Below are 57671 nucleotides of genomic sequence, written 5' to 3' on the forward strand. Positions count from 1 at the left end.
CCGCGACTGTAGGCAAGGGCACGATCGATCCGAACATCGTCGACCATTACGTGATTTTCGGTGCGCTGGTCGGCGCGATCGGCTGGAACATCATCACCTGGCACTACGGCATTCCATCGAGCTCGTCGCATGCATTGATCGGCGGCCTCGTGGGCGCGGCGCTCGCCAAGTCGGGGTGGGGCTCGCTCAATTTCGACGGCCTGATGAAGACGGTGGCCTTCATCTTCATTTCGCCGCTGCTTGGCTTCGTGCTCGGCTCGTTCTTCATGCTGGCGGTGTCGTGGATTTACTTCCGCACGCCGCCGAGCAAGGTCGACCGGCGTTTCCGGCGTCTGCAACTGGTGTCCGCAGGTTTGTATAGCCTCGGCCACGGCGGTAATGACGCGCAGAAAACCATCGGCATCATCTGGATGCTGCTGATCGCGACGGGCTATGCGTCGTCAATGGCGGACGCGCCGCCGCTGTGGGTGATCGGCGGCTGTTATCTCTCCATGGGCGTCGGCACACTGTTCGGCGGCTGGCGGATCGTCCGCACGATGGGCCAGAAGATCACCAAGCTCAAGCCGGTCGGCGGTTTTTGCGCGGAGTCGGGCGGGGCGATCACGCTGTTTACCGCCTCGTGGCTCGGCATTCCCGTGTCCACCACGCATACGATTACCGGCGCGATCGTCGGTGTCGGCGCAACGCAAAAGCTCAGCGCGGTGCGGTGGGGCGTGGCCGGCAACATCGTCTGGGCGTGGATTTTGACGATTCCGGCCTCCGCGGCGCTCGCCGCAGCTGCCTGGTGGCTCGGCCACCGTTTCCTGTAAAGGCGCAACGCGGGCGGCGACGCCGCCTGCCGCGCGTTCACGTTGTCAGGGTTCGAAAAGAAGCGTGCCGCCTAGATGAGCGGCGCGCTGCCTCCATCCATCGGGACGATTGCGCCCGTCACATAGCTTGCACGGCGGCTCGCCAGAAAGAGCGCGACGTCGGCGATTTCCTCCGGTTTGGCAAAGCGTCCGAGCGGCACTTTGGCCTGGCCGCGCGCGAGCGCTTCCGCGTTGCCGATGCCTTGCTGCGTGGCTTCCAGTTTGACCGCTTCCTCGACACGTTCGGTCAGCGTCGCTCCCGGATTGATCGCGTTGATGCGGATGCCGTAGCGCGCGTAATAGTGGGCGAGGCCGACGGTGGCAAGCATCAGCGCGGCATTTGCGGCTCCGCCGGCAATATGGATATCGCTCGCGACCTTGCCGCCCATGCCGATGATATTGACGATCGTGCCGGGCTCGCCGCCCGTGCCGCCTTTTACCCGTTCGGCCATGCGGCGCAGCACTTCCTGCTGGGGATAGATGTAGGGGAAGTATTTCGCTTCCATGGTGGCGCGGAACGCGTCGGCATCGAGCGTCTCCGGGTCGTAGCGGCGTGCGGCGCCGGCACTGTTGATCAGCACGTCGATCGGGCCGACGGCGGTGCTCACTTCCTCGACGATATCGGCGGCGCTGTGCGGTTCGTGCAGATCGGCGCGAGTCCGGTGTACGTGCAGGCCTTCCTGTTTCAACTGTTCGTAAGCGCGCGCGAGGTTGGCGGGGTCGCGCGATACGATCGCGACTTTCGCGCCCTCGATCGCAAACGCGCGGGCGCAGGCGAGGCCGATTCCCTTGCTGCCGCCTGTAATCAACACCACCTTGTCTTTGAGTCCGAGATCCATCGTCATCACCCGCTGTCGAAAGAATACCGACGACGATAGCAGATTGGCGGGATGGTTGTGATGCGCAGGTCGGTGGCGCTGCGTGTGATTGCCAGTCGCTGGGCGGCGGCTGTTTAACGCGTGCGTCAATGGCCGCGCTATACGACGAGGTGTGGGCGCCAAGGCGGCTGCGATATCCGAATTCGTTCGCATGCCGAGCGCGAAGCTCGCTCACGACACGCCCCGTGCCGTGGCGTCAGAAGTTGCCGTTGGCGAAGCGGGCGATCGGGTCGTCGTTGGTTTGCGTCGGAGCGGGCATGCCGCGCGAGGCCGTCGAAGCCCGCATGATCTGCACGCTGCCGTTCTCATCGGCTTGCTGCGCCTGCCGGGCCTGCCGCGCGGCGACGGAAGCGGGCGGCGGCGGCTCGAACGCGTCGGCGGCGGCGTCGATAGGATCGGGCGCGCGGGCGGTTGCCGTTTGCGGAGCCGTCCGCGAAGCGGTCAGCTGTTGTTGGGCCGGTGCGGCGCCGCTGACGTTATATCCATTGGCTTGTTGAGCGGCCGGAATCGGCGTCGGGGACACGGCGCCCGCCGCGCGAGCCTGCATCTGAGCCGCGCTCATGCCGGGCGGTGGCGGCTCGAACGGGTCGGCTTGTGCCGCCCCAGTGACCGGTTGAGCCTCCGCGCTCAACGGCGCACGAGGTGCCGCCGTAACGCGGACGATCTGCTGCGACTGCGACTGCGACTGCGACTGCGACTGCGACTGCGACTGCGACTGCGACTGCGACTGGGGTTGCAGTGCGCCCGCGGCATAGACCGGCGGCTGCGCCGCTGCCTTCGCCGGCGCCGGTGCAACGGTCGCGGTCGCGCCCGCGCCCGCATAGGCCGGCGCTGACTGCGCCACCGGCGCGACGCGCTCAGACTGTGGCGCGGCAGCTTGATAGCTCGGCGTATCGAACGGTGCGGGTGTCGCAGCTGGCGAGGCCACGCGGCGAATGCCGTCGAAGCGCTTGGCCCAGTAAGGATTGGTCAAATAGTCGAGCCGCACCGTACCACCGGTCGAGGGCGCGTTGACGAAGCGCAGCTTGCCGACATAAATGCCAACGTGCGAATGCGCGCGTCCTGTCGTGTTGAAGAAAATCAGATCGCCGGGCGCGATCTCGTCCGGTTCTATCGATTCGCCGCGCCCGCTCATATCCGCCGTCGTGCGCGGCAGATTCACGGAAGCCGCGCGCGAGACCACATAGCGAACCAAACCGCTGCAATCGAAGCCGCTATCCGGCGTATTGCCGCCCCAGCGGTACGGAATGCCGACGAGGCTCATCGCCTGAATCGAGATTTCCTCACGGCCGATGCTGTGATCGACGAAGTTCGGAAAGCCGGGCGGCGGAGCATGATATGCGCCGTTCGCCACCACGACCTGGCTGCCTGACCCACGCGACGACGTTTTCTGCGGCGCGCCGGCACAGGCGGCGAGCAGCAGAACGGTCAGCAGCGATAGGGCGAGTCGGCGCATGAAGACGAGGAGAGCGGTAAACGCTCGTTTAATGGCGGACGATGTCGGGATGGTAGCCCTTGGAACCTCGCTGCGGCAAGAATTCTTCATAAATTACATGAAGTTCGTGCGCTAAGTGTTGCCCGTCAGGAACGCATGGCAAAGAAAAAAGCCGCTTCCGGAGTGTTCCGGAAGCGGCTTCGGTTTGAAGCTAACTAATTGAAACTTAGAGAATTTCCGACGCGTAGTCGGCAAGGCGCGAACGCTCGCCGCGCGCCAGCGTCACATGCCCGCTGTGCGCCCAGCCCTTGAAACGATCGACCACGTACGTGAGCCCCGAACTGCCTTCCGTGAGGTAAGGCGTATCGATCTGCGCGATGTTGCCAAGACAGATGATCTTCGTGCCCGGACCCGCGCGCGTGACCAGCGTTTTCATCTGTTTCGGCGTCAGGTTTTGCGCCTCGTCGATGATCAGATACTTGTCCACGAACGTGCGGCCACGCATGAAGTTCATGCTCTTGACCTTCAGGCGCGAGCGGATCAGTTCCTGAGTCGCGGCGCGGCCCCATTCGCCGGCGGCGTCGTCGGTTTTCTGCAGGACTTCGAGGTTGTCGTCGAATGCACCCATCCACGGCTGCATTTTTTCCTCTTCCGTACCCGGCAGGAAGCCAATGTCTTCGCCGACCGGCACCGTTGCGCGCGTCACGATGATCTCGTTGTAGCGCTTGTCGTCCAGCACTTGCGCGAGACCGGCGGCGAGCGCGACCAGCGTCTTGCCGGTACCGGCCTGACCCAGCAGCGTGACAAAGTCGATTTCCGGATTCATCAGCAGGTTCAGCGCGAAGTTCTGCTCGCGATTGCGCGCCGTGATGCCCCACACGTTGTTCTTGTGGTGGCCGTAGTCGCGCAAGGTTTGCAGCAGCGCCGTCTTGCCGTTCAGCTCGCGCACCAGAGCATGAAACGCCGGTTCGCCGTTTTGCGGCTCCAGATAGACGAACTCGTTGACCAGCATCGAGGCGCACAGGGGACCGGTCACGCGGTAGTACGTGGTGCCGGTCTTGGTGTCCTGCCAGCTTTCCATGCCCTTCGCGTGCTTGGTCCAGAAATCCTGCGGCAGCGCGCGGATGCCGGAATACAGCAGATCGCTGTCTTCGAGCACCTGGTCATTGAAGTAGTCTTCGGCGGGCAGGCCGAGCGCATGCGCCTTGATACGCATGTTGATGTCTTTCGACACCAGCACGACCTGGCGATCCATCCGGTCGCGCTGCAACGCGCGCACCACGCCGAGAATCTGGTTATCGGCCTTGCCTTCCGGCAGACCTTCCACCGGTTCGATGGCGGCGAGCTTGGTCTGGAAGTACAGACGCCCGGACGCCTCGCGGCTGCCCAGACGCGCCAGCGAGATGCCGTCGGACATGTTGCCGGCGTTCGCCACCAGTGCGTCGAGGGTGCGGCTCACCTGGCGGGCGTTGCGCGCGACTTCCGACATGCCCTTCTTGTGGTTGTCGAGTTCTTCCAACGTCATCATAGGCAGATAGACGTCGTGTTCCTCGAAACGGAACAGGCAGCTCGGATCGTGCATCAGCACATTCGTGTCGAGCACGAAGAGCTTCTGGACTTCGACCGGCTCGGCGGCCGCGCCGCGTTTGCGGCCGGTGCCGCGTGTGCTCGGCGCAGCGGCTGCGGGTGTGCTCGCCTCAGCCTGCTTCGCGCTCGGCGCGCGTGCGACGACCGGCTGCGCGGGCGCAGCCGGCTCGGCTTGCGGACGGGCAGCGGGAACCGGTTGCAACAGGGCGGCCGTTTGCTTCGATTTGCGGCCGCGAGTGGGCGCGGCCTGTTCCGCGGAGGCGGACGCAGCCGGGGCCGCCGACGATGTCGGAACAGGCCGCAAAGTGGTCGCGGCGTTGGCGGCGTGCGCCATTGGCGTGGCGACGTTCGCGCGGCCGTAGTCGGCCGACTCTGCGGATTCCCCAACGGCCGTCTGTTTCTTCGCGGCGGAGCGCGCCGGGCTGGCGGCTTTGGCCTTGTATTCGTCAGGCGGCAGGAGATTGCCGAGCTTGCTGGGGGGGGTAGGCAAAGGCATGGTTTCCCTCGAATTATTCGGGTCACATATCGTGCGCCGCCTGTCGCATTCTGCCGGTGCCAGTGGATGCGCACGCAGTTTGCGCCCGGAGGCGCGCATTCGGTCTAGAGATGCCGGTTCGCCTGGTCTTCGATCGGCTCCTTAACGGAAGCGCGTGGCCGAGTGAACGACGGCTCTCGCGCAATTAAAAAAGCCGCCGCCCCGGCGTACGGGGCAAGCGGCTCGCCTACAGTGCTCGCGTTGCACCTCGCGACTCCGACGGGACCCGGAAAAAACGGGAAACAGCCGTCAAGTCTGGCGCAGCGGCGAAAAAGTTGGGGTGTACAGGCACTCATTGCAACCCAATATAACGCGCCTCAAAGCGCTTGTACAGCCTCCAGAATATCGTCGACATGCCCGGGCACTTTCACGCCGCGCCACTCCTGGCGCAGCACGCCTTCAGCGTCGATGAGGAACGTGGAGCGTTCGATTCCCCGTACTTCTTTGCCATACATTTTCTTCATTTTGATGACATTGAAGATTGCGCACAGCGTTTCCTCGGGATCCGAGATCAACGGGAAGGGCAGTTCCAGCTTTGCCTTGAAGTTGTCATGCGAACGCAGGCTGTCGCGCGACACGCCGAGGATTTCCGCGCCGGCCTTCTTGAACTTCGGATAGAGATCGCGGAACTGCAGACCTTCGGTCGTGCAACCCGGCGTGTTGTCCTTCGGGTAAAAATACAGCACCACCTTCTTGCCCCGCAGCTTGGACAGCGTGATCTCGCCACCGGTAGCGGGGGCGGTGAAGTCGGGGATGGGTTGGTCGACTGCGATGGGCACGTGCTTCTCCGGTTGTTATGGCCGGCGCCGGATGATTGCGGCGGCGGCCTGGCATCGAGACTTTTGGGGGAGGGGCGGCCGGCGCGCGGCATGTTCTCGCGCGGCGGTCGGGTCGTCAGGGCCGGCTGCCGGTTGACCAGTCAGGGCTGGACAATCAGTTCGCCGGAGCGCCCTGGAATTTCGCCCCACGTAACAGGGTACGATGGCAGCGTGCTGCGGTCTAGCGTGGCGTAATAATCGCCCATCGTCGCGAAGGTGTGGCCCTGCGCGCGCCAGCCTTCCAGAAGCTGTTCGAAAATCGGCGCGAGCTTCTGTCCTTCGAGTTCGGCGTGCAGCGTGTATACCTGATCGTGCGGATTGTTTTCCGTGTGCTTCAACATCCATGCGGCGACGTTGTGCGGCTCGACACCGTCCACGCCGAGCACTTCGTCGAGCGTGGGCAGCGTGGTCGGCATTTGCACGTGCGCGAGCGTGCGGCCGTCGACCACCGGCAGATACGGCGAGTGGCCGCGTCCGTCGGACGCGTAGTGCATGCCCCATGCGTCGATCTGCTCGAACGCGTGGCCGTTCATCTGCCAGCCCGCCGCGCCGTGCGTGACCGGCGGCGCGCCGAACACCTCGACGAAACGGTCGTGGCTTTGCTGCATCTGCGCCATGGTCCATGCGCGGTCTTTCGAGCGCACATTGTCCTGCCAGTAGACGTGATCCCACGTATGAATGCCGCATTCGAAGCCGGCTTCGTGAATCGCGCGCATTTCCGCCGAGGCCTTGGCGCCGATGTCCGGACCGGGCAGCAGCACGCCGTACATCAACTGCTTGATGCCGTAGTGTTCGACCACCGAGGTGCGCGACACTTTCTGCAGAAAGCCCGGCCGCAACACGCGGCGCATCGCCCAACCGGTGTGGTCGGGCCCGAGGCTGAAGAGGAAGGTGGCGCGCGCCTTGAAGCGGTCGAAGATACGTGCGAGATTCGGCACGCCTTCGCGGGTGCCGCGCAGCGTGTCGACGTCGATCTTCAGGACGATACGAGCCAAGGATCAGCCCTTATTGCTGTTCGACGAGCGCGCGCGCTTCGCCGACGTGGCCGCGATACGCTTCGAAAATCTTGCGCAGCGCTTCGTCGAAGGTCGACTTCGGCGCCCAGCCGAGTTCCTGCATGGTGTTGTCGATCTTCGGCACGCGGTTCTGCACGTCCTGGTAGCCGGCACCGTAGTAAGCGCCCGACGACGTTTCGACCAGCTGCACCTGCTTGGCCGTTTCCGCGTATTCCGGGAATTCGGCGGCGAGCGTCAGCATCTTGTGCGCGAGTTCACGCACCGAGAAATTGTTGGTCGGGTTGCCGATGTTGTAGATCTTGCCCGTCGCCACGCCGTCCTTGTTCTCGATGATCTTCATCAGCGCGCCGATGCCGTCATCGATATCCGTGAACGCACGCTTTTGCGCGCCGCCATCGACGAGACTGATGTTCTCGCCGCGCACGATATGGCCGAGGAACTGCGTGACCACGCGCGAGCTGCCTTCCTTCGGCGTGTAGATCGAATCGAGGCCCGGGCCGATCCAGTTGAACGGACGGAACAGCGTGAAGTTCAGGCCTTCCATGCCGTAACCCCAGATCACGCGGTCCATCAACTGCTTGGAACACGCGTAGATCCAGCGCGGCTTGTTGATCGGGCCGTACGACAGTTGCGATTCTTCCGGATCGAACTGCTCGTCCGTGCACATGCCGTAGACCTCGGAGGTCGACGGAAACACGAGGTGCTTGCCGTACTTGACCGCCGAACGCACGATCGGCAGGTTCGCTTCGAAGTCGAGTTCGAACACGCGCAGCGGCTGCTTGACGTACGTGGCGGGCGTGGCGATCGCGACCAGCGGGAGGATCACATCGCACTTCTTGACGTGATATTCGACCCACTCCTTGTTGATCGTGATGTCGCCTTCGAAGAAGTGCATCCGTTCATGATTGACCAGGTCGCCCAGACGCTCGGTCTGCATGTCCATGCCGAAGACTTCCCAATCGGTCGTTTCGAGAATGCGTTTGGACAGGTGATGGCCGATGAAGCCATTCACACCCAGAATCAGGACTTTTTTCATGAGTAACGGGGAGTTTGGATGAGCTGGGCAAATTCGGCCGGAGTGACGACAGTCTCGCTGCCGTCGTGCTGGCGCCGCAATTCGTGGATGGCGATCGCGCGGCCGTCGCCGCATATCGCGAAAATGCCATTATCGCTTACGTGCAGGCCCGGCGGCAAATCCGAGCGAAGCGCGCCGGGCGCGGCGAGGCGCGCGCGCGTCACGACGAAACGCTGCTCGCCGACGTCCGTGAAGGCGCCGGGATAGGGTGGCGCGACCGCGCGAATCAGGTTGTAGACCTGCTGCGCCGATTGCGTCCAGTCGATGCGGCCGTCTTCCGGCTTGCGCCCGCCATAGTAGCTGCCGTGCGCGAGATCGTTCGGCAGATGCGGCGCTTCACCCGCCAGCAGGGACGGCAGCACGCGCCACAGCGTTTGCTCGGCGGCCACCGTGACCTTGTCGAACACCTGGCTCGCGGTGTCGTCGGGCAGGATCGGCACCGGCGTTTGGGCGATGATCGCGCCCGCGTCCGGTTTGGCGGCCATTTCGTGCAGCGTCGCGCCGGTTTCGGTTTCGCCGTGAATCACCGCCCAGTTGGTCGGCACGCGGCCGCGGTACTTGGGCAGCAGCGAGCCGTGCATGTTGTAAGCGCCCCGTGCGGCGAGCGCCAACACGTCGACCGGCAACATGTGGCGGTAGTAGAACGAGAAGATGAAGTCCGGGCGCGCGGCGCTCACCGCGGCGCGCAGCTCGGGACTCTTCGGATCGTGCGGCGTGATCACCGGAATGCCGTGCTCGGCCGCGACCGAGGCGACGCTGCCGAACCAGATGTTTTCGGTCGGGCTGTCTTCGTGCGTGACGACGAGCGCCACCTCCACGCCGCGCGCGAGCAGCACCTGCAGGCAGCGCACACCGACGTTGTGATACGCGAATACGACGGCGCGTGGCTTCATGGATTGGGGCCCTGATCGACGAGCGGCGCGGCCTGCACGGCCTGCACGACCGCCTGGCGCGGCGCTTCGGCCACGGTCGTGCCGTCGCGCTGTTCGAGAATGGTCTGCACGAGATAGCGTGGGCGTGCGCGCACCTGCTGGTAGATCCGGCCGATATATTCGCCGAGCAGGCCGAGCGCGAAGATGATCACGCCGAGCAGGAAGAAGATCACGGCGAACAGCGTGAACACACCTTGCACTTCCGCACCGATGATGAAGCGGCGAATCAGCAGCAGCACGAACAGCGCCGCGGACCCGAGCGACAGGATCACGCCGATGAACGACAGCCATTGCAGCGGCACGACCGAGAAGCCGGTCACGAGGTCGAAGTTCAGGCGGATCAGCGAGTACAGCGAGTACTTCGATTCGCCGGCGAAACGCTCTTCGTGCGCGACCTCGATTTCGACCGGATTCTGCGCGAAGGTGTACGCAAGCGCCGGAATGAAGGTGTTGATTTCGCCGCAGCGATTGATCGTGTCGATGATGTGCCGGCTGTACGCGCGCAGCATGCAGCCCTGGTCGGTCATCTTGATGCGGGTGATGCGCTCGCGCAGCCGGTTCATCGCGCGCGAAGCCTTGCGGCGCCACAGGCTGTCCTGGCGTTGCAGGCGAATCGTGCCGACGTAGTCGTAGCCTTCGCGCATCTTGTTGACCAGCTTGGCGATCTCTTCCGGCGGATTCTGCAGGTCGGCGTCGAGCGTGATGACGATCTCGCCGCGCGATTGCTCGAAGCCCGCCAGAATCGCCATGTGCTGACCGTAGTTGCCGTTCAGCAGGATCACGCGGGTCGTGTCGGGACGCGCGCGAAACTGCTCGGCAAGCAGGGCGGCGGATTTGTCGCGGCTGCCGTCGTTGATGAAGATCACTTCATAACCGGTGCCGAGCGCGTCGAGCGCAGGATAGAGGCGCGCGAACAGCGCAGCCAGGCCGGCTTCCTCGTTGTACACCGGGATGATGATCGACACTTCCGGTGCGACGGCGCGATGTTCCGAATAAATCATTTCCGCTTATTTTCCGTATTGTTCGCAAATTTCATTGACCGCGCGGCACACGCGCTCCACGTCGCCTTCGTTCATCAGCGTGAACAGCGGCAGTGTGACGTTGGTCGCGCCGAAGCGCTCCGCATGCGGGAACATGCCTTCCTTGAAGCCATGCGCGCGGTACAGCGAGAACAGGTGGATGGCCGGGTAGTGCACTCCCGAACCGATGCCACGCTCTTTCAGTTGCCCCATGAAACCGGCACGGTCGATCGAGAGCTTCTCGAGCGGCAGCGTGACCTGGAACATGTGCCAGTTGCTGTTTTCAAAGTCAGCAAACGGCAGGCCGAGCCCGAGTTTCTTCGCCGCGCCACCCTCCAGACCCGCGAAATACGCGCGCACGAGCTTCTTGCGCTGCGCAAGGAAACGCTCCAGATGCGGCAACTGGCCGAGGCCGACGCGCGCGGCGACGTCCGTCAGGTTGTACTTGCCGCCCAGCACGTCGCAGTCCATGCCGTCGAAGCCGGTGCGCGTGATGCCTTGCAAGCGGTATTTCTGCGCAAGGATGGCTTCTTCCTCGTTGTTCAGCACGAGCGCGCCGCCTTCGATCGAGGTCAGGTTCTTGTTCGCATGGAAGCTGAACGAGACCATGTCGCCCAGCTTGCCGATGCGCTCACCGTTCCAGGTCGAGCCGAACGCCTGCGCGGCGTCTTCGATCACACGCAGCTTGTGGGCGCGAGCGATCGCGTAGAGACGGTCCATGTCGACCGGCAGGCCCGACAGATACACCGGAATCAGCGCCTTGGTGCGCGGCGTGATGGCTTTTTCGAGCAGATCGAGGTCGATGTTGCGGGTGACCGGGTCGATGTCGGCGAACACCGGCGTCGCGCCGACTTCATAGATCACGTTGCTGGTGGAGACCCACGAGGCCGGCGTCGTGATGACCTCGTCGCCTTCGCCCACGCCGGCGATGCGCAGGCCGATTTCCAGCGTCGCCGTGCCGGAATTGAACGTGCGCACCGGCCGGCCGCCGCAGAATTCGGAGAGCGCCGCTTCGAATTTCTGGTTTTGCGGGCCGGTGGTGATCCAGCCGGAGCGCAGCACCTCGGCGACGCCCTGAATCGTTTCCTCATCGATCTCGGGTTTGACAAAGGGCAGAAACGGGAGTGTTGACTGGCTCATGAATGCTTCGCTCGATTGAAAGGGGGCGCAACCCCGAAGGGCGCGAACTAAACCACATAGTGTGCGCAACCGGGGCCGCGGCTAAAAAGGGCGCAACCGCGCAGCATACCAGGATCAACCTTACATATTGCTTGGCCGGCCGGAACGACCGCTTACGGTATCTTTGCCGCCTTCATGCGCATAGGCGGCCCGGCAATAAACAGCAATAGATTGTGACCGGCACGCCGCGGCGGGCCGGGATGACTAGCTGCGAGCCAACACCAGCACGCCGATCAGGATGATGCCGATGCCAATCAGCTTCTGTACCGACAGCACTTCGCCGAACAGATACCACGCCGCGAACGCATTGACGACGTAGCCGAGCGAGAGCATCGGATAGGCGATCGATACGTCCACCCGCGACAGCCCGACGATCCACACGGCCACGCTGATCACATAACAGGCCAGCCCGCCGATGATCGGCGGCTGGGTTGCGATGCGAAAGGCAATGGGCAGGATGTTCGCACGGGTGAATTCGAAGTGTCCAACGGCATTCGTACCGGCTTTGAGCAGCAACTGCGCACCAGCGTTCAACGTGACGCCGGCAAGAATGCAAAAGAGGGAAATCGGGTTCATCGAACGGGCAGATCCTGATATGGGGTCATTGTTGTGCTTTTTCCACTGGCACGGATGCGGGTGCGTCAGCTGCCGGCGCGTCGGGCGCGAGCGGCTTTTCCACCACCACGCGGCGCGAGTCGCGGGCGATCACCCGCATCGGCAGGCCTTCCTTGAGAAGCCGGTCGTAGGTCGGCGGCGGAATCAGCGCGAGCGCGTAGCGGTCGGCCTTCCAGCGTTCGACCCAGGCGTCGACCGACGGAATCCATTTCTGCGGTTCGACGGACACGCCGAACGCCAGTTCGTCCGCATGCTCGACCATGATCATCGTGTGGTCGACGTAGAACGGCAGCGTGTGGTCGAGTACGCCCACCGAGTAGAACGGCGTGTCGGCCGGCAGCTTCGCGATCTCCGCCTTGATGGCCGGCGCGAGCGGCGCGCCGGAGCTCAGGCGGCCGAACACGTCGTGACCCGTGCCGGCAATGGTGCCGAGCAGCAGCCACGCCGCGCCGAAGGTGGCGATCGCGCCGAGGCTGCCGGCCCGGCCGCGGCGGTTCAGCCACAGCGCCGCGAGCGTCAGCGCAAAGGCGACGCCGAGCGCCGCCAGCACCCACGTGCGGTACTCGGCATACAGTTCGGCCGGATTGCGGGCGCTGCCAAAGCGCGGCAGGAACATTGCGGCAAACGCGGCCACGACGAGAAAGAGCGCATAGCCGGCCAGATGACGGCGCAACTGGTCGCGCGTGACGAGCGGCAGATACATGCCGATCAGAAGCGCGATCGGCGGCGCGATGGGCAGCGTGTAGGAGAGCAGCTTCGAATGCGACGCGCTGAAGAACAGGAAGATGAAGACGGTCCACGTCAGCATTAGCGTGACCGGCGCGAAGCCGTTCGGCTGGCGCGGCAGGCGCCATGCGTGGCGCACGCTTTGCAGCGTCACCGAAAGCCACGGCAGGAAACCCACCAGCAGCACCGGCACGAAGTAGTAGAACGGTCCCGGACGGTTCTGCTCAGGCGTCAGATAGCGCTTGAACTGCTGAACGATGAAGAAGAAGTTCAGGAATTCCGGGTTGCGCTGCTGCACCAGCACGAACCACGGCGTGACGATCGCGAAAAAGACGATCAGCCCGCCGATCAGATGCAGACGCTTCCACACCGCCCAGTCGCGCGCGATCAGCGTATAGAGCACCAGCACGGCGCCCGGCAGGATCACGCCGACGAGTCCCTTGGACAGCACCGCCAGCGCCATCGAGCCCCAGCACACCCACATCCAGCCGCGCACGCAGCCGCTCGGGAGGTTGGGGCGCTGCGCAAGCAGCAGCGCGCAGAGCGTCAATTCCATCCAGAACGACAGGCCCATGTCGAGCGTGTTGAAGTGGCCCATCAGGTTCCAGTACGGCGAGGTCGCCAGCACGATCGCGGTGAACACGCCGGTTGCCGTGTTGAACACGCGTTGGCCGGTGAAGCCGACCAGCAGCACGCCGGCAAAGCCCGTCAGTGCGGTATAGAGCCGCGCCTGCCATTCGCCGATGCCGAACCACGCGAACGTGAGCGCGTTCGCCCAGGTCTGCAGCGGTGGCTTTTCGAAATACTTGTAGCCGTTGTAGCGCGGCGTGATCCAGTCGCCGGTGACGAACATCTCGCGCGCCATCTCGGCGTAGCGGCCTTCGTCGCTCGGCAGCAGGTGGCGCCAGCCGAGCGGCACGAACCAGATCACGGCGAGGGCCAGCACCAGCAGCAGAACCGTGGTGCGGTTGAGCGGTAGCCTCGTCGGCGTATCGTTCATGGATTTCAACCTTTATGGCGACGCCGCACAGGCGGCGAAGCGATGTTGTTCGGAAATGGCGACCGGCCTGCGGCGCGGCCATCAGCGAAGCGACCCGCGCTCTGCGGGCGCCCGTCTTCCGGGCGCGTGCATCAGACTCCCGACGCGGCGTTCGAGTTGCGTCCAACCGCAGCCCGATTCGACAGCGGTGGCTTCTTCACCTTCCGCCGACGGGCGCTGACGCGGCGCGCGGTTGCGCTCAGGCTGCCGGTACTGCCTTCGATGGCGCGCAGTGTACGTTATCGGCCCTGACGCGGCCAGGGCGTCCAGTCAGCGCCGGCGCCGCGAGGCCCCGAACAAGGTCCGCAGCGGGCTGCGGCGAATTGCTCCGGGCGGCCTCGCGGTACGGCTTCAGGCTTCGATCAGCAACGCGGCCGCGACCTTGCGGCCCTCGGCCATCAGAATGTTGTAGGTGCGGCAGGCGGCCTTGAAGTCCATCGTTTCGACGCCGATGCGCCTCGCCGTCAGCGCGGCTGTCAGGCGCGGATGCGGAAAGCGCAGCCGCTCGCCGCTGCCGAACACGACCACTTCCGGCGCGGAGTCGACCAGCATGGCGAAGTGCTCGGCGCTCAACTGCTCGAAAGAGGAAACGGGCCAAGGGATGACCGGTGCGTCCGGCAGCACGAGAAGGCTGCCCGAATGGCGCACCAGATTGATTTCGACATAGTCGGCGCCGTAGCCGGTGACGGTATTGAGGGCGCCGCTCGAATCCTGATGTAATTTCAAATTGGTTTTCCGAAGTCGTCGTGAGACATCATGCGTGTTGACGGCCTGACCGGGCGGGGCCCAGGCGGGGCGATTCGACGCGAATGGGGCACGCGAATGGGGCAGAAGCGGCCGAAAAGGCTTGCCGATGCGGTTGGTGCATTGCGGAAGTCGGCCAAAATCCGCTAAATTATAACTTTTTAGCCGCCTTGCGGCGCCCCTCGCTCATATGCCGCCACAAGCCGCGCTGAGTCGGCGGGTGCGGCCCACCGGCTACCCGCCTTGGTTTTACCCGCTTTCGGCCGCTGTTCGTCGGTTCTGTCTGCGTGCGTCAACGCGAGAAGAGTTCGCGAAGCGGCCTGCGCAAGGGCTCGACGATAGCTCGACGCGACAACGGCTCGACAACGGCTAGACGAACCGGCGCTGAGATTCGGCCTGAGACTCGGCCCGATTCGCGTGACGCCGGTCGCCGCTTGCCGTCGCCGGTCGTGCCGCGCCCGAATTCCCCCTATCGGCGAACCCGCCCGGCCCATTTTGCTGTTTGCGCGCGCCGGTTTGCCCAAGCCATCAACCAGGATGAAGTGCCCGCCGTGAAACCGATACTCAAATCCAACAAGTTGTTGAATGTCTGCTACGACATTCGCGGGCCCGTCCTCGAACATGCGAAGCGGCTCGAGGAAGAGGGCCACCGCATCATCAAGCTGAACATCGGCAATCTCGCGCCGTTCGGCTTCGACGCGCCGGACGAAATCATTCAGGACATGATCCTGAACCTGCCGGGTTCGTCGGGTTATTCCGACTCCAAGGGAGTGTTCGCCGCGCGCAAGGCGATCATGCATTACACGCAGCAAAAGGGCGTGCACGGGGTCGAGCTGGACGACATCTATATCGGCAACGGCGCGTCCGAGCTGATCGTGATGGCGCTTCAGGGCCTCCTGAACGATGGCGACGAGGTGCTGCTGCCCGCGCCGGACTATCCGCTGTGGACCGCCGGCGTGAGCCTGTCGGGCGGCACGCCGGTGCACTACATCTGCGACGAATCGAATAGCTGGATGCCCGACCTCGACGACATTCGCGCGAAAATCACGCCGAATACGCGCGCGCTCGTGGTCATCAACCCGAACAACCCGACCGGCGCGCTGTATTCGGACGAACTGCTGCTCGGCCTGATCGAGATCGCCCGCCAGCACGGCCTCGTGATCTTCGCCGACGAGGTCTACGACAAGATCGTCTACGACGGCAAGAAGCACACGTCGATGGCGGCGCTCTCCGAAGACGTGCTCACGGTCACGTTCAACAGCCTGTCGAAGAGCTACCGGTCGTGCGGTTATCGCGCCGGCTGGATGTTCATTTCGGGCCTGACCGCCGGCGAGAACCGCCGCCACGCGAAAGACTACTTCGAAGGGCTCGGCATTCTGGCTTCCATGCGTTTGTGCCCGAACGTGCCGGGCCAGTACGCGATCCAGACCGCGCTCGGCGGCTACCAGAGCATCAACGACCTGATCGTGCCGACCGGGCGCCTGTACAAACAGCGCGAACTCGCGTATGACATGTTGACGGCGATCCCCGGCGTGAGTTGCGTGAAGCCCGAAGCGGCGCTGTACATGTTCCCGCGGCTGGACCCGAAGATCTATCCGATCCAGGACGACCAGCAGTTCATCCTCGACCTGTTGCTGGAAGAGCGCGTGCTACTCGTGCAGGGCACCGGCTTCAACTGGAAAACGCCGGATCACTTCCGCGTCGTGTTCCTGCCGAACGTGGACGACCTCGCGGATTCGATCAACCGGATCGCGCGTTTCCTCGACGGTTACCGCAAACGTCACACGGCCTAGCGCACAATACGGCGCTAGGGCGCTAGGGCGCCAGGGCGCCAGGGCGCAACGCGCGGCGCGCTCACAGGCAATGCGGGCTGACGCCGCGCCGTGCGGAACGCGCCAGACCCGCGACCCGTTTATTTTTAATCACCTACTCGAAAACACACGCTGCATGGAACCGATCAAAGTTGGACTGCTGGGCTTCGGCACGGTAGGCAGCGGCACCTTCACGGTACTGCGTCGCAATCAGGAAGAAATCAAACGCCGCGCGGGCCGCGGCATCGAGATCGCGCGCATTGCCGTGCGCAATCCCGCCAAGGCGACAGCCGCGCTCGGCACCGAGGCCGGCACGGTGGCGCTGACCGATGACTTCAACGCGGTGGTCGACGACCCGTCGATCGATATCGTGGCCGAGATGATCGGCGGCACGGGCGTGGCGCGCGACCTCGTTCTACGCGCAATCAAGAACCGCAAGCACGTGGTGACCGCCAACAAGGCGCTGCTGGCCGTGCACGGCACGGAGATTTTCGAGGCGGCGCGCGCCAACGGCGTGATGGTGTCGTTCGAGGCGGCGGTGGCGGGCGGCATTCCGATCATCAAGGCGCTGCGCGAAGGTCTGACGGCCAACCGAATCCAGTACATCGCGGGCATCATCAACGGCACCACGAATTACATTCTTTCGGAAATGCGCGACCGCGGGCTCGACTTCGCAACCGCGCTGAAAGCCGCGCAGGAACTCGGCTACGCCGAAGCCGACCCGACCTTCGACATCGAAGGGGTGGACGCCGCGCACAAGGCGACCATCATGAGCGCGATCGCGTTCGGCGTGCCGGTGCAGTTCGACAAGGCTTACGTCGAAGGCATCAGCAAGCTCGCGGCGATCGACATCAAATATGCCGAGGAACTCGGCTACCGCATCAAGCTGCTCGGTATCACGCGCCGCACCGACAAGGGCATCGAATTGCGCGTGCATCCCACGCTGATTCCGGAAAAGCGCCTGCTGGCGAACGTGGAAGGCGCGATGAACGCGGTCGTCGTGCATGGCGACGCGGTCGGCACCACGCTTTACTACGGCAAGGGCGCGGGCGCCGAGCCGACGGCTTCCGCGGTGGTGGCCGATCTGGTCGACGTGACGCGTCTGCACACGGCCGACCCGGAGCATCGCGTGCCGCATCTGGCGTTCCAGCCGGACAGCCTGTCGAGCACCCCAATCCTGCCGATCGACGAAGTCACGAGCGGCTACTACCTGCGTCTGCGGGTGGCGGACGTGACCGGCGTGCTGGCCGACATCACGCGCATTCTGGCCGACACCGGCATTTCGATCGACGCGCTGCTGCAGAAGGAATCGGAGCAGGTCGACGCGAACGGCAAGGGCGAAACCGACATCATCCTGATCACGCACGAAACGGTCGAAAAGCACGTCAACGCCGCGATCAAAACGATCGAAGCGCTGAAGACCGTTGTCTCGCAAGTCACGAAGCTGCGCATGGAAGCGCTGAACTAGGCCGAACTATGAACTACCTGTCCACCCGCGGCGCCGGCGCCGGCGAGCACCACTCCTTTGCTGACATCCTGCTGGGCGGTCTCGCCAAAGACGGCGGCCTGTATCTGCCCGCCGAATATCCGCGCGTCACCACTGACGAACTGACGCGCTGGCGCACGCTGCCGTACGCGGACCTCGCCTTCGAGATCCTGTCCAAATTCATCGACGACATTCCCGCCGAAGACCTGCGCGCGCTCACGCGCAAGACCTACACGGCGGCAACGTACTGCAACGTGCGCGACGACGAAAGCGCCGCGCAGATCACGCCGTTGAAGGTGCTGGGCGTTGAAGAGGGCGCGCCGCTGTCATTGCTGGAACTGTCGAACGGGCCGACGCTCGCGTTCAAGGACATGGCCATGCAGTTGATCGGCAACCTGTTCGAATACGCGCTAGCCAAGCACGGCCAGACGCTGAACATTCTCGGCGCGACCTCGGGCGACACCGGCAGCGCCGCGGAATACGCGATGCGCGGCAAGAAGGGCATCAGCGTGTTCATGCTGTCGCCGCACAAGAAAATGAGCGCGTTCCAGACCGCGCAGATGTACAGCCTGCAGGACCCGAACATCTTCAACATCGCGGTGGAAGGCGTGTTCGACGACGCTCAGGACATCGTCAAGGCCGTCTCGAACGATCACGCGTTCAAGGCGAAGTACAAGATCGGCACGGTCAACTCGATCAACTGGGCGCGCGTGGTTGCGCAGGTCGTGTACTACTTCAAGGGCTACTTCGCGGCCACGAAGTCGAACGACGAGCGGGTGTCGTTCACGGTGCCGTCGGGCAACTTCGGCAACGTGTGCGCGGGTCACATCGCGCGCATGATGGGTTTGCCGATCGAGAAGCTGGTCGTGGCAACGAACGAAAACGATGTGCTCGACGAGTTTTTCCGCACCGGTATTTATCGCGTGCGCAAGGCGGCCGAGACGTATCACACCAGCAGCCCGAGCATGGACATTTCGAAGGCCTCGAACTTCGAGCGTTTCGTGTTCGATCTGCTCGGCCGCGATCCGGCGCGCGTGCTGCAACTATTCCGTGACGTCGAAGAGAAGGGCGGCTTCGATCTCGCCGCGAGCGGCGACTTTGCGCGCGTGCAGGAGTTCGGTTTCGTGTCGGGCCGCAGCAGCCACGAATCGCGCGTGGAGACAATCCGCGACGTGTTCGAGCGTTACGACACGATGATCGACACGCACACCGCCGACGGCCTGAAGGTCGCGCGCGAACATTTGCAGCCGGGCATTCCGATGATCGTGCTGGAGACGGCGCAACCGATCAAGTTCGGCGAGACGATTCGCGAAGCGCTGTTGCGCGAACCGGAACGGCCCGCGGCGTTCTCGGGCCTCGAATCGCTACCGCAGCGTTTCGAAGTGCTGCCGGCGGATGCGCAGCGCGTGAAGGACTTTATCGTCGCGAAGGTAGGCGAGTAAGTTGGCACGTCAGTAGGCGCATAAGCTGGTGAATAGTCGGCGCATCAGTCAGCCGCCATTGCCGTGACGCGCCACACCGCCTGGGGCGCGCCCAGTCTGTCGGCGCGCTTCATGCGCCGCATGTCAAAGGCGCTTGCCGCGAAACCCCGCGGCAAGCGCTCAAACACCAGAAATCCGCTCATAACGCCCCTTAGCCCAGACTTCCTGCTTCGACCGCTACAATATTCTTTTAACCTGCGGCTTCGAGACCAGAGATGTCCACACCCACGCCCCGCGCGCCGATGCTTGCCACCGCCGAAGCCTTGGCGACCCTGCTCAGCGCAGCGAGCCCGATTGCCGGCACAGAGTCGATCCCCACGCTGGATGCGCTGAACCGTGTTCTCGCGGCCGACGTCACCTCGCCGCTCGACGTCCCGCCGATGAACACCAGTTCAATGGACGGCTACGCGATCCGCAGCGCGGACCTGGCCGGTCAAGCCACCGGCCGCTTGCCGGTTTCACAACGCATTCCGGCCGGCCACGCGCCAGAGCCCCTGACACCCGGCACGGCCGCGCGTATCTTTACCGGCGCCACCGTGCCGCCCGGTGCCGACGCGATCGTGATGCAGGAGCAAACCGAAGCCAGCGGCGCCGAAGTCACGATCCTGCACAGCCCGCAGCCCGGTGAATGGATTACGGCGCAGGGCGCGGACATCCGCAGTGGCTCGGTCATCCTTCCGGCGGGCACGCGGCTCACGCCTCAGGCGTTGGGGCTTGCGGCCTCGGTCGGGTGCGCGGAACTCGTCGTGCGGCGGCGCGTCAAGGTAGCCGTCTTCTTCACCGGCGACGAACTGACCATGCCGGGCGAACCGCTGAAGCCCGGCGCGATCTACAACTCGAACCGGTTCACGCTACGTGGGCTGCTGGAAAAACTCGGCTGCGAAGTCACCGACTACGGCATCGTCGCCGATAAGCTCGACGCGACCCGCGCGACCTTGCGTGAAGCCGCCGAAGCACACGACCTGATCCTGACCTGCGGCGGCGTCTCGGTGGGCGAAGAGGACCACGTGAAGCCGGCTGTGGAAGCAGAAGGCCGTCTTGCAATGTGGCAAATCGCCATGAAACCGGGCAAGCCGCTCGCCTTCGGCGCAGTGCGCCGTGCGGCGCGGCGTGGCGAGACCGCGGCGGCGCCGGATTCGGCTGAAACCTTTTTCATCGGCCTGCCGGGCAATCCGGTGTCCAGTTTCGCGACCTTCCTGCTGTTCGTGCGCCCGTTCATCCTGAGTCTGGCCGGCGTGCAGACGGTTACGCCGCGCGCACTGTCGCTGCGCGCGGATTTCACGCAGAGCAAGGCCGACCGCCGCAACGAATTCCTGCGCGCGCGTATCAACCCGGCGGGCGGGCTCGATCTGTTCCCGAATCAGAGTTCGGCCGTGCTGACCTCGACCGTTTGGGGCGATGGCCTGATCGACAATCCGCCGAACCACGCGATCAGCGCCGGCGAGACGGTGCGCTTCCTTCCTTTTTCCGAACTGCTGAACTGAGGCCGGCGGTCGCCGGTGGCATCCCGATGAAGATTCAACTTCGATATTTTGCGAGCGTGCGTGAAGCGCTCGATCTGGCCGACGAAACGGTCGATCTGCCCGACGGCATTGCAACCGTCGGCGACGTGCGCGCCTGGCTGCGCGCGCGCGGCGGCATCTGGTCCGACACCCTGGCCGAGGGCCGCGCGCTGCGCATGGCTTGCAACCATGTCATGACCGGCGCCGGCACTCGCGTCACCGAGGGCTGCGAAGTCGCGTTTTTTCCGCCCGTCACCGGCGGCTGATCCGCCGCGCCGCTCCCAACTGCATAGGAGGCCCAGATGCCCGTTCGCGTCCAGACGGAAGACTTCGACCTCACCGCCGAGGTCGCCGGATTACGCGCGCGCAATCCGAAAATCGGCGCGGTCGCCTGCTTCGTCGGCACCGTGCGCGATCTGAACGACGGCAGCGCGATCGAGACGATGGAGCTCGAACACTATCCCGGCATGACGGAAAAGTCGCTGGAGGCGATCATCGTCAGCGCGCGCGAACGCTGGCCGGGCACCGAGGTGTTGATCGTGCATCGGGTCGGCAAGCTGTATCCGCTCGACCAGATCGTGCTGGTGGCGACGACGGCCGCGCATCGCGGGGATGCCTTCGCATCCTGCGAATTCGTGATGGATTATCTGAAGACCCAGGCGCCGTTCTGGAAGAAAGAAAAGACCGAGGCTGGCGAGCGCTGGGTCGATGCACGTGTCACCGACGACGCGGCGCTCGCCCGCTGGGGTATCGAATCGGATAATCGGTCCGAGGACTAGGCGCGGGTGCGCGCCGGTGGAATCCGGGTGTCAGCGGGGCCGCGAGTCTGTGAACAGCGAGCGTTTTGACGCCGCTCACGCCGCTCGCCGGCGCTCCTGACGGTTCAGGCTTGGCCGATGCCTGCCGGCCCGCTGCACGGGTTTAGAACGGCAGCCTCGCGCGCGTCTGCGTCATTCGTCCCGCGACCGGCCGACAATGCGCGTCGGAAACGGCTCACCTGGCGGGCGCGCCGCGTGAGCTGCCTCGTCAACATCGTGCGGTCGACGTTTGGGCGCAACGCGTTCCAGCAGCGCCTGTTGTTCCTCCGGGATCTTGTAATCCCAGCCGAAACGGCTCAACTGCAGACTCTGCGCGATGCGCAACGCCGGTTCCATGAAGCGGACCGCGGCGGCGGGCTGATAACGCGACTGCACCGTGTCCAGAAACAGATACAGCCAGCGGCTGAAGTGCTGCGGCTCGATGCCCTCGAGCGGCTGATGCGCCTGCTGCACGTTGCCGCGATATTGCTTCGCGCCCAGCACGAGGCTGCCCCAGAAGGTGCACATCTTGGGCAGGTGATCGTCCCAGCGGCCCGCGAGCGTTGCGTCGAAGACCGGACCCAGCAGCGCATCGGCGCGCACGCGATCGTAAAAGGCGTAGACCAGTTCGCGGATATTCGCCTCGGTGGGCTCGATGGCGCGTTCAACGACCGGCGCGGCGGGAAAAGACGGGTTCATGCAAATTCCAAAAGGTGCGGTTCTCGATTGTGCGTCGCCACACGGTGCCGCACTACGTCAGGAATGGCCTCAAACGGAGTCCAAACGAAAGGAAGTAGGCTGCGAATACCCCGCTTTTCGTAAGAATGCCCCACGCAGGAAACGTTACCATTACTGCCGAAACATACGCACCGCCTATCTGCGCAGAACAAGAAAATATGCGTAGCGCCTGCATCTTAGGGCGAAGCGACGGCCCACGGCAACCCTTGCATCGACGCGGTTATCCCCGGATCGCGGCTTGCGCTCATCGTGATACCTGCACCTATGAGACTGACCGACTATACGGATTACTCACTACGCGTTTTGCTATACCTCGCGGTTCGCGGCGAAGGGCTATCGACGATCCAGGATATTTCGGACGCGTACGGCATTTCCAAGAACCACTTGATGAAGGTCGTGCAGCAGCTCGGCGAACTCGGCTGGATCGAAACGGTGCGCGGGCGCAACGGCGGATTGCGGCTTACCGAGCAAACCAGCGCGCTGACGGTCGGCGAAATCGTGCGCGCGACCGAAAGCGACTTTGCGCTCGTCGGCTGTTTTCCAGACCAGCAAGGTGAGCGCCGCAGTTGCGTCATTTCACCGCAGTGCCGGTTGCGTGGCGCGCTCGAAGCGGCGCGTAATGCCTTTCTCTCCGAGCTGGACCGACATACCATTGGTGAGGTGGCACAGCCGCATGGCCCGCTGTCCGCGCTGCTCGGCTTGAGCAGCGTGATTCCGATCGTGCCGGTCGCGCCGGCCGGTGGCAATTCCGCGCCGCTTGCCTGAAAACGGTGAGGCAGTTCTCTTGCGTCCAAACGTTAAATATTCGTTGTCTGATGCAAAAAAGCGCTTGAAACCTGGATAAAACGCCTCATTTTGGTGGTAATCGAAATTGGAGGTCTCTTGATGAGAATCGACAAACTTACCACTAAATTCCAGGAAGCCCTGGCGGATGCGCAGAGTCTGGCCGTCGGCCACGACAATCAATACATCGAACCGGTTCACGTCCTGTCGGCGCTCGTCGCGCAGCAGGATGGTTCGGCACGCTCGCTGCTCTCGCGTGCCGGCGTGCATGTGCAGGCGTTGCAAACGGCGCTCGGCGACGCGATCACGCGTCTGCCGCAAGTGCAGGGCACCGACGGCAATGTGCAGATCGGCCGCGAGCTGACCGGCTTGCTGAACCAGGCCGATAAGGAAGCGCAAAAACTCAACGACACGTTCATCGCGAGCGAGATGTTCCTGCTCGCCGTCGCGGACGACAAAGGCGAGGCCGGCCGTCTCGCGCGTCAGCATGGGTTGTCGCGCAAGTCGCTGGAAAGCGCGATCGCCGCCGTGCGCGGCGGCTCGCAAGTGCATAGCCAGGACGCCGAAAGCCAGCGTGAAGCGCTGAAGAAATACACCGTGGACCTGACCGAGCGCGCGCGGGCCGGCAAGCTCGACCCGGTGATCGGACGCGACGACGAAATTCGTCGTTCGATCCAGATCCTGCAGCGTCGTACCAAGAACAACCCCGTGCTGATCGGCGAACCGGGCGTGGGTAAGACCGCGATCGTCGAAGGTCTGGCGCAGCGTATCGTCAACGGCGAAGTGCCGGAAACGCTCAAGGGCAAGCGCGTGCTGTCACTCGATATGGCGGCGTTGCTGGCCGGCGCCAAGTATCGCGGTGAGTTTGAAGAGCGTTTGAAGGCTGTGCTGAACGACATCGCGAAAGACGAAGGCCAGACCATCGTCTTCATCGACGAAATCCACACCATGGTCGGCGCGGGCAAGGCCGAAGGCGCGATGGACGCGGGCAACATGCTGAAGCCAGCGCTCTCGCGCGGTGAGCTGCATTGCGTCGGCGCGACCACGCTCGACGAATACCGCAAGTACATCGAAAAAGATGCCGCGCTCGAACGCCGCTTCCAGAAGGTGCTGGTCGACGAGCCGACGGTGGAAGCCACCATCGCAATCCTGCGCGGTCTGCAGGAAAAGTACGAACTGCACCACGGCGTGGATATCACCGACCCGGCGATCGTCGCCGCGGCTGAACTGTCGCATCGTTACATCACGGATCGGTTCCTGCCGGACAAGGCTATCGACCTGATCGACGAAGCCGCTTCGAAGATCAAGATGGAAATCGACTCGAAGCCGGAAGAGATGGACCGGCTCGACCGTCGTTTGATCCAGTTGAAGATCGAGCGCGAAGCCGTCAAGAAGGAAAAAGACGAAGCGTCGCAAAAGCGCCTGCAACTGATCGAAGAGGAAATCGAGCGGCTGGATCGCGAATATTCGGACCTCGAAGAAATCTGGACGGCGGAAAAAGCCGCGGTGCAGGGCAGTGCGCAACTGAAGGAAGAGATCGAGAAAACCCGGGCGGAAATCACGCGCCTGCAACGCGAAGGCAAGCTGGAGAAGGTCGCCGAGTTGCAGTACGGCAAGCTGCCGGGTCTCGAAGCGCAGTTGAAGGAAGTGACGCAGGCCGAGGCGAAAGAGCAGAACAATCCGACCCGTCCGCGCTTGCTGCGCACGCAGGTCGGTGCGGAAGAAATCGCTGAAGTCGTATCGCGTTCCACCGGCATTCCCGTGTCGCGCATGATGCAGGGCGAACGTGAAAAGCTGCTGCAGATCGAAGAGAAGCTGCACGCGCGCGTGGTCGGCCAGGACGAGGCGATCAGCGCGGTGGCCGATGCGATCCGCCGCTCGCGCGCGGGTCTGTCGGATCCGAACCGGCCGTATGGTTCGTTCCTGTTCCTCGGCCCGACCGGTGTGGGCAAGACCGAACTGTGCAAGGCGCTTGCGTCGTTCCTGTTCGATTCGGAAGATCATCTGATCCGTATCGACATGAGCGAATTCATGGAGAAGCACAGCGTCGCACGTTTGATCGGTGCGCCGCCGGGATACGTCGGCTACGAAGAGGGCGGCTATCTGACCGAAGCCGTGCGTCGCAAGCCCTATAGCGTGATCCTGCTCGACGAAATCGAGAAGGCGCATCCGGACGTGTTCAACGTGCTGCTGCAAGTGCTCGACGACGGCCGCATGACCGATGGCCAAGGCCGCACCGTGGACTTCAAGAACACGGTGATCGTGATGACGTCGAACCTCGGCTCGCAGGTGATCCAGTCGATGGTCGGCGAGCCGCAGGAGGCGGTGAAGGACGCGGTCTGGGAAGAAGTGAAGCTGCACTTCCGGCCCGAGTTTCTGAACCGGATCGACGACGTCGTGGTGTTCCATGCGCTCGACCGTTCGAACATCCAGTCGATCGCGCGGATCCAGTTGCAGCGTCTGCACGAGCGGCTTGCCAAGCTCGACATGCAACTGGTGGTGTCGGACGCGGCGCTCGAGCACGTGGGCAAGGTCGGCTACGATCCGCTGTTCGGTGCACGGCCGCTGAAGCGTGCCATCCAGCAGGAGATCGAGAACCCGGTCGCCAAGCTGATTCTGGCTGGCAAGTTCGGTCCGAAGGACGTGATTCCGGTCGAACTGGAAGACGGCAAACTGGTGTTCGAACGCGTCGTGCACTAAGCGAGACGCGCTCTGTGAACGGCGGAGCGGCAGCGGTCGAGCCGCTCCCGTCGAAATAAAAAACGTCAACGAAGGTGACTTCGTTGACGTTTTTTTTTGCTCGCTGACCGCACTGCGCTGGCGGCCTTGCGTGGCGTGTGGCGTGCGGCGCGGCCGCGCGCTTACGCCTGTGTGTTTAAGCAGCGGCTTAAGCGTTGCCCTTGCCGAACAGCGCCGACAGGCCGCCGAGCGCGCCGAGCACCGTGGTGGCGTTCAATTTGCCCTCGGCCGGCACTTCGCCTTCCGGCGTGGCCGCGTTGACGACGTGCGGCAGAATCTGCGAGAGCAGGCCGGTGACCTGATCCGGCTGCACACCGGCTTTTGCCGCGAGGTTGGTGACGGTCTCGGAGCCGAGTACGCTGTGCAGCGCATCAGGGGCGATCGGCTGGTTCTCGCCGTTGCTGACCCAGGAGGTCACCACGTCGCCGAGGCCTTTTTCCTTGAAACGGTCGATCAGGCCGTTCAGGCCGCCCGGCTGGTTATTCACGAATTCGAGTGCGGCTGCAACCAGGGCTTGCTGGCCACCGCCTTCGGGGGATTTGCCAACCAGGGAACCGAGTGTGTCGAGTAGGCTCATGACGGTCTCTCTTGAATGCCGACACGCGCTTGACGGGTCGGCGGGTAAAAACGCCGCGCGTTTGCGCGGCGCCGTGGAAGGAAGGCGGGAGGCGGCGGGACGGGCCGGTGGGTTCGTCGCACGAGATCACGCGCGAAGCACTCAGCCCGTTACGCCGCCGACGCTCAATCCTGTTTCGTACTCCGTCTCATGCGCGTCCGGTCCGCGAACTGTTCTGTTCAGGCACCACCCGAGGCCGCCGCAGCCGATGCGGCCTTGCTCTTCTTCGCTTTCTTCTTCGAGCCCTTGGCGTCGGAAGCGTCAGCCGGCGCCGCCGCGCTCGCGCTGGCCGGCGCGGAAGCCGCTGCCGCCTCGGCCTTGCTCTTCTTCTTCGACTTGGACGCCTTCGCACCCGAAGCGTCCGCTGGTGCGGCGGGCGTCGTGGTCGCGGCCGTGGCTGGCGCCGCGGTAGTGGCGGCCGGCGCTGCCTTGCTTGTGGCGGTGCTGCCCGCCTTGGTGGCGGGTTTGGCGCCGGTCGGCGGGGTGGACGAGCCGTTGATCGTCAGGCCGGCCGCTTCGAGGTTGGTCACCGATTTGGTGCCGATGCCTTTGACGCGCGTGGCGAGATCATCGGCGTCCTTGAACGGGCCGTTCTTGGTGCGTTCGTCGATGATCGCTTTCGCATGCACCGGGCCGATACCCTTGACCGATTCGAGCGCCGCCTGATCGGCGGAGTTCACTTCGACGGCCGCCGCAAAACCGGCCGACAGCGACAAAGCCAAAGCAAGGCAAAGCATTAAAAGCTTCTTCAGCATGGCAAGCACTCCATTGAGGGCAAAAAAAGTTAGCCACTAAGGGACAACTCGAGACAACTAGTAACGACTGGGGACGACGCGTTGTGTAGCACGCGCTGCGCTTAAGCATAGAACAAATTGCGCGCCCTTATTTGCGAACGCGGACGATTTATACCGATCGATTGATGACAAGTAAATCAATGTGAACGAGATTTAAACCTTTTGCCTAGTGATTAGGCTCTGGTGAGTTTATCGATCAAATCCACACGCCATAAAAAAATGACAGCGCAGACAAATGACAGCATGCCGCGCTTGACTTAGAGTGCACTCGAAGTCCTAACCTGAGTTCCGTCATGTCGAATATCTCGAAAGCACTCACCATCGGGCAGGTCGCTGAAACGATCGGCGTCTCGACGCATACGCTGCGCTACTACGAACAGGCAGGCTTGATTCGCGCTGTCGGGCGCACGCAGGCGGGGCATCGCCTGTATTCGCCAGCCGATCTCGACTGGCTGCTGTTCGTGATGCGGCTCAAGGCGACCGGCATGCCGATAGCCGGCATGCAGGCGTTCGCGACGCTGCGCGCGCAAGGCCAGCCGACGGTGGACGCGCGCCGCGACATGCTGGTGGCGCATCGGGATGCGGTTTTGGCGCGGATCGCCGAGTTGCAGGTCAATCTCGGCGCGATCGTCGACAAGATTGCGTACTACGAGGCGGCGGGGCGCGCATCCGCCATGGATCGCTCGACACGACAGACCGGCGAAACCCACTCGCATTCACATTCGGAAGAGGACTCACCATGGACCACGCACACAACGACCGCTACACCCGAGGCTGGGACAAACTGAAGGAAATCGACGGCTCGGCCGGCGAGCAGGTGATCGCCGCGCTCGCGCCGATCGCGCCGGATTTCGGGCGTCTGCTGATCGAATTCGGCTTCGGCGATATTTACAGCCGCCCGCAACTCGATCTGCGCGCGCGAGAGATCGCGACGATTGCGTCGCTCGCCACGCTAGGCTGCGCGCAGCCGCAGTTGAAGGTGCATATCGAGGCGGCGTTGAACGTCGGCTGCACGCGCGAGGAGATCGTCGAGGTGTTCATGCAGATGGCGCTTTATGCGGGCTTTCCGGCGGCGCTGAATGCGCTGTTCGCCGCGCATGAGATTTTCGAGCGGCATGATCGGACGATGCCTAACTCGCAAGCTGTGAGGGCGGGGCAGGCGATGGAGGCAGACGCGCTCGCTGGTTGAGGTCGCGCCTGCGGGCGGCGATGCCAGGGGTAGGGCAGGCGGCTGCTTTGCGCAGCCGTTTTCTTGCGCTGGCAACGCAACTAACAGTCAATTATTGATAACCCGCCCAACAGCGCGTTTGCGGTCGACCAGTGCGCTACAGGTTCAGCAGCGAGAAGCCTCGCGATCTTACGGCCTGCGAGCGCCCTGTCACGCGGCCGAATCGACCCGAAGCGCCGCATCGGCATGCAAATGCCGTTTGCTCACGACCCGCCAGTAAATCAGCAAGCCAATGCCGGCAATCGCCAGGCTCAGCGTATTCGCCACCCAGAAGCCGCGCGCGCCAGTCAGCCATTCCGGCATTGTGCCGGTCACGTTGAAGCCGAGCGCATAGCCGCCACCGAGCCCGACGCCCCACAGCGCTACCGCGTAGATCACGGTCGGCACGACCGCCACTTTGTAGGCGCGCAGCACGAACGCGGTGGTGATCTGCAAAGCATCGAAAACGTGATAGCACGCGACGATCAACACCAGCGGCAACGCCGCGGCCACGACCTGCGCATTCGGCGTATAGCCTTCGATGATATAAGGCCGCAGCGCCAGTACGATCGCGCCGTAACAGCAGGCGATCGCCACGGCCATCATGATGCCGTGACGCGACAGCGTGCGCGCCGCTTCCGGGCGATGCGCGCCGAGCGCCTGCGCGACCAGCGTCGACGAAGCAATGCCGATCGACAGTGGCGTCATGTACAGCACCGCGCCGATATTGCCGGCGATCTGGTGGCCGGCGAGCGTCGTCGTGCCGAAGCGCGCGATGAAGAGCGCCATGAACGTGTAAGAGGTGACCTCGATCAGGTACGACAGGCCCATCGGAATGCCTAGCTGCAGTTGCGCCGCCTGGCGCCGCCAGACCGGCCAGCAGAAGCGCGAGAAGATGGCGAACGGCGTGAATACATCGACGCGCGTCAGCAGGATCATTCCGAGCACGGCAAGCGCCCAGTTGATCAAGGTGCTGGCGAGCGCGCAACCGGGGCCGCCCAGCGCCGGGACGCCCAACCCGCCGAAGATGAACCACGTATTGAGCGGCACCTTGAGCAACAGCGCGCCGATTTGAAGGATCATCACGAGCCGCGGCTTGCCGACCGCATTGGTGACCGAACTGTAGACACGAAAGGCGAGACCGGCCGGCAAGCCGAAGGCCAGAATCCGCAGATAGGCGACCGTGCGGTCGTGCAACGCGTCGGGCACGCGCGCCAGTTGCAGCACCGGGCCGGGAAAAAACAGAATCAGGAAACCGATCACGGTCAGCGCCAGCGCAAGCCACAGGGCCTGGCGAACTTCCTCGCCGATTTCGCTGTAGCGGCGCGCGCCGTAGAGTTGCGCGGTAATCGGCTGCAGTGCGGTGAGAATACCCGTCAGGCCGATGTAGACGGAAATATAGATCGATGAACCGAGGCCGAGCGCGGCCAGGTCGACTGCCGAGAAACGGCCGACCATCGCCGTGTCGATCACACCGAACGCGATAATCGCGAGTTGGCCGATCAGGACCGGCCATGCTAATGCGGCGATTTTCCGTACATCGGCGAGCATGCTCAGTTGGACTTCTTGTGCCAGTTACGGCGTTTGACGACTGGCGGCTTCGGACGGTCGATGCGCACGTACAGGCGGAAGCGCTCGTCGCGGTCGGCCACGCGGCGGCCTTCCCACACGAGCTTCCAGACGAAGTCGGACATCGCGCTCGGTTCGCCGTAGTCCTGAGTATCCTGGCGCAGGATCACGTCGCAGTCCTGGTCGAAGGAAAAATGCATATCGCCGAAGTAGGCAAAGGTCGCGATCTGCGCATTGCCGAGGCGCACCGGCGAAATGCAGGTGTAGTCGTCCGGCAGATGGGCGGAGATCTGTTCGGCAACGTCTTTATAGGTCCGGCTGTAGTTGACGACCGGCAGCCACAGCGTCATGAGCAACACCCACATCAAGGTGGTGCCGGCGCTCGAGAGCACCACGCTGCGCCACAACACTTTCGGGTGACGGGCAAGACGCCATTGCACCAGCACGAACCAGCAGACTGTCACGGCGACCGCGCACACAAACGACAGAATCTTGAACTGCGGCGCGAAGCCCGGCGCGAGACGCGCGAGGTTGCGCGCGAGCGGATGCGGAAAACCGGTCAGTCCCGCGATATAAACCAGCCACACGAAGCTGCCGAGAATCGTGAAGCTCAGGAGGGCGAACCAGTCGATCGCGTTGATCGCACCGCGCTTGAGCGTAGGCAGCGCGAACGCGGCCAGCACGGCGAGCGGCGGCAGCAGCAGCATGTAAAGCCGGTTCGACTGGTGGCTTTGCAAAACGACCAGCACGAACAGCGGCCCGATCACCGAAAGCGGAATCGCCACATGCGGCGCGCGGCGCAGGCCGGACCAGCTGAACCACGCCCAGAGTGCCAGCGGCCACGCCGGCCACGTGAAGAGCGGCAGGTTTTTCAGCGCGTAGCCGGCGACCGAGCCCGGCGGTCCGGCGAACGAACTCAGGCTGACGTGCACCCACTGATTGAGATACCAGACGGCGTCGTCGGGGAAGGTGGCGAGCGCGGCGACCGGCCATGCCGCCGACAGCACGAGCGCCACCGGCAGGCCCGCCAGCAAGAGCCAGCGCGAGCGCGTTTCGCGCACGATCAGGGTCATCGCCAGCGTGCCGAGCAGCAGCGCGCCGACCAGCACCGGGCTGCTGGCCAGGGTCACGAACGCGATGGCGAGACCCCAGATCAGCGCGCCTTGAATCGGCTTGTCGATCATGCGCACGAGCCCGTACACGAGCATCGCGATACCGCAGAACTGCGCGAGCTGCGGTGTGGTTTCGTGGCCGCGCTCGGCGAGACCGAAGCAGGCGAGCAGAATCAGCAGTGCGCCGTCGGCGAGGGTGCGGCCGTAGTCGCGCGGTTCCGGCTCGCCGCCGAATGCGTATTTGAATGGCTGAACTTCGGCGCGCCGGCCGAGCAGGTAAGCCGCATACCAGACAAACGCGCAGCCCGCGCAAAACAGCAGGCCGGTAAAGACGCGCGAGGCGTTGCTCGCATCGACCCACGGCGCGAGCGCGCGGATCGCACTGGCGCCGAACCAGTAGCCGAGCGGGCCGTCTTCAGTGAGGTATTTGCCGACCAGATTCGGCAGAAGCCAGTCGTGCGCGCTGCCGTTCGCCATGGTCCACATGACGCCGAAGCCGGCTGCATCCTCGTTCTTCCACGGATCGCGGCCGAACAGTCCGAACGATGCGTAGACGATACAGATGGTCAGCAGCAGCCAGCGCGGCAACGCACTGGTCGCTGAGGCAGTGAGGCGAACGGCAGGTCTCATGCGGTGTGTGGATATCGGATAAGCGGTGCAGCCGGGACCGGACGGCATGTCCGGCTGGAATGGCCAATTTGGAGCATCCGGCATTGTAGTCGTGCCGTGCGATGCGCGTCACGGCCGGTAACGGCTCGCAACGTGATTCGACAGGCGGTAACACGGGTTCGGCAGTGCGCCGCGCTCGCTTTCGACCATTGACGACGAATCGGCAAGGCGACAAAAAAGGGCAGCTCGCGCTGCCCTTTTTGCTCCTGCTTCGCTGCTCGCCCGACCGGCTGAATTGGCCGAGCCGGCTGAACTGGCGAGGAGGCGGGTATTACTTCGCTGCGACCTTGCCGGTAGCGCGCGAGCCAAACTTGTTGCGGAACTTCTCGACGCGGCCTGCCGTGTCCATGATCTTTTGCTGACCGGTGTAGAACGGATGCGATTCCGACGACACTTCGATCTTGGCGAGCGGGTAGGTCTTGCCTTCGAATTCGGCGGTTTCACGCGTCTGGATTGTCGAGCGCGTCACAAACTTGAAGTCGTTCGACACGTCGATGAACAGAACTTCGCGGTAATCCGGGTGAATGCCTTCTTTCATGGTCTTTCCTTTAATCTGGCGGTAGCCAACCCGCGTGCGACCGTCTTTGAACGGACCGCATCTAGGCGCGAGCCACTTGCCTATGGTCGAAAAACGGCGATTATGCCAGAAAATCAGTCGCTTGACGACTTTTGTGCCAGCCTTTTGCGAGCCGTGTGCGCTGATTTCGCGGCGTTCCTGCCGGATCGCGGCCGTGGAGCGCTACGGCGGCCGGGCCTTGTCTGGCGGGCGTTGCGCGTCAGCCTGCAGGGAACGTCACGCCGACTCGCGCCGGATCTTGCCGGTAGTATCGTGCCAGCAGCCGGTAAAGCTCCGGATATTCGGCTTCGAACGCCTGCGGTTTGACAAACAGCGCCTCGCTGCAAACGGCAAAAAATTCCGATGGATGGTCCGCCGCATACGGATCGATCAGCGAATCGCGCTCGAATCTCGCCCAGCGACGCTCCGGCACCGCGTCGACTTTTGCGCAGAAGTGGTCGTACGCATGGTCGAATACGTCGGCCCACGCCTGCGCATCGAGCGGCGCGTGCCAGCGGCGCATCAGCGGCGGGTGGCCGTCCGCCTCGCCATTCAGCATGTCGATCTTGTGCGCGAATTCGTGGATCACGACGTTGTAGGCGTCCGTGCCGTCCGTCATTTGCGCGTCTTCCCATGACAACACCACGGGGCCGCCTTCCCACGCTTCGCCGCTCGCGTCCTGCTCGACCTCGTGCACTACGCCATCTTCGTCCTCGACGGTCTTGCGGATCACGAATTCGCCCGGATAGACGATCACGCCGACCCAGCCGCGATAGAGATCGAGGCTCAGGTTCAGCACCGGCAGGCACGCCTGGGCGGCGATCGCCACGGTCATTGCGTCGGTGAGCTCGAGTTCGTGCGCGGTCGAAAATTCCTTTTGCGCAAGGAACAGGCTCGTCAGCTCACGCAAACGCACGAGGTCTGGCGCATCGAGATGCGCGAGAAACGGCAGGCCGTCGAGCGTGGCTTGCCAGAGCGAGTCGTCGATCGCGTAGTCGCGCAACGCGCGCTCGCGCCGGCGTGTGCCGAGCCATTGAGTGAGTTTCGAGAGCATGGCCTGATGCAACCTCTAGTCGATCTGTTTTTGCCACGCGGCGAAAATGCCGCCGCATATCGCCACGCCGGCGAGGAAGTAGAAGCCGTCCAGCGAGGCGAGAAAGCTGGCCTGTTGCGCGACCGTACGGCTGATTTCCACGATGGCCAGCGAGTGCGCTTCGGACGGCGAGCGGCCGGCGGCGGCCAGGCCTCTCGTGAGCGCGGCTAGCGAGTTCTGGAATAGCGGATTGTACGGATTCACGAACTCCGCGAGGCGGGTTTCATGCAGCGCCTGCCGATGCTGCTCGACGATGATCATGGAAGCGGTCGCGAACGAGATCGTCACCTGCCGCACGATGTTTTTCAACCGGTAGCCGTGCGTGAATTCTTCAATGGCGAAAATTCGGAAAGTCAGATTAGCCACCGGCAGCACGATGAACAACAGCAGCAGGCCGCGCAACAACAGCGGGACGATCAACGCCGCTTCGCCGACGCCGGGCGACATGCGCGTCATCCACGCCGCGGCGAACGCGGCCACCGCGAAACCCGGCACGATGATCCACTTCTTGCGCGGCAGCAGTTTCGCATAGCGCAGATAGACGAACAGGGCGCTCGCCGAAATCAGCGATGTCACGCCGACCAGTTGCCCGGTGTTTTCGACTGGATAGCCAAGACCGCCTTCGAGAAAGCGCGAGATCAGAAAGCCGAACACGGTCGAGATGTAGTAGTAGAACATGTAGAGCACGAGCCCGGCCTGGAACACCTTCTCGCGCAGTGCATGGAGGCGCACGAGCGGCGCCGGATGGTGCCACTGATGATAGGCGAACCAGCCCAACGCGACGATCCCGGCGACGGTCAGCAGGATCAGCCCGGGTGAGGCGCTGAACAACTGGAAGCGCACCTGCTGCATCACGATCTGCAGGGCGCCTTGTGCGAACGCGAAGATGAGGTACGGCCAGAAATGCGCGGCGCCGCGTTCTTCGGGCAGGCGGTTGCCGGAGTCGGGCAGCGCGAGCAAGGCCAGAACGGCGAACAGCAAGCCCACGGGCGCCGTGCACGCGAACAGCGCGCGCCAGCCGAAATGCGCGATCAACTGACCGCCGATCAGCGGCGCGAGCGCACTGCTCAGGACGATCAGCACGAGGAACGCACGGGTGGCCGCGGGCCGCTGCTGCGGCTTGAAACTCATCTGGATCAGGATGCGGCAGGTGCCCATCATCGGCCCGATGAAATAGCCCTGCATGCCGCGCGCGAACGCCAGTTCGATCGACGATTCGCACAACGCCGCTGCCACCGCGCCGGCGCAATAGAACACCATGCAGCCGGTCACGTAGCGCCGGTAGCCGAAGCGCTCAACCCACCATTGTTGCTGCAAAATGCCCAGCACCGCCGCGACCGCATAGGCACTCGACGCCCAGACGAGTTCGTCGGGCGATGCATTGACGCCGCCGGCAATATAGCTGGTGAAGAACGAGAAGATCGAGTTGTCGAAATAGTCGAGGCCGGTGACGACGGCCAGCACCCAGGGGAAGAAATCGCCGCGCAGTTTCTCGACACTGAACAGCGGTGTCCGGCACGACGTCGTACTCATGAGGATTCGCCCGGCGAGGAGTCGCCCGGCGTGGATTCGCCCGGGGTCTTGCCGCGCTTTGCGTGCGGCGTACCGCTCCCCCTGGCGCGTGCGTTGCGGCGCTGCTCGAGCAACGCGTCGGCATTTTCGCCAGCGAGGCGCCGCCGGAGATAGTCGAGGTCGGGGCTCAGTTCGGCGCGCAGCTTCTGCGCTTCCTTCAGTTCGCGCCGCATGCTTTCGATGCGCGCGTCGAGCGCTTTAACCTGTTGGGCGATGGCGTCGTGAATCTGCTGCAGCGATTCGGTCGAGTAGCGGTTGCGACCGTCAACGGGTTCGAGCGGTTGCTTGAGCATCTCGGTAATGCCGTGCAGCGAGAAACCGAGCGAGCGCAAACGCAGAATGCGGCTGAAGCGCTTAAGGTCTTCCTCGTCGTAGAGCCGGTAGCGGCCCTCGCTGCGCGTGGGCGAGACGAGGCCGCGTTCCTCGTAGTATTTCAGCGTACGCGGTGTGACGCCGAGGCGTTCGGCGGCGTCGCGCACGGTCAGCAGAGTGGGTGAGTCCTTCGACATGGCATGTGGCGTTTATGACGGACTGCCGGCATTGTACTCCAACGTGTACGTTCACGTACACGTTGACGGCTCGACGGTGTTGATGGCTGAAAGCCGGTTGGGTGAGTTCGCCGCGCCGGGGCGGCAAAAGGCGGACGAAAAAAAGCCGCTCGTTTGCGGCGAGCGGCTTTTGATGCGATGCAGATGATGCGGCTAGTGCGGCTAAATCAGCCCAAGGCTTTAGCTGCCACCACCACGGCGCATCATGTCGAAGAACTCGGAGTTGCTCTTCGTCTGACGGATTTTGTCGAGCAGGAATTCCATCGACTCGACTTCGTCCATGTCATGAATGAACTTGCGCAGCACCCAGATCTTTTGCAGCACTTCCGGCTTGATCAACAGTTCTTCGCGGCGCGTGCCGGACTTGTTCAGGTTGATCGACGGATAAACGCGCTTTTCAGCAAGGCGACGTTCCAAGTGCACTTCCATGTTGCCGGTGCCCTTGAATTCTTCGTAAATCACGTCGTCCATACGGCTGCCGGTTTCGATCAGCGCCGTGCCGATGATGGTCAGCGAGCCACCTTCTTCGATATTGCGCGCGGCGCCAAAGAAGCGCTTCGGACGTTGCAGCGCGTTGGCGTCGACACCGCCCGTCAGTACCTTGCCCGAGGCCGGCACGACGGTGTTGTAAGCGCGCGCAAGACGCGTGATCGAGTCCAGCAGAATCACGACGTCGTTCTTCATTTCGACGAGGCGCTTGGCCTTTTCGATCACCATTTCGGCGACTTGAACGTGACGGGCAGCCGGTTCGTCGAACGTGGAGGCGATCACTTCGCCCGCCACCGAGCGCTGCATTTCGGTCACTTCTTCCGGGCGTTCGTCGATCAGCAGCACGAACAGCACGACATCCGGATGGTTCTGCTTGATCGCGTGAGCGATGTGCTGAAGCATCACGGTCTTACCCGACTTCGGCGATGCGACCAGCAGGCCGCGCTGGCCTTTGCCGATCGGCGCGATCATATCGATGATGCGGCCCGTGACGTTTTCCTCGCCACGCATTTCACGTTCGAGCAGCAGCACCTTGTTCGGGTGCAGCGGCGTCAGGTTTTCGAACATGATCTTGTGCTTCGAGGCTTCCGGCGGCTGGCCGTTGACCTTGTCCACCTTCACCAGCGCGAAATAGCGTTCGCCGTCTTTCGGCGTGCGTACTTCGCCTTCGATCGTGTCGCCCGTATGCAGGTTGAAGCGGCGGATTTGCGACGGGCTGATGTAAATATCATCCGTGCTGGCGAGGTACGAGGTTTCCGGCGAACGCAGGAAGCCGAAGCCGTCCGGCAGCACTTCGAGCGTGCCGTCGCCGAAGATCGTGTCGCCCGTTTTGGCTCGTTTTTTTAGAATGGCGAACATCAATTCCTGCTTGCGCAGGCGGTTCGCACTTTCGATCTCGAGGCCATTGGCCATCTCGATCAATTCGGACACGTGCAGAGTCTTAAGCTCGGATAAATGCATACGGAGAACCCGCAGGAGAAGGTGCGACGAAATGAAATCTGGGAGGAGAGTGAGCGGAACCGCTCAAGGACTTACACGTCTTTTCGACGTTTTGCGGATTCTAGCATAGCACACGCCAATTTCCGTCAGTGCGACGGCATGGCATCTTTCTTGTTGAGCGTGTTGCCGGCTGACAACACGCTCAACGCGACTCGCCCGCGGGCCTCAGAGGCCCCCGAGCGTGCCGATGCGCCGCATTTACAGGTTGCCGTCGAGGAACGCGGTGAGTTGCGATTTCGACAATGCGCCGACTTTCTGTGCGGCAACAGCGCCGTTCTTGAAGAGGATCAGCGTAGGAATGCCGCGCACGCCGAACTTGACCGGCGTCGATTGGTGCTCGTCGACGTTGATCTTGGCGATTTGCAGGCGATCGGCGTAATCCTTCGCGACTTCGTCGAGGATCGGCGCGATCATCTTGCACGGGCCGCACCATTCAGCCCAGAAATCGAGCAGCACGGGTTTATCGGATTTCACGACGTCCTGTTCGAACGATGCGTCGCTAATATGCTTGATTTGTTCGCTCATTGTATGAATACCTCTATCGGTTCGAGGCCCGCCTGAATTGCTCGCCACGATACGTCTAAACCTAAGGAAACTTCCGTTCGCTTTGCCGCAATCGAAGCCTTGCCGACACACGCCGGAAAAGGTGAGCACGGTGAACACCTGTTACGGAATATGCAGAAGGCTCGCTCTCGCGGGTCATCCGTATGGCAGTTTAGCTTAATTCGCTATGCGTTGCCGGGGGCGATAGTACTCATCAGGGGCAGCGGGGCCAACGGCTGCCGATGAAGTGCCACCGTGTTTCATCAACCATGACGCCACCTATGTGGTGGCCCGGCCGCCAAACTCAAGTGGCATTGTCGGCGCCGGCCTCGACCTGCGCCCGCCGTTGTCTATATATGGTGCGAAGGTTGCGATTCAGCGCGCCATTCGCACTTTGGTCGTATTAACAGTCGCGCGACGGGCCAAGCGATGATAGAATGTTTCGTGACGGGCCTCCTCGCATGGAGGTGCGGTCAACCTGGTCAGGTCGGGAACGAAGCAGCCACAGCCGTTTTCCACCAGTGCCGAGGGTCAGGCTCGTCACCCTTCCTTTTTGTTTTTCGTTGTTCTCTAGTTGTTCGTTGTGCGGGTTCTGCCGCAAAACTTTCCATCTCCTGTTTTACCCTGAGTGCCGACGCATGCCGCCATGCTGTGTGGTGAGTCTTCGCGCGCCTCGTCTATTTTTTTCTATCGGTTCATTAGGCAGTTTCAATCAAGTGGCAGCATGCGTTCGTGCGCTGTCGCGAATCGGTTTTGCGCGGCATTGTTACTGATACAATTTCCGGATGACCTATCAAGTTCTCGCACGCAAATGGCGGCCGAAGGATTTCGCTTCGCTCGTCGGACAGGAGCACGTGGTGCGCGCGCTCACGCACGCGCTCGACGGCGGCCGTCTGCACCATGCCTATCTGTTTACCGGCACGCGCGGCGTCGGCAAAACCACGCTGTCGCGCATCTTCGCCAAGGCGCTGAATTGCGAAACCGGCGTGACCTCCACGCCGTGCGGCGTGTGCCGTGCGTGCCGCGAGATCGACGAGGGCCGCTTTGTCGATTATGTGGAGATGGACGCGGCGAGTAATCGCGGCGTCGACGAAATGGCGGCGCTGCTGGAGCGCGCCGTGTATGCGCCGGTGGATGCGCGCTTCAAGGTCTACATGATCGACGAAGTGCACATGCTCACCAATCACGCCTTCAACGCGATGCTGAAGACGCTGGAAGAGCCGCCCGCGCACGTCAAGTTCATTCTCGCCACCACGGACCCGCAAAAGATTCCGGTCACGGTGCTCTCGCGCTGTCTGCAATTCAATCTGAAGCAGATGCCCTCCGGCCATATCGTCTCGCATCTCGAGCACATTCTCGGCGAAGAGAAGGTGCCGTACGACGCCCAGGCGCTGCGCCTGCTCGCGCGCGCGGCCGACGGCTCGATGCGCGACGCGCTTTCGCTGACCGATCAGGCGATTGCCTATTCGGCCAATCAGGTGAATGAAGAAGCGGTGCGCGGCATGCTCGGCGCGCTCGATCAGAGCTACCTGATTCGTCTGCTCGACGCGCTTGCCGATGGCGATGGCGCTGCGGTCCTCGCGGTGGCCGACGAGATGGCGTTGCGCAGCCTGTCGTTTTCGACGGCGTTGCAGGATCTGGCGAGTCTGCTGCATCGGGTCGCGTGGGCGCAGTTCGCGCCGTCGTCGGTGCTGGACGAGTGGCCTGAGGCGAGCGATTTGCGCCGCTTTGCTGAAGCGCTCAGCGCCGAACAGGTGCAGTTGTTCTATCAGATCGCGACGATCGGCAGGAGCGAACTGGGTCTCGCTCCCGACGAATACGCCGGCTTCACCATGACGCTGCTGCGCATGCTGGCGTTCGAACCGGCGCCTACGGGCGGCGGCGGTGGGACGGTGGGTGGCTCGCGCGCGGCTGGCCAGGCAGGGTCGGGTGGGGCGAGGCGCACCAGTGCGCCGGCAGTGGCCGCTGAACGTGGCGCGTCGGGTTCGCCGGCGGTCACGGCTTCGAGCGCCGTGCCGGGAGCTCCGCGGGAGGCGCAATTGAACGTTGCCGCGCCCGTTCGTGAAACACAGTCTCGCGACGCTGCACCTGCTGACAAGGGCGCTGCGGTTCACGCATCGGTCGAATCCGCAACGCGTGCTGCGGAGCACGCCAATAATCCAGTTGAAGCGCGGGCGGCAGTTGGTGGGATTCAAGCGGCGCCAGCCAATTCCGTTCAGGGCACGTCAGCAGTGCAATCGCCTGCCGCGGAACCGGCAGTCATTGCCGAGTCGGCGGCGGGTGTTGACGAATCGAATTCGGCGCCGACGTCAGTGACCGCCCGAGCACCCGCGTTGGCGCCGTGGGACGACGCGCCCGCCAATCCGGTCGCGAATGACGTTTCCGTGGGCACTGGTCTCGGCGATCCGGCTTCGAATGAAGTCTCCGCAAGCGCGGGATTCAACGGTGCGGCTTCGAATGATTTTTCCGCAGCTGCGGGCCTTAACGAACCCGCTTCGAATGAAGTCTCCGCGACCGCAGCGCCCGATGACGCAGCACCCGCCTCTTCACTAAGCGCACCGGCAGCCGCCGCGCTCGCGCGCACGGAGCAAGCTGCCGCGGCGGCGCCGTCGCAAGAGCCGCCGCCCGCAGCCGACGCCGCGCCACGTCGCGCAGGTGGCGCGAGCGCTGCTCTCGACGTCTTGCGCAGCGCTGGTTTGAAGGTGTCCTCGGATCGTGGCCGAGCCTCTGCCGCCACTGCAGAGAAGCCCGCCGCGCCGGCTACGCCGAAACCGGCCGCACCGCGCGTGGTCGTTCCCGTGCCGACGCCGGGCACGCCGCGCCGTGCGCCGCAGCAGGACGCCGTGCCTGCAGCGCCTGCGGCTCGGCCGTCAGCGTCCGCGTCACCGGCCCAGCGTAGTGGCGCCGAGCAGAACGGCTCGTCGGTGCCGCCGTGGGACGATATGCCGCCGGACGAATACATGCCGCTCACGGCTGCGGACGAAGGCTATTATGGCCTGCCGGACGACGGCTACATGCCGGTGTTCGACAGCGGCCCGGACGACGTCCGCGTGAGTGCCGCGCCTACGCCGGCGCCGGTTGTCGATCAACGTCCGCTGCCGCCCGCCGTGCCGCTCGATGCGCTGGGCTTCAAGGGTGACTGGCCGGCGCTTGCCGTCGACCTGCCGCTCAAGGGCATTTCGTATCAGCTTGCGTTCAACAGCGAACTGATGGCGCTCGAAGGCAACACGCTCAAACTGAACGTGCCTGTGCCGCAGTATGCCGAAGCCTCGCAGGTCGCCAAACTGAAAACCGCGCTCGCCGACAGGCTCGGCCAGACTGTCGACGTGCTGGTCGAAGTCGGTCCCGCGCGCCGCACGGCCGCCGCGCATGACGCCGCCCAGCGCGCGCAGCGTCAGCAGGAAGCGGAGCGCGAGATCGGTGCCGATCCGTTCGTGCAGTCACTGATCCGCGAGTTCGGCGCGAGCATCGTGCCCGGCTCGATCCGCCCGATTACTCCGGACGCCGGCTCGAACGGCGCGCCGTCGGTCCACTGATTCGCCGCGCGATACGCCATTACGCGCCCGATTTCCGAATTTCACGCTATCAAGAAGGAGCATGTCCATGATGAAAGGCCAACTCGCCGGGCTGATGAAGCAAGCCCAGCAGATGCAGGAAAACATGAAGAAGATGCAGGAGCAACTCGCGCTGATCGAAGTCGAGGGGCAGTCGGGCGCCGGTCTCGTGAAGGTGACGATGACCTGCAAGAACGACGTGCGCCGCGTGTCGATCGACCCGAGCCTGCTTGCCGACGACAAGGACATGCTGGAAGACCTCGTCGCCGCTGCATTCAACGACGCCGTGCGCAAGGCCGAAGCCACCGCCCAGGAAAAGATGGGCGGCATGACCTCGGGCCTGCCGCTGCCGCCGGGCTTCAAGCTGCCGTTCTGACCGACGCCGCCGCAAGGCGGTGTCCGCGCCGCGACTGCTGTTGCCGCGGCGTGAATCGCGCCACAAAGCGCGAGCGGTGCGTGCTGTCGGTGCCGTAGCGGCTGCCAGCGCCGCTCGCGCTGTGCGCGTGTGCCGGTTTGATCCAACTGGCCGTGGCCTGGCCGAGATGCACCTCGCGCGCACCGGTTCGGGCCGTCGTCGGAATGATTGAAACCGATCGAATTACCTGTATCGCGACCCGTATAGCCGGCCACTACTCACTTCGACGCCGATCCGCATGAAACAACCCTCCGCCTTGTCGGCGCTCGTCGAAGCGCTGCGCGCGCTGCCCGGTGTCGGGCCGAAGTCCGCGCAACGCATGGCGTACCATCTGATGCAGCACGACCGCGAGGGCGCCGAACAACTCGGCCGCTCGCTGCTGTTCGCCACCGAGCATCTGCAGCACTGCGAGAAGTGCAACACCTTCACCGAAGCGCAGATCTGCGAGGTCTGTCTCGACGAGGAGCGCGATCCCACGTTGCTGTGCGTCGTCGAGACACCTGCCGATCAGATCATGCTCGAGCAGACCATGACCTATCGCGGGCTCTATTTCGTGCTGATGGGACGCCTGAGTCCGCTCGACGGCATCGGTCCGAAGGAGATTCATTTCGACCGGCTCGTCAGACGCGCCTCCGATGGCGTCGTCAAGGAAGTCGTGCTCGCAACCAATTTCACTAACGAAGGCGAGGCGACCGCGCATTACCTCGGGCAAACGCTCAAGGCGCGCGGACTCTCCGTCACGCGTCTTGCACGCGGCGTGCCGGTGGGCGGCGAACTCGAGTATGTCGACGCCGGTACGATTGCCCGCGCAATGCTCGACCGCCGCTCGATGTAGCGCAAGGCATCGGCCGGAACGCAACGCGGCGCGCGCCAGGACCAGAACCAAGGAGACACATGAGCGTCACCCCTGAATCAAACGCGAGCGCCGCGCCTCAGAACAAAACCGGCCCGCTCGCCGGCGTCAAGGTGCTGGAACTGGGCACGCTGATCGCCGGTCCGTTCGCCGCGCGCTTTCTCGGCGAATTCGGCGCCGACGTCATCAAGATCGAAGATCCCAAAGGCGGCGACCCGCTGCGCAAATGGCGCAAGCTCTATCCGGAAGTCGGCGGCACGTCGCTCTGGTGGGCCGTGCAGGCGCGTAACAAGAAATCCGTCACGATCAATCTGAAGGCCGAAGAGGGCAAGGAGATCGTGCGGCGCCTCGCGAAGGAAGCGGATATCGTCGTCGAAAATTTCCGGCCGGGCTTGCTGGAGAAACTCGGTCTCGGCTACGACGTGCTGTCCGCGGAAAACCCCGGACTCGTCATGGTGCGCCTGTCCGGCTACGGCCAGACCGGTCCGTATCGCGACCGGCCTGGCTTCGGCGCAATCGCGGAATCGATGGGCGGCTTGCGTCATATCACCGGCTATCCGGATTTGCCGCCGCCGCGTATCGGTATTTCGATCGGCGATTCGATTGCCGCGCTGCACGGCGTGATCGGCGCGCTGATGGCGCTGCATCACAAGCGGGTGAACGGCGGCAAGGGGCAGGTCGTCGATGTCGCGCTCTACGAGGCCGTCTTCAACATGATGGAAAGCGTGGTGCCCGAATACGGCGTGTACGGCATGGTGCGCGAGCGCACCGGCGCGTCGCTGCCGGGCATCGTGCCGTCCAATACGTATCCGTGCCGCGACGGCAGCATCGTGATCGGCGGCAATAGCGATCCGATCTTCAAGCGCCTGATGATCGCAATCGACCGCGAGGATCTCGCCAACGACCCGGCGCTCGCGCACAACGACGGCCGCGTGCCGCGCACCCAGGAGATCGACGGTGCGATCGCCGCGTGGCTTGCCACGCGCACCATCGACGAAGCCCTCGCCGTGCTGAATGCGGCCGACGTGCCGGTGGGCCGCATCTACAGCGTGGCGGACATGTTCACCGATCCGCAATTCATGGCGCGCCAGATGATCCAGCGCTTCAAGTGGCAGGACGGCCAGGAAATCACGCTGCCGTCGGTCACGCCCAAGCTCTCGGCAACGCCCGGCGAGACGCGCTGGCTGGGCCCGGAACTGGGTGAACATACCGATGAAGTCCTGCAGTCGCTAGGTTATGATTCTGACCACATTGCAAGGTTGCACGCGCAACAAATAGTTTGAGTGTGCACGCCGCGGCAAACAATAAAGCCGAAACAACGGACAACAAAAGTTTGGAGACTCGAGACCATGCAACGGAGAAGCTTTCTCGCCGGTACGGCCGCACTCGCGGGCGCCTCGCTCGCCGCGACACCGCTCGCTTTCGCGCAGGGCAAACCTGAAACCACCAAGGTGGCGATCGCGGTCGGCGGCAAGAACCTGTTTTACTACTTGCCGCTCACCATCGCCGAGCGTCGCAACTACTTCAAGGACGAAGGGCTCGAGGTCGAGATTTCCGACTTCGCCGGCGGCTCGCAGGCGTTGAAGGCGGCGGTTGGCGGCAGCGCGGACGTGGTGTCCGGCGCGTTCGAGCACACCTTGCTGCTGCAGGCGCAAAAACAGATGTTCCGCGAATTCGTCCTGCAGGGACGCGCGCCGCAGATCGTGCTGGCGGTCTCGAAGAAGACCATGCCGAACTACAAATCGATTGCCGATCTGAAGGGCAAGAAAATCGGCGTGACCGCGCCGGGTTCGTCGACCTCGATCATGGCGAGCTTTGTGTTGGCGAAAGCCGGGCTGACCGCGAAAGACGTCGCCTTCATCGGCGTGGGCGCGGGCGCCGGCGCGATCGCCGCGTTGCAGTCGGGGCAGATCGACGCTCTCGCCAATCTCGACCCGGTGATGACCAAGCTCGAACGCACCGGCGAGATTCGCGTCGTGTCGGATACGCGTACGCTCGCCGATACGCGCAGCGTGTTCGGCGGCGACATGCCGGCGGGTTGCCTGTATGCGTCGCAAAGTTTCATCACGAAGAATCCCAATACCACGCAGGCGCTGACCAACGCGATGGTGCGCGCGCTCAAGTGGCTGCAAACGGCGACCGGCAGCGAATTGATCAACACGGTGCCGGAAGGCTATCTGCTCGGCGATCGCGCGGTGTATCTGGACGCGTGGCAGCACGTGAAGGAAGCCATGTCGCCCGACGGCCTGATGCCGGCGGACGGCCCCGCGACCTCGCTGAAGACATTGCAGGCGTTCGACCCGAACGTCCAGGGCAAGCCGATCGATCTGTCGAAGACGTGGACCAACGACTTCGTCAAGAAAGCGCTGAGCACCGTCAAGGCGTGAGCCGGGTGAGGGCGAGCGGGCCGCGAGGCGGCGGCCACCACCTTCGCCGCGCTCGCCGCGGGCCCGTTTGCCATGACGCGATCACACACCGAATCCGATCTTCGAAGCGAGCTGAACGATGACAGTTGCCGCACTGGCGCTCGACAACATCACCTGCACGTTCGCTGCGCGCGACAATCGCGCGCAGCGCTACACCGCGGTGAAGGACACTACCTTGCGCATCGCGCCGGGCGAATTCGTCTCGGTGGTCGGCCCGACCGGCTGCGGTAAATCCACGCTGCTCAATGTCGGCGCGGGCCTGCTGGGTCCGTCGTCGGGCACGGTCAGCGTGTTCGGCGAGCCGCTTCAGGGCATCAACCGGCGCGCCGGTTACATGTTCCAGGCCGACGCGCTGATGCCGTGGCGCTCGGCCATCGACAACGTCATGGCCGGCCTCGCTTTTCATGGCGTGCCGCCCGCTGAAGCACGCGTGAAAGCCGACGAGTGGTTAAAACGCGTCGGCCTCGGCGGTTTCGGCGATCGTTATCCGCATCAACTATCGGGCGGCATGCGCAAGCGCGTCGCGATGGCGCAGACGCTGATTCTCGATCCCGACATCATCCTGATGGACGAGCCGTTTTCCGCGCTCGACATCCAGACGCGTCAGTTGATGGAAAACGAGTTGCTCGACCTGTGGGCGGCCAAACGCAAAGCGGTGTTGTTCATCACACACGATCTCGACGAAGCGATCTCCATGTCCGACCGCGTGGTGGTGCTGTCCGCCGGGCCTGGCACGCATCCGATCGGCGAATTCACGATCGATCTGCCGCGTCCGCGTGATGTGGCGGAAATCCGCGCGCATCCGCGCTTCGTCGAATTGCATGCGCAGATCTGGAGCGTGCTGCGCGATGAGGTGCTCAAAGGCTATCAACAGCAGCTCACGGCTGTTTAGGCGCGTCACGTCATTGCGTCACGTATTGGCGTCATGGGTTGGCGTCCCTGGTTAGTGTCCATTAATCGTCGAAGGCAAACCGAGTCATGTGGAAGACGTTGCGCCCGAACCGGGCGAATCTGGTGATCTGGCAATGGCTGCTGCTCGTGCTGTGCTTCGTGCTCTGGTACGTGCTGACCAGTCCCACGCTGTTGCCGGCGTTCTATTTCGACGACCCGAACAAAGCGGCGTTCTTCTTCGGCGAGCCGCAGAAGGTGCTGCAGCGGATCTGGGAATGGTTCACGGGCGGCGAGATCTATCTGCACCTGTGGATCACACTGGTCGAGACCGTGCTCGCGTTTACGCTCGGCACCGCGCTCGGACTCGGCGTAGGCCTGTGGCTCGCGTTGTCGCCGCTCGCGAGCGCGCTATTCGATCCGTATATCAAAGCCGCCAACTCGATGCCGCGCGTGATTCTTGCGCCGATCTTCGGTGTGTGGTTTGGCCTCGGCATCTGGTCCAAGGTGGCGCTCGGCGTCACACTGGTGTTCTTTATCGTGTTCTTCAACGTCTATCAGGGCGTGAAGGAAGTCAGTCCGGTCGTGCTCGCCAACGCGCGCATGCTCGGCGCCAACCGCAAGCAGTTGCTGCGCTTCGTCTACTTGCCGAGTGCGATGAGCTGGGTGTTTTCCAGCTTGCATACTTCAGTGGGGCTGGCGTTCGTCGGCTCGGTGGTGGGGGAGTATCTCGGCTCGGCGCGCGGCGTCGGTTATCTGATTTTGCAGGCCGAAGGCACGTTCGATATCAATACCGTGTTTGCCGGGATCCTCGTGCTGACCGCGTTCGCGCTGATTCTGGATGCCATCGTCGGTATGGGCGAGCGGCGCTTGATGAAGTGGCAGCCCAAGACGGGCGATACGGAAAAGCTGTAGCTCCGCGAGCGCCAAGTTATGCGGCGCAATGCATGAACGAAAACGGCGCGCGGGGTGGATGCCCGCGCGCCGTTTTTTCTGGGCGCTCGAAGGAGCCGCTTGAACGAGCCGCCCGATCAAGCTTCGCTCAAGCGCACTCTCCGCTTCGACTAAGGCGTCACCACTACCTTCCCGATCACGCGACGTTCAGCCATGTCACGCAGCGCGCGCCCGGTTTCTTCGAGTGAATAGCGCGCCGACACATACGGTTTAAGCTTGCCTTCAGCGATCCAGCGAGTCATCTGCTGGAACGCCGCATGATTATGCTGCGGCTCGCGCTTCGCAAAGTCTCCCCAGAACACGCCGACCAGACTCGCGCCTTTGAGCAGCGTCAGGTTGAGCGGCAGCTTCGGAATCTCGCCGTTCGCAAAGCCAACCACGAGATAACGCCCACGCCAGCCGATGCTGCGAAACGCCGGCTCCGCATACACGCCGCCGACGGGGTCGTAGATCACATCCGGGCCTTTCCCGTCGGTGAGCGCCTTGATGCGCTCGCGCAGATCTTCGGTGCTGTAGTTGATGGTGGCGTCCGCGCCGTGCTTGACGCAGGTCGCGAGTTTCTCGTCGCTCGATGCCGCTGCGATCACGCGCGCGCCGAGCGCCTTGCCGATCTCCACGGCCGCGAGTCCAACGCCGCCGGCCGCACCCAGCACCAGCATCGTCTCGCCGGGCTGCAATGCACCGCGATCGACCACGGCGTGATGCGAGGTGCCGTACGCCAACGTGAAGGCCGCCGCCAGTTCGAACGGAACACCGTCCGCCAACGGCACGCAGGCGCTGACCGGCGCCAGCGCCTGCTCCGCGAAACCACCCTGACCGGTGAAGGCGACCACGCGCGAGCCTGGCTTGAACTGCGTGACGTCCGCGCCGACCGCGCGCACCACGCCAGCGACTTCCGAGCCGGGCGTAAAGGGCAGGGGCGGTTTGAACTGGTACTTGTTCTCGATGATCAGCACGTCGGGAAAGTTGACGGCTGCGGCTTTGACGTCGATTACGACGTGGCCCGGCGGTGCTTCGAGGTCGGGCAGGCTTTCGACGACCAGGCTTTCCGGCGGCCCATATTGATTACAGCGAATCGCGCGCATCGTGTCTCCATGTCGATCAGGGGTTCGCAAGTATTCTGAGTCTAAAACAATCAGCACGATCGTGCGTTTTTATTGCCTTGCCCGCGCTCATCGGGATTGTCGTCGGGTGATCGATGCGCGTGCGGCAAACGACTCGCGCGAGGTCAGCGCGATTCCCGCGCGTGCGCATTGCATACCGCATGCGCATGGGCCGCCGTGTCGTTCGCGCGTCTTCTTTCCTCGGTTACAATCGCCGCATGCGAATCCTACTCAGCAATGACGACGGTTATCTGGCGCCCGGCCTTGCCGCGCTTTACGAAGCGCTCAAGCCGATCGCTGACGTCACCGTGATGGCACCCGAACAGAATTGCAGCGGCGCGTCGAATTCCTTGACGCTCTCGCGGCCGCTCTCGGTACTGCGTTCGGCCAATGGTTTCTACTACGTGAACGGCACGCCCACCGACTCGGTGCACATCGCGCTCACGGGCATGCTCGACCATACGCCGGACCTGGTGGTCTCGGGCATCAACAACGGTCAGAACATGGGCGAAGACACGCTCTATTCCGGCACCGTCGCCGCCGCCACCGAGGGGATCATGTTCGGTGTGCCGGCCATCGCGTTCTCGCTGGTCGATAAAGACTGGGTGCATCTCGAAGACGCCGTGCGCGTCGCCACCGAAATCGTCGCCCATTATCTCGAGCAGCCGTTGCCGGGACATCCGCTTCTAAACGTCAACATTCCGAATTTGCCCTACGAGCAGCTCGGCGACTGGCAGATTACGCGTCTCGGCAAGCGGCATCCGTCGCAGCCGGTGATCCGGCAAACCAATCCGCGCGGCGAACCGATCTACTGGATCGGGCCGGCGGGCAGCGCGCGCGACGCGAGCGAAGGCACCGACTTTCACGCCGTCGCCAACGGCCACGTGTCGATCACGCCGCTGCAGCTCGACTTGACCCACACGCAAATGCTGCCCGCAGCGCGCGACTGGGTGCGCGCCGGCAGCGGCGCTTCATGACGAACGAGCGCGCCAAGCGCTTTCCGCTCGGCCTCGAGGACCTGGTGCGTGAACCGCGCCGGCCCGAAGGGCGCCCGGGCGAAATACGCGCGGCGGCGCTGGCAGCGAGCGCGGCGCTGAACGCACGTCCGCAAGCCGCGAAAAACGCGCCGCTTGGTTCCACGGGTCAATCCCAATCGAAGCAACAGGCGAGGGCGCAGACCGCAGCGCACGCGAAGCCGCAAGCCAAGCCCTCGGCGGCAACGCCGCCAAAGCCGCTGGCCGCGTCTTCCGCCAAAGCGCCGGCGAGCGCACCAGTGAAAGCGCCAATGAAAGCGCCGGCCAAGGTCGCCGTGCCGAATTCGACTGCGCGCCCCGCGTCGCAGCCGGCGCCGGCCAAGCCTGCCACCCGCTCAACCGAGCGCAGTGCCGCGCCGAACGTCGCGTTGAGCGGCGCGATGAGCGGCGCATTGGCGCTGACTTCGGAACGGGTTCGCGAACGGATGGTCGAACGCCTGCGTGCGAACGGCGTGACCGATCAGCGCGTGTTGAACGCGATGTCGGTGGTGCCGCGCCACATGTTCGTCGATCCGGGGCTGGCGGCTCAGGCCTATGAAGATGCCGCATTGCCGATCGGCCATCACCAGACGATTTCCAAGCCCTCGGTCGTCGCCCGCATGATCGAACTGGCCGCCGCCGGCCGCACGCTGAATAACGTGCTGGAAATCGGCACCGGCTGCGGTTATCAGGCGGCCGTGCTGAGCCAGGTCGCGCGCGAGGTGTACTCGATCGAACGTATCAAGCCGCTGTCGGAGCGCGCGAAGACAAACTTGCGCCCGCTGCGCATTCCGAACATCCGCCTGCACTACGGCGATGGGCGGCTCGGTTTGCCGTCGGCGGGACCATTCGACGCGATCGTGATCGCCGCGGCGGGGCTCGACGTACCGCAAGCCTTACTTGAACAACTCGCGATCGGCGGCCGTCTGGTCGCGCCGGTCGGCTCGCAGGACGGCCAGAACCAGGTGCTGACTCTGGTCGAGCGCCTCGGACCCGCGCAGTGGCGCGAGTCGCGGCTTGATCGCGTTTTCTTTGTACCCTTAAAATCCGGAGTGATTTGACACCGATGAGTATGTTGCGCGCGATGCAAAGAACCAGACTGAATGCCCCCATGACCGTAACCCAGCGCAGCGTGTGCGTGCTCGCCTTGTCCCTGTTGATGACGGCCTGTGCATCCCGGCTCGACCAGGCGCCGGTCGTCGACCGCTCCGGCGGCGGCACGCTCAGCACGCAAGCAGCGCAGCCGGCCGTGCCGCTCGGTCCGCCGCCGCCGGGCTACTATCGCGTGAAGCCGGGCGACACGCTGTATCGGATCGCGCTGGAGAACGGCCAGAACTACCGCGACATTTCGGCCTGGAACAATCTGACCAACCCGAATCAGATCGAAGTCGACCAGTTGTTGCGTGTCGTACCGCCGGGTGCGAACACCGCGGCGCTCACGCCGGGTGTCTCGACCGCGCCGATCGGCGGCAGCGCTTCGGTGCAGAGCGCACCGCTCGGCAGCACGGCGCCGGCCACGGGTGCGACCGCGGGTGTCGCGGCACCGCCGCTCTACGGGTCGGCCGCCAACAACGCGTCGTCGGCGCCGCCGGCCAACCCGGGCGCGGCGAGCGACTCGAACACCGGTGCATCCGGCAACGTGGCTTTCGCCTGGCCGGTGCGTGGGCCGCTGCTCGGCACCTTCAACGACTCGACCAACAAGGGCGTGAATATCGGCGGCGCCGCGGGTGATCCGGTGAAGGCGTCGGCGGATGGTCGCGTGGTTTATGCCGGAAATGGGCTGCGTGGTTACGGTAATCTCATTATCATCAAGCATGATGCAACTTATCTCACCGCGTATGCACACAACCGCTCTTTGATGGTAAAAGAGGGGGATGCGGTGACGAAGGGGCAGAAGATCGCTGAGATGGGCAATAGCGATTCCGACCGCGTGATGTTGCATTTCGAAGTTCGCCGGCAGGGTAAACCTGTCGACCCACTGAAGTATTTGCCGCCGCAATAAGCGATACGACCATGCCGAAATCGAAGCGCCCGCCGCAGCAAGCCGAGTCTGAGACGATCAGCCACGCTATGTCCGCTTCGGTGGATGAAAGCGGCGCTTCGGAAGTGGAAGAGGAGATCGCGGAAGAGCGCGATCTCGACGAACGCCAGGGCGGCGCGGATGAAGGCGGTGACGCCCGCGAAAGCGCGAGCGAAGCCGCGCCGGACGCGGACGATTTCCGCGCGCTGTTGCAAGCCGAGCTGACGGCCGACACGATCCAGCACTACCTGAACCGTATCAGCGTCAAGCCGCTTCTGACTGTCGAGGAAGAGCAGAAGTATTCGCGTCTTGCCAAGGCGGGCGAGTTCGAGGCGCGGCAGGTCATGATCGAGCGCAATTTAAGGCTCGTTGTCAGCATTGCGAAGGGTTACCTGAACCGCGGCGTGCCGTTGCTCGATCTGATCGAGGAAGGCAATCTCGGACTGATGCACGCGATCGAGAAATTCGATCCGACGCGCGGCTTCCGGTTTTCTACCTATGCGACCTGGTGGATTCGCCAGAGTATCGAGCGCGCGATCATGAACCAGGCGCGCACCGTCCGTTTGCCGGTGCACGTGATCCGTGAACTCAATCAGGTGCTGCGCGCCAAGCGCCATCTGGAAAAGAATTCGATGAACTCCGGCGAAGCCGCCGAGCGCCGCGACGCCAGCATCGACGACATTGCCTATCTGACCGGCAAGACCACCGACGAAGTGACGGACATTCTCGCGTTGAACGAGCACACCGCTTCGCTGGACGCGCCGCTCGATCTCGATCCCGCGAGCAGCCTGCTCGATCTGCTGTCAGACGATCAGAGCCAGTCGCCGGATGCCGAAGTGCAGCACCGCGAACTGGAAACGCTCACACGCGCGTGGCTGGCACGGCTGTCCGACAAGCATCGGCATGTGATCGAGCGCCGCTTCGGCCTGAATCACATCGAACCCGCCACGCTCGAAGAGCTGGCCGACGAAATGGGCCTCACGCGCGAGCGTGTGCGCCAGATCCAACAGGAAGCGCTCGTGCGCTTGAAGCGCTTCTTTGCCTCCAACGGTGTTCGGAAGGACGCCGTTCTATAACCTGATGACACCGATTCTTGTTTTCGACATCGAGACCATTCCCGATGTCGCCGGCATTCGCCGCCTCGAAGATTTGCCCGCCGACCTGAGCGACGCCGAAGTCGCCGAGCATGCATTTGCCGCGCGCCGCGAAAAGACCGGCAGCGATTTCCTGCCGCACCATCTGCAACGGATTGCGGCAATTTCCTGCGTGTTCCGCGATAACAACGGCTTCCGCGTGCGCTCGCTCGGCACGCTGGAAGACGGCGAGGCGGCGCTCGTGCAGTCGTTTTATCGCGTGATCGAGAAGTACACGCCGCAGCTCGTGTCGTGGAACGGCGGCGGCTTCGACCTGCCGGTGTTGAACTACCGAGCCTTGGTCAACGGCATTCCCGCGTACAAGTTCTGGGATCTCGGCGAGGACGACCGCGAGTTCAAGTGGAACAACTACATCAGCCGCTATCACGCGCGTCACACGGATCTGATGGACGTGCTCGCCATGTACCAGGCGCGCGCCAACGCGCCGCTCGACGCGCTCGCCAAGATGTGCGGCTTCCCCGGCAAGATGGGCATGGACGGCAGCCAGGTGTGGCACGCGTACCAGGAAGGGCGCATCGAGGAAATCCGCAATTACTGCGAGACCGACGTCGTCAATACGTACTTGCTCTATTGCCGCTTCCAGTTGATCCGCGGCGCGTTTTCACCCGCGGAGTATGCTGACGAGATCAACCTGGTCAAGAACGCGCTGGCGCTGGAAACGGCGCCGCAATGGGCCGAATATCTGGCGGCATTCGATCAGTAAGCCGCTCGCGGACGAGCCAAGACGGGGTTCCGCCGGGCGGAGAGAGCAGCGAGGCCGCCGCAGCCGTTCGCTCCAAAGGCGCGAACGGCTCGCAAGGTACAAGTCGGTGTGAGGCGCGCTCGTCTCCGGCTGTCGCCGCCACCGCGGTTATCGTAGCTAATGCGTCTGGCAGCCATTCCCGCCGCGCCGGATGATGGTCACGCGCGGCGCTTCGTCTACAATCTCGCCTTTCCCCCAAGTTTGTCAGGAAGTAGCAGGTGTCCCGAACTGCCCCCCAACGCCGCGCGCCGAAGCGCCACAAGACGCCTCCGCCCGCGCCCGCACACGTCGTTACCGGCAACGAGCCGGTCATTGAAATCGTTTCGCTCGATATGGAAGCGCGCGGCGTTGGCCGCACCGAGACCGAAGACGGCTCGCCCGGCAAGGTGATTTTCGTCGAAGGCGCGCTGCCGGGCGAACGCGTGAGCTACTCGACGCATCGCAGCAAGCCGAAATTCGAGCAGGCCGAAGTGGTCCAGGTATTCCGCGAGAGCGTGATCCGCACCAAGCCGAAATGCACGTACTTCGATATCTGCGGCGGCTGTTCGATGCAGCATCTGGACATTCGCGCGCAGGTGGCCGTCAAGCAGCGCGTGCTCGAAGACAATCTCCAGCATCTCGCCAAACTCCGCCCGGAAACGGTGTTCCGGCCGATTCACGGTCCGTCCTGGGGTTATCGCTACCGTGCGCGTCTGGCAGTGCGCTTCCTGCCGGAAAAGGGCGGTATGCGGATAGGCTTCCACGAGAAGAAGAGCAGCTACATCGCCGATATGAAAACCTGCGAAGTGCTGCCGCCGCACGTGTCGGCCATGCTGATGCCGTTGCGCTTCATGGTTCGCAAGCTGTCGATCTACGACCGCATGCCGCAGCTCGAACTGGCGGTCGGTTCGTCGGTGACGGCGTTGGTGGTGCGCAATCTCGAACCCATCACAGCAGCGGACGAGCAGGTGCTGCGCGATTTCGCCGACGAGCACAAGGTGCAGTTCTGGCTGCAGCCGGGCGGCCCGGACACGGTCACGCCGTTCTATCCGCTCGACGTGGAGCTCGACTACACGCTGCCGGAGTACGGCATTCGCATGCCGTTCAAGCCGACCGACTTCACCCAGGTGAATCACGCCATCAACCGCGTGCTGGTGAGCCGCGCGCTGCGTCTGCTGGCGCCGGCGCGCACCGATCGCGTGCTCGATCTGTTTTGTGGGATCGGCAACTTCACGCTGCCGCTCGCGCGGATCTCGAAGGAAGTGATGGGCATCGAAGGCAGCGAGGTGCTGACTTCGCGTGCGCTCGCCAATGCTGAACTGAATGGCGTGGCGGGGCATACGTCGTTTGCGTGCCGCAACCTGTTCGAAGTTACTGCCGACGACCTGCGCGCGCTCGGCCACTTCGACAAGTTCCTCATCGACCCGCCGCGCGAAGGCGCGCTGGCCGTCGCCAAGGCGCTGGCTGAGATCGCGCAGAGCGGCAACGGGCCGCTGCCGAAGCGCATCGTCTATGTGTCGTGCGCGCCGGCGACGCTCGCGCGCGACGCCGGTCTGCTCGTGCACGAAGCGGGCTACCGGTTGGTGGGCGCGGGCGTGGTGAACATGTTCCCGCATACGTCGCATGTGGAGTCGATCGCACTGTTCGAGAGGGACTGACAGGCGCGCCTGGTTGCGTCGGCGCTGCGCGGCAGCGCGACGGCCTAAGGCAGCGTAAGGCAGAGGCGAAAAGGAGCGCACAAACAAAAACGCCACGACCGAAGTCGTGGCGTTTTTTTATTCCTGCTGCTTTTCAGTACGCGGCGCGGCTTAGAACTGCCACCACGACTTTTCCGTACCCGGCCTTGCATGACCCGTGATGTACGGGCTGTCAGGGAAGGTGCCGGCCAGCACGCGCTTCGTGTCGTCGGCCAGTTGCGGCTGATTCAGCTTCTGATACGACAGCATCATGATGTGCAATGCGTCTTCAATAGCCGGCGCATTCTTGTATTGCGTGAGTGCCAGTTGCGCGCGATTGATCGCGGCGACATAAGCGCCGCGGCGGTAGTAATAATCCGCCGCGTGGACTTCGTGCGACGCCAGCGCGTTCACGATATAGCGCATGCGTTGTGCTGCGTCCGGCGCATACTTGCTGTTCGGGTACTTGTCCACGACGATCTTGAAGGCGTCGTACGATTCGCGCAGCGACTTCGGATCGCGCTCGCTCATGTCCTGGCCGGAGAAGCGGCCGAACAGACCGAGGTCGTCGTTGAAGTGGATCATGCCCTTCAGGTAGTACGCATAAGCGATGTCCGGATGATCCGGGTGCAGCTGGATGAAGCGGTCGATCGCCTGGTCGGCGGCGGCGTTTTCATTGTCTTTCCAGTTGCAGTAAGCGACATTGATCTGTGCCTGCTGGGCGAAGTGGCCGAACGGATCGCGCCCCTCGAGCATTTCGAAGTACTTGGCGCACTTGCCGTAATCACCACCGGACAAGGCGTCGTTCGCCTCCGTATATAATTTGTTGTTGTTCCACGTTGCCGTTTCGTCGGTCTTCTCCGGCAGGCCGTGGCAAGCCGCGACAACCGCGACGGCTGCGGCACACGCAATGTATCCGGCCACTTTCCGGGCCGCCTTCTTGATGGCCGCCAAATTGATCGCCGCTTTAGTGATGGTGTTCAAGGCTCGCATTTTCCAGTCTAGCTTTACGTCCAGGTGACCCAGACTCAATGACCCGCTCAAATACTCCAGGTGCCGCAACCGGCGCCGGGAATAGCAACAAAGATTATAGCGTAAGCGCTGACCCCTCCGACGCGTTGGGCGTCGATTCCCTCGACGACGATCTCGGCAGCGACGCGCTCGGCGCCGCGGCCGTGTCCAGCCTTGTGCCGACGGTCGCGAACCGCGTGACGGACGAGACGCCGCGCAGCGTCGTCGTGCCCGACGAACTGGCCGGCGAGCGCCTCGACAAGGTGCTCGCGCGGGTCTTCCCCGAGTTCTCGCGCAACCGTCTACAGAGCTGGATCGAAGCCGAGCGCGTGCGGATCGACGGCAAGCCCGCGAAAATCCGCCAGCCGGTGCCGCTCGGCGCGACCATCGAACTCGTGCCCGATCTGCTGCCCGAGCAGCTCGCGTTCACGCCGGAGCCGGTGCCGCTCGAGATCGTTTATGAAGACGACACGCTGGTGGTCATCAACAAGCCGGCCGGTATGGTCGTGCATCCGGCCGCCGGCAACTGGAGCGGCACGCTGCTCAACGGACTGCTGTATCGCTATGGAGACGCTGCCGCGGGCCTGCCGCGCGCCGGCATCGTGCACCGTCTCGACAAGGAAACCTCCGGCCTGATGGTGGTGGCGCGCACGCTCGAGGCGCAGACCGACCTCGTGCGCCAGTTGCAGGCGCGCACGGTGAAGCGCCGTTATCTCGCGCTGGTGTGGGGCAACATGCCCGAAGAAGGCACGATCGACGCGCCGATCGGCCGCGATCCGCGCGAGCGCACCCGCATGGCGGTGGTGACGAGCGCGTCGGGCAAGCCCGCGCGCACGCATTTCCGGCGTGTCGATTCGGCGATCTGGGAGCGCCAGCCGGTGACCGCGATTCATTGCGATCTCGAGACCGGCCGCACCCATCAGATTCGCGTGCATTGCGCGCACATCGGCCATCCGCTGCTCGGCGATCCGATTTACGGGCGCGCGCGCGGCAAGCGTTCGGTTACGCCGCTGCCCGGCGGTTTCGCGCGGCAGGCGCTGCATGCATGGCGGCTCGGCCTGATTCATCCGCAGACCGGCCGCACGATGCAGTGGCGTGCCGACGTGCCGGAAGACATGCAGGCGCTGTCGGCGGCGCTCGGTCTCGGCCGCGACGACGCGGGCGAGTTCGACGAGACGTACTACGAAGAAGACGACTACGACGCGTCGTTCGACGAGGACGGCGATGAAGGCGCACTCGACCACGACGAACACGACAGTGCAGATGACCACGACCACGAACACGACGAGGACGATCACGCATGAGTGCGCCCGAGCTGAGCTTTGCCGATGTCGTGCAACCCGCATGGAATGTGTCGCCGCGCGTGCGCGCGCTCGTCACCACGCGTAACGGCGGCGTGAGCGAACCGCCGTTCGGCCGCTGGCACAACGGCGCGGATTTGCCCGGCGGCCTGAACCTGGGCATGAAGTCCGGCGACGACCCGGCCGCGGTCGCCGCCAATCGCGAGCGTCTGCTGAAGCTGGCCGGCGTGAGCGAGGCGGCGTGGCTCGAACAGATTCACGGCGCCGGCATCGTGCGCGCGGAAGAGGTGATCGCATCGGCACGCGTGAGCGGTGGGCCGACGCGCGCCGATGCGAGCGTCACCGATCGTCCTGGCAGCGCGTGCGTCGTGATGGTGGCCGATTGCATGCCGGTGCTGTTGTGCGACGAGGCGGGCCGCGCGGTCGGCGCGGCGCACGCCGGGTGGCGCGGACTGGCGGCGGGCATCGTAGAACAGACTGCGCAGCGCGTCGCCGAACTCGCGCAGGTGCAGGCGAGTGCATTGCATGCCTATCTCGGTCCCTCGATCGGACCCGACGCCTTCGAAGTCGGCCCAGATGTGCGTGACGCGTTCATGAACGGCGTGGGCGGCGCGCAACGCGATGCCACGGCAAACGCATTCGTCGAGCATCCGCAGAATCCGGGCAAATATCTCGCCGATCTCCCGGCGCTGGCGCGTTTGCGGCTGCAGTGGCTCGGCGTGACAAAGATTGTCGGCGGCGACCTCTGCACGGTCACGCTGCGCGAGCGTTTCTACTCCTATCGCCGCGACCGCGAGACCGGCCGCATGGCCGCACTCATCTGGCTGGACGATCAGGCGCAGTCGATCGCCGACTAGTCCTGCTCGCGACGCCGCCCCTCGCGGCGCTCTTGCTGTCAATGCAGAAGACACACATCGGCACACACGAATGACGTTCGGCGAGGTCGACGTCATCGTGCCGGCAGGCTACATCAGAGCATTGCCGCGGCATTCTTACGAGCACGCGTATGAGGGTTTATTGGGAGACGCCGCA

At 63.7% G+C, this 57671-nt stretch carries 50 protein-coding genes, 1 other RNA gene and 1 pseudogene (1 of these 52 only partly in view); 27 read left to right on the forward strand and 25 right to left on the reverse strand.

Going from position 1 to position 57671, the window contains the following annotated elements; translation table 11 throughout:
* Positions 1-809 carry the 3' portion of an inorganic phosphate transporter gene (locus P0D70_RS04910; protein ID WP_091794568.1) on the forward strand. Its footprint begins 202 nt before the window's first position, so only the last 809 of its 1011 coding nucleotides appear in the window; its start codon lies beyond the left edge, outside the window; the stop codon is at positions 807-809.
* A 71-nt stretch (positions 810-880) separates the two neighbouring features.
* On the opposite strand, the gene P0D70_RS04915 is transcribed toward P0D70_RS04910, so the two are convergent.
* The 12 genes from P0D70_RS04915 to P0D70_RS04970 form a co-directional block, all read right to left on the reverse strand.
* Entirely contained in the window at positions 881-1687 is an 807-nt protein-coding gene (locus tag P0D70_RS04915; RefSeq protein ID WP_408183158.1) for an SDR family NAD(P)-dependent oxidoreductase, read from the reverse strand.
* A 235-nt stretch (positions 1688-1922) separates the two neighbouring features.
* Positions 1923-3182 (reverse strand): NlpC/P60 family protein, encoded by a 1260-nt coding sequence (locus P0D70_RS04920; RefSeq protein WP_408183161.1) that lies wholly within the window; start codon positions 3180-3182, stop codon positions 1923-1925.
* A 205-nt stretch (positions 3183-3387) separates the two neighbouring features.
* Positions 3388-5244 (reverse strand): PhoH family protein, encoded by a 1857-nt coding sequence (locus P0D70_RS04925; RefSeq protein ID WP_408183164.1) that lies wholly within the window; start codon positions 5242-5244, stop codon positions 3388-3390.
* 356 nt (positions 5245-5600) lie between these two features.
* Complete coding sequence (locus P0D70_RS04930; protein ID WP_408183169.1) at positions 5601-6062, reverse strand: peroxiredoxin; 462 nt, start codon at positions 6060-6062, stop codon at positions 5601-5603.
* Positions 6063-6202: 140 nt separating this feature from the next.
* Positions 6203-7096, reverse strand: coding sequence for a polysaccharide deacetylase family protein (locus P0D70_RS04935; protein WP_408183173.1), 894 nt, complete (start codon positions 7094-7096; stop codon positions 6203-6205).
* A 10-nt stretch (positions 7097-7106) separates the two neighbouring features.
* Positions 7107-8153 (reverse strand): bifunctional UDP-4-keto-pentose/UDP-xylose synthase, encoded by a 1047-nt coding sequence (locus P0D70_RS04940; RefSeq protein ID WP_408183176.1) that lies wholly within the window; start codon positions 8151-8153, stop codon positions 7107-7109.
* Positions 8150-9085: a formyltransferase gene (locus P0D70_RS04945; protein ID WP_408183178.1), complete on the reverse strand. Its 936-nt coding sequence runs from the start codon at positions 9083-9085 to the stop codon at positions 8150-8152. Before P0D70_RS04945 ends, P0D70_RS04940 begins: the two co-directional genes overlap by 4 nt.
* Positions 9082-10125: a glycosyltransferase gene (locus P0D70_RS04950; RefSeq protein ID WP_091794556.1), complete on the reverse strand. Its 1044-nt coding sequence runs from the start codon at positions 10123-10125 to the stop codon at positions 9082-9084. The genes P0D70_RS04945 and P0D70_RS04950 overlap by 4 nt, the downstream gene beginning before the upstream one ends.
* Positions 10126-10131: 6 nt before the next feature.
* Positions 10132-11283, reverse strand: coding sequence for a DegT/DnrJ/EryC1/StrS family aminotransferase (locus P0D70_RS04955; RefSeq protein ID WP_091794554.1), 1152 nt, complete (start codon positions 11281-11283; stop codon positions 10132-10134).
* A gap of 243 nt (positions 11284-11526) precedes the next feature.
* Positions 11527-11898 (reverse strand): SMR family transporter, encoded by a 372-nt coding sequence (locus P0D70_RS04960; RefSeq protein WP_091794552.1) that lies wholly within the window; start codon positions 11896-11898, stop codon positions 11527-11529.
* 25 nt (positions 11899-11923) lie between these two features.
* On the reverse strand, positions 11924-13663 hold the full coding sequence (locus P0D70_RS04965; protein ID WP_408183183.1) for a glycosyltransferase family 39 protein: 1740 nt from the start codon (positions 13661-13663) through the stop codon (positions 11924-11926).
* 390 nt (positions 13664-14053) lie between these two features.
* Positions 14054-14428, reverse strand: a complete 375-nt coding sequence (locus tag P0D70_RS04970; protein WP_091794548.1) for an Mth938-like domain-containing protein — start codon at positions 14426-14428, stop codon at positions 14054-14056.
* Between the two features lie 560 nt (positions 14429-14988).
* Between P0D70_RS04970 and P0D70_RS04975 the strand changes: the two genes are divergently transcribed.
* The 6 genes from P0D70_RS04975 to P0D70_RS05000 all read left to right on the forward strand — a co-directional run bounded on the left by P0D70_RS04975 (position 14989) and on the right by P0D70_RS05000 (position 21505).
* Positions 14989-16239: a pyridoxal phosphate-dependent aminotransferase gene (locus P0D70_RS04975; protein ID WP_091794547.1), complete on the forward strand. Its 1251-nt coding sequence runs from the start codon at positions 14989-14991 to the stop codon at positions 16237-16239.
* Between the two features lie 154 nt (positions 16240-16393).
* Positions 16394-17725: a homoserine dehydrogenase gene (locus tag P0D70_RS04980; protein WP_091794545.1), complete on the forward strand. Its 1332-nt coding sequence runs from the start codon at positions 16394-16396 to the stop codon at positions 17723-17725.
* An 8-nt stretch (positions 17726-17733) separates the two neighbouring features.
* Entirely contained in the window at positions 17734-19185 is a 1452-nt protein-coding gene (gene thrC, locus P0D70_RS04985) for a threonine synthase (protein ID WP_408183187.1), read from the forward strand.
* 281 nt (positions 19186-19466) lie between these two features.
* Positions 19467-20708, forward strand: a complete 1242-nt coding sequence (locus P0D70_RS04990; protein ID WP_408183297.1) for a molybdopterin molybdotransferase MoeA — start codon at positions 19467-19469, stop codon at positions 20706-20708.
* A gap of 26 nt (positions 20709-20734) precedes the next feature.
* Positions 20735-20992, forward strand: a complete 258-nt coding sequence (moaD, locus tag P0D70_RS04995) for a molybdopterin converting factor subunit 1 (RefSeq protein WP_091794541.1) — start codon at positions 20735-20737, stop codon at positions 20990-20992.
* Positions 20993-21028: 36 nt separating this feature from the next.
* Positions 21029-21505 carry a molybdenum cofactor biosynthesis protein MoaE gene (locus tag P0D70_RS05000; protein ID WP_408183194.1) on the forward strand — a complete coding sequence of 159 codons (477 nt, stop codon included), beginning with the start codon at positions 21029-21031 and terminating at the stop codon, positions 21503-21505.
* Between the two features lie 171 nt (positions 21506-21676).
* Here P0D70_RS05000 and P0D70_RS05005 read toward each other — a convergent pair whose 3' ends face one another.
* A complete protein-coding gene (locus P0D70_RS05005; RefSeq protein ID WP_408183197.1) occupies positions 21677-22222 on the reverse strand; it encodes a group III truncated hemoglobin in 546 nt (181 codons plus the stop codon).
* A 303-nt stretch (positions 22223-22525) separates the two neighbouring features.
* Between P0D70_RS05005 and P0D70_RS05010 the strand changes: the two genes are divergently transcribed.
* Positions 22526-23026, forward strand: a complete 501-nt coding sequence (locus P0D70_RS05010) for an Rrf2 family transcriptional regulator (RefSeq protein WP_408183199.1) — start codon at positions 22526-22528, stop codon at positions 23024-23026.
* Positions 23027-23146: 120 nt separating this feature from the next.
* Positions 23147-25744, forward strand: coding sequence for an ATP-dependent chaperone ClpB (gene clpB / locus P0D70_RS05015; RefSeq protein WP_091794533.1), 2598 nt, complete (start codon positions 23147-23149; stop codon positions 25742-25744).
* 187 nt (positions 25745-25931) lie between these two features.
* Here the strand turns inward: clpB and P0D70_RS05020 are convergent.
* Positions 25932-26363, reverse strand: a pseudogene (locus tag P0D70_RS05020) (YidB family protein); the annotation flags it as partial.
* Between the two features lie 215 nt (positions 26364-26578).
* Positions 26579-27154 carry a ComEA family DNA-binding protein gene (locus tag P0D70_RS05025; protein WP_408183202.1) on the reverse strand — a complete coding sequence of 192 codons (576 nt, stop codon included), beginning with the start codon at positions 27152-27154 and terminating at the stop codon, positions 26579-26581.
* Between the two features lie 332 nt (positions 27155-27486).
* Between P0D70_RS05025 and P0D70_RS05030 the strand changes: the two genes are divergently transcribed.
* Together P0D70_RS05030 and P0D70_RS05035 are read left to right on the forward strand one after the other, a co-directional pair.
* Positions 27487-27981 carry a MerR family transcriptional regulator gene (locus P0D70_RS05030; protein WP_408183204.1) on the forward strand — a complete coding sequence of 165 codons (495 nt, stop codon included), beginning with the start codon at positions 27487-27489 and terminating at the stop codon, positions 27979-27981.
* Entirely contained in the window at positions 27933-28382 is a 450-nt protein-coding gene (locus P0D70_RS05035; RefSeq protein ID WP_408183206.1) for a carboxymuconolactone decarboxylase family protein, read from the forward strand. Before P0D70_RS05030 ends, P0D70_RS05035 begins: the two co-directional genes overlap by 49 nt.
* A 189-nt stretch (positions 28383-28571) precedes the next feature.
* Here P0D70_RS05035 and P0D70_RS05040 read toward each other — a convergent pair whose 3' ends face one another.
* From P0D70_RS05040 to trxA, 8 genes are all read right to left on the reverse strand, one after another.
* Complete coding sequence (locus P0D70_RS05040; protein WP_408183208.1) at positions 28572-29951, reverse strand: MATE family efflux transporter; 1380 nt, start codon at positions 29949-29951, stop codon at positions 28572-28574.
* A 2-nt stretch (positions 29952-29953) separates the two neighbouring features.
* Positions 29954-31711: an ArnT family glycosyltransferase gene (locus P0D70_RS05045; protein WP_408183211.1), complete on the reverse strand. Its 1758-nt coding sequence runs from the start codon at positions 31709-31711 to the stop codon at positions 29954-29956.
* Positions 31712-32021: 310 nt separating this feature from the next.
* Positions 32022-32288, reverse strand: coding sequence for a type B 50S ribosomal protein L31 (locus P0D70_RS05050; RefSeq protein WP_007182076.1), 267 nt, complete (start codon positions 32286-32288; stop codon positions 32022-32024).
* 238 nt (positions 32289-32526) lie between these two features.
* On the reverse strand, positions 32527-33360 hold the full coding sequence (locus P0D70_RS05055; protein WP_408183214.1) for a M90 family metallopeptidase: 834 nt from the start codon (positions 33358-33360) through the stop codon (positions 32527-32529).
* A gap of 15 nt (positions 33361-33375) precedes the next feature.
* Positions 33376-34932 (reverse strand): MFS transporter, encoded by a 1557-nt coding sequence (locus tag P0D70_RS05060; RefSeq protein ID WP_091794516.1) that lies wholly within the window; start codon positions 34930-34932, stop codon positions 33376-33378.
* Complete coding sequence (locus P0D70_RS05065) at positions 34929-35480, reverse strand: MerR family transcriptional regulator (RefSeq protein ID WP_408183217.1); 552 nt, start codon at positions 35478-35480, stop codon at positions 34929-34931. Before P0D70_RS05065 ends, P0D70_RS05060 begins: the two co-directional genes overlap by 4 nt.
* A gap of 219 nt (positions 35481-35699) precedes the next feature.
* Positions 35700-36968: a transcription termination factor Rho gene (rho, locus tag P0D70_RS05070; RefSeq protein ID WP_006048863.1), complete on the reverse strand. Its 1269-nt coding sequence runs from the start codon at positions 36966-36968 to the stop codon at positions 35700-35702.
* Positions 36969-37205: 237 nt separating this feature from the next.
* Positions 37206-37532 carry a thioredoxin TrxA gene (gene trxA, locus P0D70_RS05075; RefSeq protein WP_006048864.1) on the reverse strand — a complete coding sequence of 109 codons (327 nt, stop codon included), beginning with the start codon at positions 37530-37532 and terminating at the stop codon, positions 37206-37208.
* 464 nt (positions 37533-37996) lie between these two features.
* Between trxA and ffs the strand changes: the two genes are divergently transcribed.
* The 8 genes from ffs (at position 37997) to P0D70_RS05115 (ending at position 46601) form a co-directional block, all read left to right on the forward strand.
* Positions 37997-38095, forward strand: an RNA gene (ffs, locus tag P0D70_RS05080) — signal recognition particle sRNA small type.
* A gap of 240 nt (positions 38096-38335) precedes the next feature.
* On the forward strand, positions 38336-41086 hold the full coding sequence (gene dnaX / locus P0D70_RS05085) for a DNA polymerase III subunit gamma/tau (RefSeq protein ID WP_408183220.1): 2751 nt from the start codon (positions 38336-38338) through the stop codon (positions 41084-41086).
* A 67-nt stretch (positions 41087-41153) separates the two neighbouring features.
* A complete protein-coding gene (locus P0D70_RS05090) occupies positions 41154-41480 on the forward strand; it encodes a YbaB/EbfC family nucleoid-associated protein (RefSeq protein ID WP_007182071.1) in 327 nt (108 codons plus the stop codon).
* 277 nt (positions 41481-41757) lie between these two features.
* Entirely contained in the window at positions 41758-42354 is a 597-nt protein-coding gene (recR, locus tag P0D70_RS05095) for a recombination mediator RecR (protein WP_408183223.1), read from the forward strand.
* Between the two features lie 59 nt (positions 42355-42413).
* Entirely contained in the window at positions 42414-43655 is a 1242-nt protein-coding gene (locus P0D70_RS05100) for a CaiB/BaiF CoA transferase family protein (protein WP_408183226.1), read from the forward strand.
* Positions 43656-43721: 66 nt separating this feature from the next.
* Positions 43722-44759, forward strand: a complete 1038-nt coding sequence (locus P0D70_RS05105) for an ABC transporter substrate-binding protein (RefSeq protein WP_091794503.1) — start codon at positions 43722-43724, stop codon at positions 44757-44759.
* A gap of 118 nt (positions 44760-44877) precedes the next feature.
* A complete protein-coding gene (locus P0D70_RS05110) occupies positions 44878-45690 on the forward strand; it encodes an ABC transporter ATP-binding protein (RefSeq protein WP_091794501.1) in 813 nt (270 codons plus the stop codon).
* An 86-nt stretch (positions 45691-45776) separates the two neighbouring features.
* A complete protein-coding gene (locus P0D70_RS05115) occupies positions 45777-46601 on the forward strand; it encodes an ABC transporter permease (RefSeq protein ID WP_007182066.1) in 825 nt (274 codons plus the stop codon).
* A 149-nt stretch (positions 46602-46750) separates the two neighbouring features.
* Here P0D70_RS05115 and P0D70_RS05120 read toward each other — a convergent pair whose 3' ends face one another.
* A complete protein-coding gene (locus P0D70_RS05120; protein ID WP_408183231.1) occupies positions 46751-47725 on the reverse strand; it encodes an NADPH:quinone oxidoreductase family protein in 975 nt (324 codons plus the stop codon).
* 236 nt (positions 47726-47961) lie between these two features.
* On the opposite strand from P0D70_RS05120, the gene surE reads away from it, so the two are divergent.
* From surE to rlmD, 6 genes are all read left to right on the forward strand, one after another.
* Positions 47962-48720: a 5'/3'-nucleotidase SurE gene (surE, locus tag P0D70_RS05125; protein ID WP_091800552.1), complete on the forward strand. Its 759-nt coding sequence runs from the start codon at positions 47962-47964 to the stop codon at positions 48718-48720.
* On the forward strand, positions 48717-49817 hold the full coding sequence (locus tag P0D70_RS05130) for a protein-L-isoaspartate(D-aspartate) O-methyltransferase (RefSeq protein ID WP_408183234.1): 1101 nt from the start codon (positions 48717-48719) through the stop codon (positions 49815-49817). The genes surE and P0D70_RS05130 overlap by 4 nt, the downstream gene beginning before the upstream one ends.
* A gap of 5 nt (positions 49818-49822) precedes the next feature.
* Positions 49823-50758 carry a peptidoglycan DD-metalloendopeptidase family protein gene (locus tag P0D70_RS05135; RefSeq protein WP_408183236.1) on the forward strand — a complete coding sequence of 312 codons (936 nt, stop codon included), beginning with the start codon at positions 49823-49825 and terminating at the stop codon, positions 50756-50758.
* 11 nt (positions 50759-50769) lie between these two features.
* Positions 50770-51852, forward strand: coding sequence for an RNA polymerase sigma factor RpoS (rpoS, locus tag P0D70_RS05140; protein ID WP_091794490.1), 1083 nt, complete (start codon positions 50770-50772; stop codon positions 51850-51852).
* Between the two features lie 4 nt (positions 51853-51856).
* Complete coding sequence (locus P0D70_RS05145) at positions 51857-52633, forward strand: 3'-5' exonuclease (RefSeq protein ID WP_408183239.1); 777 nt, start codon at positions 51857-51859, stop codon at positions 52631-52633.
* Positions 52634-52890: 257 nt separating this feature from the next.
* Positions 52891-54309 (forward strand): 23S rRNA (uracil(1939)-C(5))-methyltransferase RlmD, encoded by a 1419-nt coding sequence (gene rlmD, locus P0D70_RS05150; RefSeq protein ID WP_091794485.1) that lies wholly within the window; start codon positions 52891-52893, stop codon positions 54307-54309.
* A 150-nt stretch (positions 54310-54459) separates the two neighbouring features.
* Here rlmD and P0D70_RS05155 read toward each other — a convergent pair whose 3' ends face one another.
* Positions 54460-55320, reverse strand: coding sequence for an outer membrane protein assembly factor BamD (locus tag P0D70_RS05155; protein ID WP_091794483.1), 861 nt, complete (start codon positions 55318-55320; stop codon positions 54460-54462).
* 38 nt (positions 55321-55358) lie between these two features.
* On the opposite strand from P0D70_RS05155, the gene P0D70_RS05160 reads away from it, so the two are divergent.
* Positions 55359-56642: an RluA family pseudouridine synthase gene (locus P0D70_RS05160; protein ID WP_091794481.1), complete on the forward strand. Its 1284-nt coding sequence runs from the start codon at positions 55359-55361 to the stop codon at positions 56640-56642.
* Positions 56639-57496, forward strand: a complete 858-nt coding sequence (pgeF, locus tag P0D70_RS05165; RefSeq protein ID WP_408183243.1) for a peptidoglycan editing factor PgeF — start codon at positions 56639-56641, stop codon at positions 57494-57496. The genes P0D70_RS05160 and pgeF overlap by 4 nt, the downstream gene beginning before the upstream one ends.
* The last annotated feature ends 175 nt before the right edge of the window (positions 57497-57671 follow it).

Source organism: Paraburkholderia sp. RL17-381-BIF-C, assembly GCF_046026435.1.
Classification (GTDB): Bacteria; Pseudomonadota; Gammaproteobacteria; order Burkholderiales; family Burkholderiaceae; genus Paraburkholderia.

Coding starts and splice junctions, on each gene's coding strand:
- P0D70_RS04980 (WP_091794545.1), top strand. CDS start 16,394: ATGGAACCGATCAAAGTTGGACTGCTGGGCTTCGGCACGGTAGGCAGC.
- P0D70_RS05090 (WP_007182071.1), top strand. CDS start 41,154: ATGATGAAAGGCCAACTCGCCGGGCTGATGAAGCAAGCCCAGCAGATG.
- P0D70_RS04915 (WP_408183158.1), bottom strand. CDS start 1,687: ATGGATCTCGGACTCAAAGACAAGGTGGTGTTGATTACAGGCGGCAGC.
- P0D70_RS05100 (WP_408183226.1), top strand. CDS start 42,414: ATGAGCGTCACCCCTGAATCAAACGCGAGCGCCGCGCCTCAGAACAAA.
- P0D70_RS05060 (WP_091794516.1), bottom strand. CDS start 34,932: ATGAGTACGACGTCGTGCCGGACACCGCTGTTCAGTGTCGAGAAACTG.
- P0D70_RS05135 (WP_408183236.1), top strand. CDS start 49,823: ATGAGTATGTTGCGCGCGATGCAAAGAACCAGACTGAATGCCCCCATG.
- P0D70_RS05040 (WP_408183208.1), bottom strand. CDS start 29,951: ATGCTCGCCGATGTACGGAAAATCGCCGCATTAGCATGGCCGGTCCTG.
- P0D70_RS05030 (WP_408183204.1), top strand. CDS start 27,487: ATGTCGAATATCTCGAAAGCACTCACCATCGGGCAGGTCGCTGAAACG.
- P0D70_RS05050 (WP_007182076.1), bottom strand. CDS start 32,288: ATGAAAGAAGGCATTCACCCGGATTACCGCGAAGTTCTGTTCATCGAC.
- P0D70_RS05160 (WP_091794481.1), top strand. CDS start 55,359: ATGACCCGCTCAAATACTCCAGGTGCCGCAACCGGCGCCGGGAATAGC.
- trxA (WP_006048864.1), bottom strand. CDS start 37,532: ATGAGCGAACAAATCAAGCATATTAGCGACGCATCGTTCGAACAGGAC.
- P0D70_RS05065 (WP_408183217.1), bottom strand. CDS start 35,480: ATGTCGAAGGACTCACCCACTCTGCTGACCGTGCGCGACGCCGCCGAA.
- rpoS (WP_091794490.1), top strand. CDS start 50,770: ATGCCGAAATCGAAGCGCCCGCCGCAGCAAGCCGAGTCTGAGACGATC.
- surE (WP_091800552.1), top strand. CDS start 47,962: ATGCGAATCCTACTCAGCAATGACGACGGTTATCTGGCGCCCGGCCTT.
- P0D70_RS04940 (WP_408183176.1), bottom strand. CDS start 8,153: ATGAAAAAAGTCCTGATTCTGGGTGTGAATGGCTTCATCGGCCATCAC.
- P0D70_RS04945 (WP_408183178.1), bottom strand. CDS start 9,085: ATGAAGCCACGCGCCGTCGTATTCGCGTATCACAACGTCGGTGTGCGC.
- P0D70_RS04960 (WP_091794552.1), bottom strand. CDS start 11,898: ATGAACCCGATTTCCCTCTTTTGCATTCTTGCCGGCGTCACGTTGAAC.
- P0D70_RS04965 (WP_408183183.1), bottom strand. CDS start 13,663: ATGAACGATACGCCGACGAGGCTACCGCTCAACCGCACCACGGTTCTG.
- P0D70_RS05025 (WP_408183202.1), bottom strand. CDS start 27,154: ATGCTGAAGAAGCTTTTAATGCTTTGCCTTGCTTTGGCTTTGTCGCTG.
- P0D70_RS04990 (WP_408183297.1), top strand. CDS start 19,467: ATGCTTGCCACCGCCGAAGCCTTGGCGACCCTGCTCAGCGCAGCGAGC.
- P0D70_RS05155 (WP_091794483.1), bottom strand. CDS start 55,320: ATGCGAGCCTTGAACACCATCACTAAAGCGGCGATCAATTTGGCGGCC.
- P0D70_RS05145 (WP_408183239.1), top strand. CDS start 51,857: ATGACACCGATTCTTGTTTTCGACATCGAGACCATTCCCGATGTCGCC.
- P0D70_RS04925 (WP_408183164.1), bottom strand. CDS start 5,244: ATGCCTTTGCCTACCCCCCCCAGCAAGCTCGGCAATCTCCTGCCGCCT.
- P0D70_RS05010 (WP_408183199.1), top strand. CDS start 22,526: ATGAGACTGACCGACTATACGGATTACTCACTACGCGTTTTGCTATAC.
- P0D70_RS05055 (WP_408183214.1), bottom strand. CDS start 33,360: ATGCTCTCGAAACTCACTCAATGGCTCGGCACACGCCGGCGCGAGCGC.
- P0D70_RS05115 (WP_007182066.1), top strand. CDS start 45,777: ATGTGGAAGACGTTGCGCCCGAACCGGGCGAATCTGGTGATCTGGCAA.
- P0D70_RS04920 (WP_408183161.1), bottom strand. CDS start 3,182: ATGCGCCGACTCGCCCTATCGCTGCTGACCGTTCTGCTGCTCGCCGCC.
- P0D70_RS04950 (WP_091794556.1), bottom strand. CDS start 10,125: ATGATTTATTCGGAACATCGCGCCGTCGCACCGGAAGTGTCGATCATC.
- moaD (WP_091794541.1), top strand. CDS start 20,735: ATGAAGATTCAACTTCGATATTTTGCGAGCGTGCGTGAAGCGCTCGAT.
- P0D70_RS05000 (WP_408183194.1), top strand. CDS start 21,029: ATGCCCGTTCGCGTCCAGACGGAAGACTTCGACCTCACCGCCGAGGTC.
- P0D70_RS05130 (WP_408183234.1), top strand. CDS start 48,717: ATGACGAACGAGCGCGCCAAGCGCTTTCCGCTCGGCCTCGAGGACCTG.
- P0D70_RS05035 (WP_408183206.1), top strand. CDS start 27,933: ATGGACCACGCACACAACGACCGCTACACCCGAGGCTGGGACAAACTG.
- rho (WP_006048863.1), bottom strand. CDS start 36,968: ATGCATTTATCCGAGCTTAAGACTCTGCACGTGTCCGAATTGATCGAG.
- clpB (WP_091794533.1), top strand. CDS start 23,147: ATGAGAATCGACAAACTTACCACTAAATTCCAGGAAGCCCTGGCGGAT.
- P0D70_RS04955 (WP_091794554.1), bottom strand. CDS start 11,283: ATGAGCCAGTCAACACTCCCGTTTCTGCCCTTTGTCAAACCCGAGATC.
- P0D70_RS05120 (WP_408183231.1), bottom strand. CDS start 47,725: ATGCGCGCGATTCGCTGTAATCAATATGGGCCGCCGGAAAGCCTGGTC.
- pgeF (WP_408183243.1), top strand. CDS start 56,639: ATGAGTGCGCCCGAGCTGAGCTTTGCCGATGTCGTGCAACCCGCATGG.
- thrC (WP_408183187.1), top strand. CDS start 17,734: ATGAACTACCTGTCCACCCGCGGCGCCGGCGCCGGCGAGCACCACTCC.
- dnaX (WP_408183220.1), top strand. CDS start 38,336: ATGACCTATCAAGTTCTCGCACGCAAATGGCGGCCGAAGGATTTCGCT.
- P0D70_RS05005 (WP_408183197.1), bottom strand. CDS start 22,222: ATGAACCCGTCTTTTCCCGCCGCGCCGGTCGTTGAACGCGCCATCGAG.
- P0D70_RS05105 (WP_091794503.1), top strand. CDS start 43,722: ATGCAACGGAGAAGCTTTCTCGCCGGTACGGCCGCACTCGCGGGCGCC.
- P0D70_RS05045 (WP_408183211.1), bottom strand. CDS start 31,711: ATGAGACCTGCCGTTCGCCTCACTGCCTCAGCGACCAGTGCGTTGCCG.
- P0D70_RS05110 (WP_091794501.1), top strand. CDS start 44,878: ATGACAGTTGCCGCACTGGCGCTCGACAACATCACCTGCACGTTCGCT.
- recR (WP_408183223.1), top strand. CDS start 41,758: ATGAAACAACCCTCCGCCTTGTCGGCGCTCGTCGAAGCGCTGCGCGCG.